Below are 55,149 nucleotides of genomic sequence, written 5' to 3' on the forward strand. Positions count from 1 at the left end.
GGCCCTTGCAGTAGGAAAACGTCCGCGCCGGTGATCGCCGACGGTTTGCGCCGGGATCATGCAGATGCTTCGTCCGGATGTGTCGAGCGAGTCACGGAATGGCGCTCCGCCTGCCGCTGTTGCAGATTCGGTCAACACCTACAAGCCTCGTCATTAGGAGACGACGCCGGGAGCCCTGCGGCACGCGACCATAGCTCGCAAGGCTGCGCCGCGGCGGCCTGGACGGTTTTGTTTCTGTTCCGCATCAAGCAACACCAAGGAGCAAATCATGGCCAATGGCAGCCTTTTGCGTCGCGCCGACCAACCTTGTGCTGATCGCGTTCCTTTTGCCGATGTGCCGGCCGATGAGCAGGCGGTCGATGTGTTGAGCGAACTGCTCGAACACGCGCGCGACGGCGAACACGGCTTTCGCACCTGTGCCCGAGAGGTGCCTTCTGCATCAAGCCTGAGGCAGTCGTTCAACCGGCGCGCTTCGCAGTACCACGAGGCCTGCGATGACTTGGAACGAATGATTCGGCGCCATGGAGGCTCGCCCATCGAGTGTGGTACGACCGGGGCGACCATCCACCGGGGGTGGGTGCGGGTGAAAGGAGCCATCGGTGCCAACAGTGAGTTGTCACTGCTTGACGACTGCGAACGTAGCGAAGAGGCAGCCGTCGCACTCTACCGCGAGGCGATGCAACGAAACCTGCCACCCGACGTCCGCGACCTGGTCGAGCGCCAGGCTGCAAGCGCGCAGCAAAGCCAAGATCAGCTCCGGGTGCTGCGCGGCGAAATCCGCCTAGGCGCGTGACGAAGACAGTCCGGTGCGTGTCGTCGATGCAATCGTAGAACTAGTTCCACTCCCCGAATTTCGAAGCATCGATGTGGCTCAGCCGCTGCTCGACAGTCTGGCCGAAGAATCGGGCGAGCTGGCGCGTTTGGCGGTTGGTCCATTGGCAGGCGTCGAGACGCTGAGCTCGTCAACGCGATGACGAATGCGGCCATCGAGACGGTGGTCGATACCAACGACCGACCCTTCGTCCGCTCCGATCGTGGTGCTCACTGTCGCTGGCCTGGTTGGCGATCGCGGATCGGTGACGCCAAGCTGGTTCGCTCGATGGCTCTCAAGGGGTGCTCGCCTGACAACGCGGCGTGCGAAGGCTTCTTCGGCCGGAGGGCGCCACGGTCGACTCCCTTGGCTCTCTCAGCCATGTCGAATACCGGCAAGTCTCGGACTTGCGACGTAACGCAGTCCAACTTTTTATCCGTATCCCCTCGGGTCAGAGATTGAGCGTGCTCGGCCTCGAAAGCGTCCGGAGTTAGGGCAAGGATCTCGACAGAAGGATTGCGTAGGTTGACTTGGAACACCTCGTCGCAGTCGAGGACCTGCATGGCTCCATCGGCCGGAAGCGTGAACCCGCGTATACCTGCCGAGATTCGCGGCAGTGCAGTTTCCTTCATGGTCGAAGGTCGCGTCGAGGCAACGACAGAGGTTGTGCTCGAATGTCTGGTCTTGGCCGACTGTAGCCGGACAGACTGTAGGCGCAAGGGGCCTTTGCTGCCAGTCTTCCCCTCCAGAGCGGTTATCGGAAATCAAGGGGGTGGCGATTGGGGCTCACGCCGGGCCATCTTCCGGGGCGGGGGCGCCTTGGCGTCCGTTCAAGTCGAGGGGGATCTGTTCGCGCAAGCCGCGTCTTCCCCTAGACTGAACAAGGTTCGCTCCGAGTTGGGATCGCACTTGGGCCGCTTGTTGCGGAGCGGGGCGTCGGGTATACCACTCACTTGACTATGGATCCGCTCTTCAAGAAAGCCATCGCGCAAGGAGTTGCGGGGATGGCCGTATTCGTTGCCTTCATTTTCCTGCCCGCGGGCACGTGGCAATACTGGCAGGGCTGGCTCTTTATCGCAGTCTTTGCCGCCTCGACCATCGGCTTCACCGTCTATCTCGCCCTCCACGACAGGCCGCTTCTCGAACGCCGCATGAATGCCGGACCACAGCATGAGAAAGAATGGCCGCAGAAGATCATCGTGTCGCTCATCATCCTCGCGTTTTTCATTTTCATCATCCTGCCTTCACTCGACTACCGATTTGGCGTCTCGCCGGTGCCCGCATATCTCTCCTTTGTCGGGAACGTCGTGATCGTATTGTCATTCCTCTTTATTTTCTGGGTCCTGAAGGTCAATAGTTATGCAGCAGCCAACATCAGCGTCGCGGACGATCAAAAGGTGATCGACAGCGGCCCCTACGCTTATGTGCGTCATCCCATGTACGCTGGCGCGCTCTGGCTTTTCATCGGAATGCCGCTTGCACTCGGCTCATGGCTCACGCTCTGTCTCGTCCCGCTCATTCTGCCGGTGCTTGTCTGGCGGCTTCTTGATGAGGAAAAAATCTTGCGCCGCGATCTTCCCGGATACAACGAATATGCGAGCCAGGTGCGTCATCGTCTCATTCCCTATGTCTGGTAGGAAATGGGGCAGCCGTTTACTGGAACTGGCCGACCGTAGCCGGTCGCACCCTCGAAGCTTTGGGCCCATCGCCGACCTTCCGCTTGCTCCAAAAGAGACTTCGACCAGGAAGACCGTGCTCAAGAGGCGCTCTGCCAACGATCTCACTCGGCGCAGTTCAGCATCCACTGGACACCGAAACGATCGGTCAATTTGCCGTAGTAGTCGCCCCAGGGCTGGATGCCCAAGGGGGTTGTGATTGTTCCGTCGGCACCCAGGGCCTGGAAGAGTTTGTTCGTGGCACCTCGGTCGTCCATCGCGAGCAAGTGCGCGGAGCCCCGCATCGGTTCGGCGTCTTCGTTGTCCGAGGCATAGAAGAGCAGGCCTGGTCCCTCGAACTTCGCGTGCATGACCTTGCCGCGCATGGCCTCGTTCTTCACGGGCATGCTATCGACTCCGTAGCGCAGAACCTCGACGACACGGCCAAGACCGCACTCCGTATAGAAGGCCAGAGCCTGATCACAGTTTGTGGTGAAGAACAGATAGTTCGAGAGTTGCATGATGGTGTACTTGGATGCGAATGGAGCCACGACACTGTCTGCTACCACCCGGTAGACCGTGTTGCTGCCCCGGGCGTGTCAGGCTGAAGCAGCCCCTTCACTGAGCTGCGCATTGGTGAGGGCTGCCCCGGCAATGCCCCAGGCCCCGTCCACCGCGTGCACGACGTTGACCCATATGCGCTCCTTCGGGTGGTGCTCGCCAGACAGCTCATGAATGATGCTCGTGGCCTCTTCGATATAGCCGACTTGCACATCCCGACTGGCGAACGCGAAGGATGGGACCTTCCATTCCACGAAGGCCACGGAGGCCTCCTTGGATCCGGAATACGTGTGTTCCTTCGGCAAGACGTGGATCGAGCCAACGATGTTGGGCGCCATCGCCTCGTTTCCCGCCAGGCCGTGCCACTTGAGCATGGCATCGGACAGTCGGCTGAAGGCGGCTTTTTCCTGGCCTTTGGGGAGAACGCCCTCGGTGAGGGTGAGGGTAAGTGGCATGGGTACTCCAAGTAGAAAGAACGGCATCGACTCACACGCTGCGATCTGCAGGGCATTTCAAGTAACGACCGTTATTCGATAATACATAACGATCGTGTTTTGAACAACTACAATTGTTGGCTTCACATGTCGAAGGAGCTTCTTGTGTCAAGGTCCGAGCAGAAGGTGCAGACGCGGCAACGCATCCTGGAGGGCGCAGGTCGCGGGTTCCGCAAGGCTGGATTCGGCGGGATCGGGGTGGACGGCCTGGCGAAGGAAGCAGGCCTGACATCGGGTGCCTTTTACGTGCATTTCGACTCAAAGGCCCACGCATTCCGGGAATCGGTCGCACAGGGCATGGCCGAGTTGCGGGGTGGCGTGCTGTACTTCCAAGAAAAGCACGGACGCGCTTGGTGGCCGGAGTTTGTGCGCTTCTACCTCGGTGCCAAGCGCACGTGCGACTTGTCAGAGAGTTGCACGCTGCAGACGATGCCGGCGGAAGTGGCGCGATCGGACGAAGCCTCCCGTACAACGTTTGAGACGGCATTGCGCGACGTTGCACAGGCGATCATCGATGGTCCCGCCTCACCAGGTGCGCCACGGGACGTGGGAGCCGCTTGCGCCGCCCTCTCTTCGCTTGCGGGCGCTGTCACGCTCGCACGTGCTGTCGGGAGCGGCGCCTTCGCGGACCAGATCGCTGCAGGGACGGAACACGCATTGCTCGGTGCGCCAAGCGGAAAGATTTCGGTCAAGAAAGCCGCTTGAGCGTGGCTTGTAAGGTCGTCTTGGTGATTGTCCTCATGCCGCGAGTTCAGCAGAGCTGAACGAATGTTGTGAACGCGTCCTTCGCCGGATCATGGAAAACATACACCGCCGCCTCGTCATGAAAGTAGTCGGCCACAGGAAACTGCCCCAGGAAAACCAAAGGGCCAGCATCTCCGATGGGCCACGCTGGAGCCTGCAACCAGCGCGGGGGCTGCTTGGCGTACTTAAACAGTTCCAGGATTCTCTGACGCAGCCATGCCTTTCTCTGTTTGGAAGGCAGGGGTGGTGCGGCATCGAGTAATGAGGCAAGGAACTTGACGTCCGCGCCGAGCCGGCGCGGCTGGGCATCGAGCAGCAGCGCATATTCCGCCGTTGCGGTCCCGGCCAGCGCCGTCTCCACTCCGTGCTTCTGGAGCAACGAGACCAGTACGTTCTGTGCGTTGAGCACGTGGCCCGGGTCGCTGAAGTCGAGCCCGATCAGGTAGTGGAACAGCGTCGTCCCCGTTTGGCAAAATCGAGGAGCGCTCTCTGCCGAGAGCAAGGTTTCAATGTCCGGATCGTTGTAGAGCTGTTGCTCGAACTCGGACACCGGGGTTTTGCCAGAGGCGAAGTCGCTCAATCGTTGCAGGGCTTCAGTTGATGGAGGCATTCTCGAAGGCTTCTAGATTGGCAAGCGCCGCGAACGAGCGGTCTCGCGGGACCCGTGGCAACTGGCTGAATGATGGCATGTGGCCGAATTCAGCCGCGCAGCTGCAACGCCCAAAATATGGCCAACATCCAGTTTTTTCCGATCGCTATCCTGCGCGGCATCGGCAGGCGCGATTCAGTTAATGATCTCTCCCATGCCTGCGCGTACGCGCTCCTTCAACTGCAGGATGTATTCCGCGTCAAAGAGTTCCCAGGTCTCCAGTTCGCCGACGATACGAAGCGGCTCCCGGCTGCGGTAGGAGCGTGTGGGATTGCCCGGAAACTTCTTGTCGGTGACGTTGGGGTCGTCCTCGAAGGCGCCTGTCGGTTCGACGATGTAGACGCGGCGACGACCGTCGCCCTTCGCCATTTCGGCAGCCAGCCCGGCGCCTTTGGGCCAGGCGGTGAAGTAGATGTGGTTCATCACGACGTCGCCGTCGTAGTTTGAGCGGAAGCCTGCGGTGAGCAGGTCGCCCACCTGGAGGTCCGCCCGCGTTCCGTGGAAGTAAGGGCCGGTGTCCAAGACAGCCATCGCAAGTCGCTCCTCTGCAGAAACGAAAAGCCGCGGAGTTTACTCGGGTGGATGTTCACATAGGCCGTGTGAGCGAGGGCCCCGTTTCGGGTGCAGCAGGGCGTCTTTGAAAGACAGCTCCTGGCCAGCTCGCCCGCTTGTGGGTGCGAATGCAAGAAGCGTCCGCCTTTGACCACTTCAGCCTGCAACTTCTTGAACGCACAGGCGCAGAAGCGGCGTCCTGTTTCTCCATGAGGCTACGTGCAGCGTGCAGCGTGCAGGTGCGGAAGTCCGCAGTTGGCCGAGTCGGGAACGGGTCATTGGTCATGCCCACGAAGCCCTCGGCAGTATCCCCGTGAGCTGGTGCACGAGACCAGAAGAGTCCCATCGCATCAACCCCTTGGTATGAGCCCGAAGTGGGAGCTGAACCCCTAGAACGCGAATTGCAAAGGCCGCGCCGACGAGACAAGTCTCAGGCAGCGTGTCGAACTTCATCGGCCGTTCAGTCATATCGCACGATGTCGTAGCCTTCCTCCGCCGATGGCGCGACGAAGTGACTGGTTATTTCGTCGAATTCCGCGTCCGTCGTTTCAAACGGATGCTCTCCCGAGAGGTTGCGAATGCGCAGGCGCGCCTTGCAGACTTCGTCGGGAACATCCAGGTAGTGCAAGCGATGGGCGGCCCCGGCCTTCTCGAAGACGCCGCGGCCCCATCCTCTTGCTGCGACGGTGTTCGAGGGGAAATCGAATACGACGGACGTGCCGGCCGCGAGCAGCGCCTCGACGTGGCCCGACATCGCTTCACGCAATCTGCCGGCACAGCGAAGGTAATCCGCGAGGGCATGAATCTCGTTCGGGTAAAGACGCGCGAGCCAATCGTCCTCGCTGATGAGAACCGTCTTCGGCTGCGCTGCGAGGTGCCTGGTGAGCGTCGACTTTCCGGAGGCGATCTTCCCGCAGACCATATGCAGGACCCCTGGCAAGGAGGAGGCGGCGGCGGCCGTCCGCGAAGTTTCGGTTTCGAGCATTCCAATCTCCAGTAACTCTGAGGAGCCCAGGAGACAGAAAAAAACCCGCCTCGTGGGGCGGGTTGCTTTGGCGACTCGGGCCGCGCGCTAACCCACCATCCTTCGGATGGTGCGAATAATCGACGCGAGCTGCGAACAAGCCATTGGAGGGCAAAGATAGCGAGTTCCGGAGGGCTCGGCAATCCGTTCGAGGCGCTGATGCTCTTCCACGCGGGCGCGAGGCCGGTCCAGCGCGCATGGACGGAGCAATTTGGCGCCGCCGCCGTGCTGTGCGCGGCGCTGCCGCTGTGGAACATGTGCGCCGGCACCGTCAGTCACCTAGCACCTGCCGCAGCGACCCGTTGCACGGCCCGACCACTGCGCCGGGATGCAACGGTGCCGGCCCGCGCGCTGTTCGACCTTGTAGCAATGCAGCGGGAAAACCCGCGGCCGGCAGCCCGCGCGATGCGCGAAAGAGCCCCTGGAAGGCTGCATTGCGCGTGGCATGGAGATTGCCCTTGACTCCCGTGAAGGCATGCCCGCATGGCACGCCCGAGCCGCTATCCACACCCACGAGGAGACATCCCATGCAATTGAAGCTCTTGAACGCGCTCATGGCCATCGGCCTGGCCGCGGCCGGCGGCGCCGGCGCGCAAGTCACGGACAAGATGATCCAGTCCGAAGCCACGGCAAACGGCAACGTCCTGACCTGGGGGGTCAATACCCAGGGCCAGCGCTACTCGCCGCTGAAGCAGGTCAACACCGGCACCGTGTCCCGGCTCGCGCCGGCATGGGCCTTCTCCTTCGGCGGGGAGAAGCAGCGCGGCCAGGAGGCGCAGCCCGTGATCCACAACGGCAAGATGTTCGTCACCGCCTCGTACTCGCGCATCTACGCCCTCGACGCCACCACCGGCAAGAAGCTGTGGAAGTACGAGCACCGCCTGCCCGAGGGCATCATGCCCTGCTGCGACGTGGTCAACCGCGGCGCGGCGCTGTACGACAACCTGGTGATCTTCGCCACGCTCGATGCGCAGCTGGTGGCGCTCGACCAGAACACCGGCAACGTGGTCTGGAAGGAGAAGATCGACGACTACGCGGCCGGCTACTCGGCCACCGCGGCGCCGATCATCGCCAACGGCCTGATCCTCACGGGGGTGTCGGGCGGCGAGTTCGGCATCGTCGGCCGCGTCGAGGCGCGCGACGCCAAAACGGGCAGCATGGTGTGGTCGCGCCCCACGGTGGAAGGCCACATGGGCTACACCTACGACAACGACGGCAACAAGAAGGAGGCGGGCGTCTCGGGCACCGTCAACAAGAGCTGGCCGGGCGACCTCTGGAAGACCGGCGGCGCTGCCACCTGGCTGGGCGGCACCTACGACAGCAAGACCGGCCTGGCCTACTTCGGCACCGGCAATCCGGCGCCGTGGAACAGCCACCTGCGCAAGGGCGACAACCTGTTCTCGTGCTCGACCGTGGCCATCGACGTGAAGACCGGCCAGATCAAGTGGCACTACCAGAACACGCCCAGCGACAGCTGGGACTTCGACGGCGTGAACGAGTTCGTCACCTTCGACATGGACGGCCGGCGCGTGGGTGGCAAGGCCGACCGCAACGGCTACTTCTACGTGAACGACGCCACCACCGGCCAGCTGCTCAACGCCTTTCCCTTCGTGAGGAAGACGACCTGGGCCGACGGCATCGACCTGAAGACCGGCCGCCCGAACTTCGTGGCCGACAACCGCCCGGGCGATCCGGTCGCGGGCGGCGACGGCAAGAAGGGCAGCTCGGTCTTCGCCGCGCCGGGCTTCCTGGGCGGCAAGAACCAGATGCCGATGGCCTACAGCCCCGACACCAAGATGTTCTACGTGCCCGCCAACGAATGGGGCATGGACATCTGGAACGAACCCGTGGCCTACAAGAAGGGCGCGGCCTACCTCGGCTCGGGCTTCACCATCAAGCCGCTCAACGAGGACTACATCGGCGCGCTGCGCGCGATCGATCCCAAGAGCGGAAAGATCGCCTGGGAGATCAAGAACGGCGCGCCGCTGTGGGGCGGCGTGCTCACCACCGGCGGCAACCTGGTGTTCTGGGGCACGCCCGAGGGCTACCTGAAGGCCGCCGATGCCAAGACCGGCAAGGTGCTGTGGGAGTTCCAGACCGGCTCGGGCGTGGTCGCGCCGCCGGTCACCTGGCAGCAGGGCGGCGAGCAGTACGTGGCCGTGGTCTCGGGCTGGGGCGGCGCGGTGCCGCTGTGGGGCGGCGAGGTGGCGAAGAAGGTCAACCTGCTGGAGCAGGGCGGCATGGTGTGGGTCTTCAAGATCCCTTCCGCCGGTACTGCGCGCACCGCCCGGGCGGGCGAGGCCCGCGTGGCGTCCAACTGAAGGAGGCGGCATGACGGATCGCAACAGCGAAGGAGGCCGCGGCGCCTCCCGCCGGGAGTTCGTCGGCCGCGCGGCCGGCGGCGCCTGCCTGCTGGCGGCGCTGCCGGTGCGCGTGCTGGCCGCGCCGCCGCGCGCCGAGGAAAGCGACGAGACGGCCGTGCAGCTGGGCTACAGGCACGACACGAAGAGCGTCGACAAGAAGAAGTACCCGCGCCACGCGGCCACGCAGGAGTGCGTGAACTGCGCCATGTGGCAGGGCACGCCCTCCGATGCCTGGGCGGGCTGCGCGATGTTCGGCCGCAAGCAGATCGCGGCCAAGGGCTGGTGCCAGGCCTGGGCGCCCAAGCCCGCCTGATCGCCGCAGCTACGGCATCGGCCGCCGCGCGGCCGGCTCGATCCGCAGGCCGGGCGTGGCCTCCCACCGCCCGGCCTTGTCGACCCACAGCGCATCGACCTGCCATTGGCGTGCGACCTGCCGCGCCTGCGCGGGGCCGGCGACGAAGAACACCTTGGTGAGCGCGTCGGCCAGCGCGCCGCTGGGCGCCGCGACGGTCACGGCCGACAGGGCCGGCGGCGAGTAGCCCGTGTGCGGATCGACGATGTGGTGGTGCCGGCGGTCGGGGCTGAAGAAGGTCTGGCTGTCGGCCGAGGTGGCCACGCAGCGCCCGTCGGCCAGCAGCCGTGCGATCAGCGCGGATTCGGCCTGCGGGTCGGCAATGCCGAGCGACCAGGCCTGCGTGCCGCCGCGCAGCCCGAGCGGCGCGAACTCGCCGGCATCGACCAGCGCATGCCGGATGCCGCACGCCGCCAGCGCCTCGCGCACGCGGTCCGCCGCAAAGCCCTGCGCGATGCCGTTGAGCGTCACCGCCATGCCCCGCGCGTCGAAGCGCACCAGCCGGTGCCGCACGTCGAGTGCGCGCCAGTCGACCCGTGCGCGCGCCGCCGCCACTTCCTGCGCGTCCGGCAGCCGGCCTTCGCGCTGTGCGGCGGCGAAGGCCTCCCACAGCGGCTGCACCGTGATGTCGAAGGCGCCGCGGCTCTCGCGCGAGACCTCGTGCGCGATGCGCAGCACCGCGAGCAACTCCTGCGGCGGCGAGGCCAGCCGGCCCTCGCGGTTCAGCCGCGAGAGCGCGCTGGCGGGATCGAACAGGCTCATCTGCGCCTCGATGCGGCGCAGCAGCGCCACGCCCTCGTCGAGCGCGCGTTCCACGACCGCCTCGCGTTCGTGCCCGGCCTGCAGGCTCAGCGCGGTGCCGAAGCCCAGCAGGTCGCGCCGGCCCCAGTGCAGCGCGGTGACGGCCGGCGCCAGGGCCGTGCCGCCGGCCAGCGCGCCCAGGCCGAGCGACAGGCGCAGCAGCTGGCGCCGCTTCATGCCGCGCTCCGGCCGACGGTGGTGGCGACCGCCGCGCGCACCGGGATCACCCGCTGGCGCCCGCGCGCGATCAGCGGCGCGCAGCGCTCGGGGCTGTCGTGGATGGCCACGCAGTCCAGGCACTGGAAGCACTCGCCGTAGACGATCGCGCCGTCGGGCTTGATCGCCTGGTACTCGCAGCGGTGCCGGCAGGTCTGGCAGGGTGTGCCGCATTCGGCGCGGCGCGGAATCCACTTCAGCAGCCGCGCCTGCCCGAGCAGCTTGAGCCCCGCGCCGAGCGGGCACAGGTAGCGGCAGAAGCCCTTGTAGAGCACCAGGTTCAGCAGCACCAGGCCGCCCGCCCAGGCCACGAAGGGCCAGGCGCGCACGAAGTTCAGCGTGATCGCAGTCTTGAAGGGCTCGATCTCCACCGCCCGGTCGGTCCAGGCGGGCGAGAGCGCCGCCAGCACGAGGATGACGGCCAGCACCGCGTACTTGACCCGCTTGAGCCGCGCATCGAGGTCGCGGTGCAGCCGCAGGCGCCTGCCCAGGCCGAGGCGCCGCGCGAGCTGCGCCGCCAGCTCCTGCAGCGCGCCGAAGGGGCAGAGCCAGCCGCAGAAGGTGCCGCGTCCCCAGACCACCAGCGTGAGCGCGACGAAGGCCCACAGGGCCACGCTCATCGGGTCGTACATCAGGAAAGCCAATGAGCGCCCGGCTGCCAGCGCCTGGATCGCGGCGGTGAGGTGGACGATCGAGAGCTGGCCCTGCGCGAACCAGCCGATGAAGACCAGCGTGAAGACCAGGTAGCCGGTGCGAAATCGCGCCAGCCGCGCGGGCGTGGCGACGATCCAGCGCGGCCGCGCCAGCACCACCGCCAGCAGCGCCAGCGCGCCCGCGAGCACCGCCAGTTCCCAGGCGCGCGCCTGCCACACGGCCAGCCAGCCCCGGGCCTCGCCCTGCGGCGCGATCACCTGGTCGGGCGGCAGCCGGTAGGGCAGGGCGAAGTCGCGGCTCACCCGCTCGCCATAGAGCATGCCCTTCTCGCGCGTCACGCGCAGCGCGAAGTCCAGCGGCCGGGCCGGGTCCAGGCCGGCCGGCCCGATGACGCGGAACACCTTGGCATCGGCGCGCCGCAGCGCGGCCGGCAGCCGCAGCGGATCGTCCAGGTCGAGGTCGCGCAGCTCCAGCGGCAGCTCGCCCTGCCGGAGCGTCAGGCGGTCCGGCACCGCGCCGCGCACGAAGTTGTCGCCCACGAAGGTGTAGCGGCCGGTGGCGATCGCCAGCAGCGCATGATCGCCTTCGTCGATGCGGCCGAGCAGGTGCTGCCAGCCCGCTTCCGACAACAGGTTGCGGCCCACGGCCGGGACGTTCAGGTAGGCCAGGTACAGCTCGCTGAAGGTCTCGCCGGAGGCCGCGCCGGTGCCGTCCGCCTCATCGACACCCGTGCCTGCGAAGGCCCGTTCCACCTGGCCGCGCGAGAGCCGCACGCGCTGCACCAGCCCGGCCTGCAGCAGCGCCTCCCAGTCCATCGGCCGGAAGCCGTCGTGCCGCACGCGCGCCAACAGGGCCGGGTCGCTGCCGGCGGCAAAGCCGAGCCGCGCGCGCGCCACCCGCAGCGCGGACGCCAGCAGGCTCTGGTGGAGGATGCGCACCGACGCGGTGGCCTTCGCGACCCCGTCGATGTAGGCGTTGGCGCTGCCGTGCTGCTCGCCACGGTTGGCGTTGGAGCCGATCTTGAGGTTCTGCCGCAGCGACAGGCCCTTGTACTGCTCGGCGAAGCGCAGCAGCGGCCCCTCGCCCAGCCCCTCGAGGAACACCGGCTCGTGGTGCGAGAGCACGCGCACGTCGAGGAAGGCGCCCTTCGCATCCAGCGCCACCAGCAGGTTGATCGGCGTGCCCGAGAAGCCGGGGAGTGGCGCCAAGTCGATCGACTCGAAGACGTAGCCCGCGAGCACCGGGCTGGTCATGTCCTGCTTGAAGATCGGCCAGACTGGCAGCTGCGCGTCCTTCTCGCCCACGGTCCACGGCGGCGGGAAATGCCGCTGCAGCGCGGCACGCGTCATCACGCCCGCCTGCGCCGCCAGCGCCGTGCCCATCAGCAGCACCGCCGCCAGGAGGCGCCGCCCGGTCACAGCGAGATCTCCATGCCGTCGTAGGCCACCTCGATGCCATGGCGCTCGAGCTCCTGGCGCTGTGCGCTCGCGGCATCGAGGATCGGATTGCTGTTGTTGATGTGGGTCAGCACCTTGCGCCGCGCCGGCGTGGCCCGCAGCGCGTCCACCATGCCGGCGCGCGGGCCGGTGCCGGTCTGCGGCAGGTGGCCCATGTCGCTGGCGCTGCGGGTGCCCAGGCCGGCGTGGCGCATCTCGTCGTCGGTCCAGAAGGTGCCGTCGAGCAGCAGGCAGTCGGCCTCGTGCATCCAGCGCAGTTCCTCGGGACCGATCTCGGCCAGGCCCGGCGCATAGAAGAGGCGCCGCCCGCCCTGCAGGTCCTCGATCAGCAGCGCGATGTTGTCGCCCACCGCCTGTCCGCGGCGGTGCGGCGAATAGGGCGGCGCCTTGCCGGGAATGGCCACCGCGGTGAAGCGCAGCGAGGGAAAGCCGGCCACGCCGAAGTCGACGCGCGTCTGCGTGCCGGCCACCGCCAGCATGTGCCAGCGCGTGCCGCAGTAGTGCTCCAGCACGCCGAGCACGGGGAAGGAGGTGGTCAGGTCCTCGAACACGCAGGGCGTGGCATAGAGGTCGATGCGCGGCCCTTCGCGCAGCCCGAGCAGCCCGGCGACGTGGTCGATCTGCGCGTCCATCAGCACCACCGCCTTGATCGGCGTGTCGCGCAGGCCGCGGCGCGGATGCAGCTGGGGGTGGCTGCGAATCTGCTGGCCGATGTCTGGCGAGGCGTTGAGCAGCACCCACGATTCGCCGTCGGCGGAGACGGCGACGGAGCTTTGCGTGCGCGCGCAGGCATCGAGCACGCCTTGGCGCTGGCCCGCGCACAGCCGACAGTTGCAGTTCCATTGCGGAAAGCCGCCGCCCGCGCCGGAGCCGAGGACCAGGACTTTCATGAATCCTCGAACGCGGGGGCCGGCCGTTGCATGAAGTCTCCTCGAGTGGGCTGTACGGGCGGCATGGCGCAAGTCGCATGCCTGCGCGGCGCGCTGCGCGAAGCGCGCCGCAGGCACGGGATTGCCCTGGGATACCCCGAGAAAACGGCCCGGAAAAAGCGCCCCCCGCGCGAACTGCTCCAGGCTGGTACAGCACCGTGCGACGCTGGCACAGGGTTTCCCCCGGGCCCTCGCATGGCCTGTGTCAGTCGGCCTTGTTCCAGCGCAGCTTGCGGTAGATGGTGTTGCGGCTGATGCCCAGGCGCTTGGAGGCGACCGAGATGTTGCCGTCGGCCGCCGCAAGGGCGCTGCGGATCATCTCGATCTCGGCTTCCCCGAGCGTGCGCGGGGCGCTCGGGTCGGCAGCGGGCGATGGTTCGGCGGCTTGCGCGGCTTGCGGCGCTTGCTCGGCCACGGCGGCGTAGGCTGTCTGCATCGGAGCGGGGTCCGGTGCGAAAGAGGGCGCCGGTGCCGGTGCCGGTGTTGCGGCCTGGGGGCGCGCGCGCCGCACATCCTCCAGGAAGTCGTCCGACAAGTGGTGCTCGAAGATGTGGCTTTCGCCCGCGGCCATCACGGCGGCGGTGCGCAGCACGTTGGCCAGCTGGCGCAGGTTGCCGGGCCAGGCATAGGCCTTGAAGAGCGCGAGAACCGAGGCCTCGATCCCGGGCGTGTCTTGCGGGCATTCGGCCAGCAGGATGCGCCGCGCCACCACGTCCAGGTCGCTGCGCTCGCGCAGCGCGGGCAGCCGCACCACCAGGCCGTTGAGGCGGTAGTACAGGTCTTCGCGGAAGGTGCCCGCATCGATCATCTCGCGCAGGTTGCGGTGGGTGGCGCCGATTACCGCGATGTCCACCGGAATCGACTTGAGGCTGCCCAGCGGCGTGACGTTGCGCTCCTGCAGCACCCGCAGCAGCCGCGCCTGCAGCGCCAGCGGCATGTCGCCGATCTCGTCCAGGAACAGCGTGCCGCCGTTGGCCTGCACGATGCGCCCGACCGCGCCCTTGCGGCGCGCGCCGGTGAAGGCGCCGTCCTCGTAGCCGAACAGCTCGGCCTCGATCAGCGATTCGGGGATGGACGCGCAATTGACCGCCACGAAGGGCTGCCGGGCGCGGTTCGAGTCCTGGTGCACGGCGCGTGCGAGCAGCTCCTTGCCGGTGCCGGTCTCGCCGAGGATGAGCAGCGGAATGTCGCGGTTGATGACGCGCCGCACCTTCTGCAGCGTGGCCGCGATCTGCGCGTCGCCGGTGTCGAGGTAGCGCAGGCCGGAGAAGGGGACCTGCGCCGACGGGCAGGGCGGCCGCGCGGCCGCGGCGGCGGTATCGTGGGCGGGCGTGGACATGCGCGCTTCCACCGAGGTCACGGGCATGTCCAGCACCACCGCGCGCTGCGGCCCGTTGAAGCGGGCGCTGACGTGGAACTGCTGCCCGTTGGCCGCGTGCAGCATCATCGGCGTGGGCAGCGGCGCGCGGAAGTGGTCGAACACGGCCGAGGCCGTGATGCCGAACAGGCTCGGCAGGCTCTGCATGCGCAGCGCGGCAATGCTCATGTCGAGCTGGTCCAGCGCGCTGCGGTTGGCGCCCAGGATCTTGCCGTCCGCGCCCACCACGATGATCCCTTCGAGCAGCGTGCCGATGAACTCCGCGCGGCCATGGAAGTGCAGCCGCAGGCGGTTGCCGTAGTCGTCCGACAACCACTGGTTCTCGATCATGCGTGCCGACATGCGCACCAGGCCCATGGTGTGCTGGTGGTAGGAGCGCTGGTCGCCCGTCACGTCGAGCACGCCCAGCATCTCGCCGCGCGGATCGAAGATCGGTGCGGCCGAGCAGGTGAGGAAGTTGTTGGCGTGGATGAAGTGCTCGCCGCCATGCACGACCGTCGGCGTCTCCTCGACCAGCGTGGTGCCGATGGCGTTCGTGCCCTTGGAATGCTCGGCCCAGCTCACGCCCGGCGTGAGCGCCACCTTGTTGGCGCGCTGCAGGAACCGGTCGTCGCCGACGGAGTGCAGGATGGTGCCGGTGGTGTCGGCCAGCACGATCATGCTGTCGGTGTCGACGATCTGCTCGAGCAGCATCTCCATCACCGGCGCCGCATGCGTGAACAGCCGCTGGTTGCGCTCGCGCGCCACCGCGAGGTCGCTGCGCCGCAGCGGGTCGAAGTCCGGCCGCTCCACGCGCGACAGGCCCAGCGCGGCGCAGCGCTCGTGCCACTGCTGGATCAGTTCGCTGCGGCCGGCTCGGGGAGGCGCGACGGCCAGCGCCGACGGCGGGGTCCAGCCATGGGGAGGGCTGGCTGGGGCATGAAAGGCATCAACCATCTGCTGTCTCCTGGCCCGCTTCTTTGGTGCGGGCGACTTGTCTCTGGCCAGTTCGAATGCTGTTCACTGGTCGCTTCATTTTGGAACACCCCTCGGGGCCAGGTGTTCCGTCCCGGCGCTGCGACGGCAAGGATGCCACAGCAACCGGCCCTTGTGGGCACCATCCGCGACCGGGACGCTACAGCACAAGGCAAGTTGTGTTCCCGCTTGAAGCAATGGCCGTTGGCATAGCGATTGCAGATTTGTGCGGGTTCCCCCATCACCACAACGGAGACCCGACATGATGAATCCCGATCCACGAACCCTGCGGCCCCTGGCCCGCGCCGTGCTGGCCGCGGCAGTGCTGGGCATGGCCCTTTCCGGCGCTGCCCGGGCCCATGGCGACGTCACGCCGCAGGCCGTCGACACCTCTTCGCTGCCGAAGCTGGGCGAGCAGTGGCGCGCCGAGAACCCGTTCCGCGGCAACAGCGGGGCCATCACGATCGGCACCTCCGCCTACAACCAGAACTGCGCGCGCTGCCATGGCATCGACGCCATCTCCGGCGGCATCGCGCCCGACCTGCGCAAGCTCGACAACGATTGCGCCTCGCTCAAGGACGCCGCGCGCAAGGCGGCCTGCGTGAAGGAGATCGACGACTTCTTCCTCACCACCGTGCGGCGCGGCCGCACGCGCAACGGCGCCGTCTACATGCCGCCGTTCGAAGGAACCATGAACCAGGAGGCGATCTGGTCGATCAAGTCGTATCTGGAGACGCGGCGCGACAAGCCGATGTGAGCCGCGGCCATGCACACATCTCCTCCTTCTTCTTCTTTCCCGCGGCTCTCGCGCCGCGCCTGCCTGCAGTGGGCCGCGGCAGCCGGCGTGGCCGCGCTCGCCGGCACGGTACGCGCGGGCGCGCTCGACCGGATCCGCGCGCGGGGCACGCTGAGCGTGGCGATCTACCAGGACATGCCGCCGTTCCACGTGGCCGGCCAGGGCATCGACATCGAGCTGGCGCGCGCGCTGGCCGGCGCACTCGACGTGAAGCTCTCGCTGCTGCCCTTCCTGGCCGACGAGAACATGGGCGACGACCTGCGCAACATGGTGTGGCGCGGCCATTACCTGGGCTTCGGCCCGGCCGACGCGCTGCTGCACGTGCCGGTCGACCGCCCGCTGATGGACGAGACGCCGCAGGCGCTCATCTTCGCGCCGTACTACCGCGAGCGCGTGGTGCTCGCGCGGCGGCTCGACCGCCTGCCGCAGCTGGACACGCTCTCGGCGCTCGGCGATGCGAAGGTGGCCGTGTCCGGCAAGACGCTCGCGGGCTGGCTCATGATCGGCGCCGACAACGGCGCCTACCGCGACCAGCTCGACACCCAGCCCAAGGACGGCGCCGAGGCCGCGCGCGCCCTGCAGCGCGGCGAAGTGGCCGCGGCCGCGGGGCTCGCATCGGAGATCGAATCGGTGCTGCGCGGCGACGCGCGCTTTGCCATTGCGCCGCTGCCCTCGCCGCGCATCCAGCGCAACGGCTGGGCGGTGGGCATGGCAGTCAAGAAGGACGCAACCGACCTGGCGCAGGCGCTGCAGGCCAGCGTCAACGCACTGGTCCAGAGCGGGCGGCTGCGCACGATGTTCGAAGGAGGAAACGTCGCCTGGCAGGCGCCGTGAACCGGCGAACCATGGCAATCGACCTAGCGCATTCCAGCGGACACCCACAACCACCACCCAACGACGGACGATGCGTCCGAACACCCATGAGCCTGCCTAATCCCATCGAATCCGTCCTGGTCGAGAACCGCGTGTTCCCGCCCGACGCCCGTGCCAGCGCCGGCGCGCGCATCAGCGGCATGGCCGCCTACGAGGCCCTGTGCCAGGAGGCCGAGCAGGACTTCGAAGGCTTCTGGAGCCGCCTGGCGCGTGAGAACCTGAGCTGGACCAAGCCCTTCAGCCGCACCCTCGACGAATCCAACGCCCCCTTCTACCAATGGTTCGGCGACGGCGAACTCAACGCCAGCGCCAACTGCCTGGACCGCCACATCGGCACCCCCGTCGAGCACAAGACCGCCATCGTCTTCGAGGCCGACGACGGCGCCGTCACCCGCGTCAGCTACAAGGAACTGCTCGCGCGCGTGAGCCAGTTCGCCAATGCCCTGAAGGCCGCCGGCATCGAGAAGGGCGACCGCGTCATCATCTACATGCCCATGACCATCGAGGGCGTGGTCGCCATGCAGGCCTGCGCGCGCATCGGTGCCACCCACAGCGTCGTGTTCGGCGGCTTCTCCGCCAAGGCCCTGCAGGAGCGCATCATCGACGCCGGCGCCGTGGCCGTCATCACCGCCAACTACCAGCTGCGCGGCGGCAAGGAGCTGCCCCTGAAGGCCATCGTCGACGACGGCATCGCCCTGGGCGGCTGCGAATCCATCCAGACCGTCTTCGTCTACGAGCGCACCCCCAGCGCCTGGCGCCGCGTCGAGGGCCGCGACAAGACATTCGCCGAGGCGCTGGCCGGCCAGAGCACCGAGTACGCCCCCGTCCCCGTGAACGCCGAGCACCCGCTCTTCATCCTCTACACCTCCGGCTCCACCGGCAAGCCCAAGGGCGTGCAGCACGCCACCGGCGGCTACCTGCTGTGGGCCCGGCTCACCATGGACTGGACCTTCGACATCCGGCCCGAGGACATCTTCTGGTGCACCGCCGACATCGGCTGGATCACCGGCCACACCTACGTCGCCTACGGCCCGCTGGCCGCCGGCGCCACCCAGGTCGTGTTCGAGGGCATCCCCACCTTCCCGCACGCCGGGCGCTTCTGGCAGATGATCGAGCGCCACCAGGTCAGCGTCTTCTACACCGCCCCCACCGCCATCCGCTCGCTCATCAAGGCCGCCGAATCGGACGAGAAGGTGCACCCGAAGAACTGGAACCTGGACAGCCTGCGCATCCTCGGCTCGGTGGGCGAGCCCATCAACCCCGAGGCCTGGATGTGGTACCACCGCCATATCGGCCATGAGAAATGTCCGATCGTCGACACCTTCTGGCAGACCGAGACCGGCGGCCACATCATCACGCCCCTGCCGGGGGCCACGCCGCTGGTGCCGGGCTCATGCACCTTGCCGCTGCCGGGCATCGCGGCCGCGATCGTCGACGAGACCGGCAAGGACCTGCCCAACGGCGCCGGCGGCATGCTGGTCATCAAGCGGCCCTGGCCCTCGATGATCCGCACCATCTGGAACGACCCCGAGCGCTTCAGGAAGAGCTATTTCCCCGAGGAGATGGGCGGCACCATCTACCTGGCCGGCGACGGCGCGGTGCGCAGCGAAGACCGCGGCTACTTCCGCATCACCGGGCGCATCGACGACGTGCTCAACGTCTCGGGGCACCGCCTGGGCACGATGGAGATCGAATCGGCGCTGGTGTCCAAGACCGACCTGGTGGCCGAGGCGGCGGTGGTGGGGCGGCCCGACGACGTGACGGGCGAGGCGGTGTGCGCCTTCGTGGTGCTCAAGCGCGGCCGCCCGACCGGCGAAGAGGCCAGGCAGATCGCCAACGAGCTGCGCGCCTGGGTGGCCAAGGAGATCGGCCCCATTGCCAAGCCCAAGGACATCCGCTTCGGCGAGAACCTGCCCAAGACGCGCAGCGGCAAGATCATGCGGCGCCTGCTGCGCAGCATCGCCAAGGGCGAGGCCATCACGCAGGACATCTCGACGCTGGAAAATCCGGCGATTCTGGAACAGCTGGCGCAGAGGAACTGAGGCGCGGCGGCCTGGCTGTCCGGATGCCTGGCATGCGATGCAGCGGAAGGCATCACTCAAACTGATGATGTGCCAGCATCTGCGCGCGCCGAGAATCTCCATCGACAAGGAAAGGACCTGCCGTGCAGCATTTCTTCACGTTGACGCTGGCGCTCGCGCTCCTGGCTGGATGCGCGGCTTCTTCCACTTCATCCTCATCGGTGCCGCTGCCGGCCGATATTGCCATCACGCCGCCCGGTCCGGACGTTGCGCAACCGCATCGCGCGTTCTCCGGCAAATGGTCGGGCAAATGGCGCGGACTTGCCGGCGGCCAGCAGCAGGAAACGGTGCTCGTCGTGGAAAGCGTGACGGCAGACGGCGCGACGGTCGTCTATGCACAGGGCGACCACAGCCGCTTTCCCGCCTTCCATCGGCGCACCACGGCGCGCATCGCGGATGGCAAGCTGAGTTTCTCTTTCGAACAGCGCTCGCCAATCACGTTCACCTACCAGCTGCAGCCCGATGGCACCCTCAAGGCCGAGTCGCTGTCCAGGGGATTCACGGCCGTCGCGACCTTGACCCGGACAAACTCCTAGCCGAGCGGCGGAACGGCGGTCACTGACCCACGAGGAGGGCGGCACGCACCAGGTCCACCTGCCTCGTGCAGTCCATCTTCACCATCATCGTGGCCACCTGCTTGCGCACGGTGTGGATGGAAACGCCGCGGCCCCGCGCAAAGTCGTTCAACGAAACACCGGTGGCCAGCGCATGCAGCACGCGCGCTTCGGCCAGCGTGATGTCGAGCGCCTGCGACAGCAGCTCGGGGCTTGCCAGGAGGCCCGTGGCGGCGCGCCGCAGCCGGACGAAAACCATGGGCTCCCTGCCGAAGCGCAGCGCGGGGTTGGCGCACGTCAACTCGACGTGCAGCGGACCGCCGCATCGGCTGTCCTTGAAAGCGAGCCGTTCGACCCGGCCAGCCCTGGCGGCGCGCAGCACCGCCGCCAGCAACCGTTCGCGCTCCCCGGCATTCGGATGCGAGAGCCGCGCGCCCTGGACGACGACGCTTCCCCGCGTGTCGAAGATGGCTTTCGCGGCGGGAGAGGCGTGCACCACCTGGCCCGTGCCATGGACCAGGCAGCTCGCCTCGTCCAATGCGTCGAAGGTGCTATCGGTGGCCGCGAGCCAGGAAGCCGCCTGCGCGCGGCGCCGCTGCGTCGCCAGCTGCACCGCCCCGCTGTAGGTGCGGATCCGCTCGCTCGCGAGAAAGGAAGACAGCCCATCCCACGCCGATGCGCGCTGGAATCCAAAACTCGTTCTCCTGTCCGGACCGTTCTCGATGATGAACGAGAAGAGCTGCCGCATGCGGTGCTTGCACATGAAGTCGACGTAGTAGGCATTGCGCTCGCGCCGCGGCTCGGGAAGAAGGACTTGCGTGTCCAGCCAGGAGCCTTCGACCTTGGCCACGTTCGGCTGGGTCATGACGTCTTCCGTATGGAAGTGCGCCGCATAGTCGCGCACCGCGGCAGCATCGGCGCCCGACTGCTGCACATCGACCACGCGGGTGCCCGCGAAGACGATCAGCACGGCCGCATCGCTTCCCACCAGCCGGTTGGCCGTCGAAAGGATGGCGGACCACGGAGGGTCGGGATCCGAGAGGTGGTGAACCGCTTCGAGCGCGCTGCGCAATTCGGGGTCAGGCTGCATGGGCTTTCCTCCTGAAGGAAAGATTGCCTCGATCCGCGCGCCTGCGCCGCCAAGGCAACCCGCAACCGGGAATATCGCGGAAACGGTTTCGGATGGGTATCACTCGTTTGAGTGAACACCGGATGCAGGAAGATGCGCCCGAGGCCATCGTCGCGCGACCTTGCGGTGGTGGGCGGCGGTCGATCGATGACTGCCGGTGCCGATCAGGTCACAGCAATCGCAATCCCCCGGGAAATCGAATGAAGGTCTGCGCCGGCTCGGGCACCTTGCCCGCCCTGGCGATCTCGGCGAAGCCCTCTTCCGTGATGCGGGTCACCGTAGCCACCTGCCATACGGCTTGCCGCGCCCGCGATTTGACGGCGGCGAACTCGGCCTCGATCAGGCCGATGGCCAGAAGCATCGAGACCTGCCGGACTTCCTCCGGATCGGTCACGCGGACGGGCAGCTGCACCCGGTGCAGCCTCAACAGCAGAAAGAGCGGCATTTGGTTCTCCGATGGCCGGCTCGAGGGGATGCCCTCGCATGCCGTCCGCTTGGAATGGTTGAATGTGAATTTGTCACATTCAATGCCGCCGCGGGAGTCAGAATAAGTCGATCGGCCGTGTCCGCCACCGCCCCTCGCAGACGAGTCCTAGGCCGGGCGCAGGACCGAGGGATTGAGCGCGTCCTTCAAGCGCCCTGCGGCAAACTCGTTGACATGGTCGAAGGCGATGCCGAAGTAGCGCTCGTAGTTGTCGCGCTCGACATAGCCGATGTGCGGCGTGCACAGCGCGTTGGGCAGATGCAGGAGCGGATGCTCGCCTGCGCGCACGGGCTCTTCCTCGAACACGTCCACGGCCGCGAAGCCCGGGCGGCCCGCCGCCAGCGCCCGTTCCAGCGCACCGGGCGCGACCAGTTCGGCGCGGCTGGTGTTCACCAGCAGGGCGCTGGTCTTCATGCGGGCCAGGTCTTCGTCCGAGACCATGCCCCGGGTGTGCTCGTTGAGCCGCACGTGCAGGCTGATCACGTCGCTCTGTGCGAAGAAGGCCTCGCGCGAGGGCGCCACTTCGAAGCCGTCCGCGCGTGCCGCCGACGTCGAGCCCTCGCGTCCCCACACCCAGACCTTCATGCCGAACGTGCGCCCGTAGGCGGCCACCTGGCGGCCGATGCGCCCATAGCTCCACACGCCCAGACGCTGGCCGCCGAGCTGCTGGCCCAGGTGGCCCTGCCACCGGCCCTGGCGCAGGCGCGTGGCTTCCTCGACCAGATGCCGGCGGCTTGCCAGCGTCAGTGCCCAGGTCAGTTCAGCGGTGGCCGAACCTGCGCCGCTGCCTTCGGCCACCGCCACGCCGCGGGCCGTGCAGGCCGCAAGATCGACGTGGCCCGCCAGCTTGCCGGTCTGGCTGATGAGACGCAGTCCGGGCAGGCGCTCGAGCAGCGCCGCATCGATGCGCGTGCGCTCGCGGGTGAGCACGATGGCCTCGGCGTCCGCGAAGCGCGCGGCGAGTTCGTCGGTGCTCTTCACCGTGTCGTTGAAGATGCGGACCTCGTGTCCGTCGAGCTTGCCGAAGCAGTCGAGCGTGCGGACGCAGTCCTGGTAGTCGTCGGGGATGACGATGCGCATGGGGCGGCGCTCCTTCATTGCAGGGTGATGTTCAACTGCTCGACCGTGCGCTTCCACAGCGCGAGGTCGTCGCGGATCAGCGCGGTGAAGTCGGCCGGCGGCATGCCGCCGGGCTCGATGCCCTGGGCCTGGAAGATCTCGCGCACGTCGGGCGCATCGAGCGAGCGCCTGACTTCGGCATAGAGCCGCTGCACGACCGGTGCCGGCGTGCCGGCCTTCAGCAGCAGCCCGTACCAGCCATGCACGTCGAAGCCGGGATAGCCCTGCTCGGCGACGGTCGGCACATCGGGCAGGCCGGTGAAGCGCGATTTGGGCGCGACGGCGAGCGCGCGCAGCTTGCCCGCCTTGATCTGCGCGAGTGCCGAGCTCATGTCGAGAAACATGAACTGGATCTGGCCGCCCAGCAGGTCCTGCACCGCCGGACCGGCGCCTCGGTAGGGCACATGGACCGCGCGGATGCCGGCGCGCTGCACGAACAATGCCGCGCCCAGGTGCGCAGAGGTGCCGTTGCCCGAGGAGCCGTAGGAAAGGCTGCCGGGCCTGGCCTTGGCCATCTCGACCAGCTCCTGCAGATTCCGGGCAGGGAAGTCCGGCTTCACCACCACCGCATGCGGAATGAAGCCCACCACCGTGAGCGGTGCAAAGTCGCGCAGCGTGTCGAACGGATAGTTCGGCATCAGCGCCGGATTGGTGACCGCGAGGATCGAGGGAAAGACCATCGCGTAGCCATCGGCCGGACCGCGGGCGATCTCGCTCATGCCGATCACGCCGCCGCCGCCGGGCTTGTTGTCGACGATCACCGGCTGGCCGAGGCTGGGGGCCATGTTCCTGGCGATGGCGCGCGCCATCAGGTCGGTCGGGCCGCCGGCCGCGAAGGGCACGACGATGCGGATCGGCTTCGACGGAAAGGCGGACTGCGCGTTCGCGAGCGGGCTCAAGGCCGCGAGCGCGATGCCGGCGCCCGCAGCGGCGTTGAAGCCGCGGCGCGACATGCGATTCGGGTTCATGGTGTCTCCATTTTTTGTCATGCATCGGATCAAGGGGCGAGCACGGCCAAGCCGTCTGCGTCGCGCGCGGAGGACTCTCAATCCCGCTTGCCGGTGTGTTCCAAGCTTAGGACGCATACTCCGCCAGCGCACCTGCCTTCTTCCACTGCATGGAATTGAAGGGCTGCCGCGAGGAGACATCGAATGCCCACACCCTCCAACCGCTCGCTCGAACGCGGAATCGAGATCCTGCGTGCCTTCCGGCCCGGCTCCACGCTGCTGGGCAACGGCGAGCTCGCGGAACGCACCGGCCTGGCGCCAGCCACCGTGAGCCGCCTGACGCAGACGCTGGTCGGCGCGGGCCTGCTCGAACACGACCGGATCGCGCGCGCCTACCGGCTCGCGGCGCCGGTGCTGAGCTTCGCGCACGCCATGCGCACCGGCTCCACCGTGCTGCAGGTGGCGGCCCCGCGGATGCGGGCGCTGGCCGAGAAACTGCGCATCAACGTCGGGCTCGCGGTTGCCGATCGTTCCGAGATGCTTTACCTCGAATCGATCCGCTACAACAAGAAGGCGTCGCTGCGCAGCGTGGTGAGCGGACAGCGCGTGCCGATCGAGCTCACCTCGCTCGGCCGTGCCTGGCTGGCAACGGCGCCGGCGGCGCGGCGTGCCGAACTCACGAAGGAGTTCGAGGCGCGTCGCAGCAATTGGCCGCGGCTTCGCAGGGAGATCGACAAGGCCATCGAGAGCGTGCGCCGCCGCGGCTGGTGCGTGGCCTCGTGGCAGCCCGAGATCGTTGCGCTGGCCATGCCGCTGGCGCTTCCGAACGAGCGCGTGCACGTGCTCAATGCGAGCCTGTCCACCAGCGAGCCAGCGAATGAGGTGGCGCTCGAACTGGGTGCGCCGCTGCTGGCGCTCGGCGAGCAGATCACCCGCGAATTCATCGCGCGTGGCGGCAGCCTGGCGTAGGCCGTTCGTCGGATGATGGAGAGGCGCCTGCAGGACGGCGTTGACGAGGCTGGCATGCAGGTCCACCATGGCAAGGCCGCCGTCCGGAACTTCAAGGAGATCTCATGGCTGAGAGCGACAAGGTGTTCGCGGGTTCGATCCCGAAGTTCTACGACACGCTGATGGTCCCGCTGATCTTCGAGGCCTATGCCGCCGACATGGCGGCGCTTGCCGCGGCCTCCTCGCCCGGCGCGGTGCTCGAAACGGCGGCCGGCAGCGGCGTGGTCACGCGGGCGCTGGCACCGAGGCTCGGCGCCGGCGCGCGCTACGTGGTGACCGATCTCAACCAGCCCATGCTCGATTACGCCGCCAGCCGGCAGGGCCCCGACAGCCGCATCGAGTGGCGGCAGGCGGACGCACTTCACCTGCCGTTCGACGATGCCTCGTTCGACGTCGTTTGCTGCCAGTTCGGCGCGATGTTCTTTCCCGACCGGACCGCGGGCTATGCCGAGGCGCGCCGCGTGCTGAGGCCGGGCGGGCGATTCGTCTTCAATGTCTGGGACCGCATCGAGGAGAACGCCTTTGCCGACGAGGTCACCAACGCCGTCGCCGCGGTGTTTCCACACGACCCGCCGCGGTTTCTCGCCCGCACGCCGCACGGCTATCACGATGTGGCGCTGATCCGCGAGGATCTGAGCCGCGCAGGATTCACAGACATCGATATCCAGACGCGCGAGAAGCAGAGCCGCTCGCCTTCGGCCCGCGAGGTGGCCACCGCCTATTGCCAAGGAACGCCGCTGCGCAACGAGATCGAGGCGCGCGACGCCAGCCTGCTTCAACTCGCGACGGACCGCGCGGCGGAGGCGATCGCCAGCCGCCATGGCGAAGGCCCGGTGGCCGGCAAGATCCAGGCGCACGTGATCGTGGCGTCGGGACCGGCGTAATCGGCCGGATATCGCGCCCACGCCGGGACAGCAGGTGAGCGTCGGCGACCGGGGCGGTGCAATCACTGCGGCCCACATCCAGGCGGACGAATGAGGCCGGAAGTCCCGATGCACAGCACAAAGGTAACGCAAGCATGACCGACGATAAATCTCCTTTCGAGCCCGACGATGCAGCCGACGGCTCCGGCATGCGCAAGGGCCTCACCAGCTATGGCGACCAGGGCTTCTCGCTGTTCCTGCGCAAGGCCTTCATCAAGGGCGCGGGCTTCACCGACGCGGCGCTCGACCGTCCGGTGATCGGCATCTCGAACACGGGGAGCGCCTACAACCCCTGCCATGGCAACGCACCGCAGCTCGTCGAGGCCGTCAAGCGGGGCGTGATGCTGGCGGGGGGCCTGCCGATGGACTTCCCGACGATCTCGATCCACGAGAGCTTTGCCGCGCCGACCAGCATGTACCTGCGCAACCTCATGTCGATGGACACCGAGGAGATGGTGCGCGCCCAGCCCATGGATGCCGTCGTGCTGATCGGCGGCTGCGACAAGACCGTGCCGGCCCAGCTGATGGGCGCAGCTTCGGCCGGCATTCCCTCGATCCAGCTGATCACGGGCTCGATGCTCACGGGCGGCCATCGCGGCGAACGGGTGGGCGCCTGCACCGACTGCCGGCGCTACTGGGGCAAGTACCGCGCCGGCGAGATCGATGCGGAGGAAATCGCCGACGTGAACAACCAGCTGGTTGCGAGCGTGGGCACCTGTTCGGTGATGGGAACGGCCAGCACCATGGCGTGCATTGCCGAGGCGCTGGGCATGACCGTGCCGGGCGGCGCATCGCCGCCGGCCGTGACGGCGGACCGCATCCGCATTGCCGAACAGACCGGGGCCCAGGCGGTACAGATGGCACGCACCGGCCTGACGATCGACAAGGTGTTGACGCCCGAGGCCTTCGAGAACGCGATGCGGGTGCTGCTGGCGATCGGGGGCTCGACCAACGGCATCGTGCACCTCGCGGCGATCGCCGGGCGCATGGGCCTGGAGACCGATCTGGCCGCGCTCGACCGCATGGGGCGGGAAACGCCGGTGCTGCTCGACCTCAAGCCATCGGGCCAGTGGTACATGGAGGACTTCCATCATGCGGGCGGGATGGCCACCCTGCTGCGCGAACTGAAGCCGCTGCTGCACCTTGGCGCCATGACCGTCACCGGCCGCACGCTCGGCGAGGAGCTGGAGCGCGCGGGCCCTGGCTTCCGGCAGACGGTGGTGCGGCCGATCGGCAACCCGGTCTACCCCCAAGGCGGCATGGCCGTGCTGCGAGGCAATCTCGCTCCGGGCGGCGCCATCATCAAGCAGTCCGCCGCGGACCCGAAGCTCATGGAGCACGAGGGGCGGGCCGTGGTATTCGAGAACATCGAAGATCTGGTCCGCCGCATCGACAGCGACGCGCTCGACGTCGCGGCGCAGGACGTGCTCGTGCTCAAGAACATCGGCCCCAAGGGCGCGCCGGGCATGCCCGAGGCCGGCTACATTCCGATCCCGCGCAAGCTGGCCCGCGCCGGCGTCAAGGACATCGTGCGGATTTCCGACGGCCGCATGAGCGGCACGGCGTTCGGCACCATCGTGCTTCATGTCACGCCCGAATCCGCGGCCGGCGGCCCACTGGCCCATGTCCGCAATGGCGACCGCATCCGCTTGAGCGTCGAGCGCCGGGAGATCGCATTGCTGGTGTCCGCGGAAGAGCTCGCCCGGCGCGCGCAGGAGTCCCCGGTCACTGCACCGACGGCCGAGCGCGGCTACCGCAAGCTGTTCCTGCAGACGGTGACCCAGGCCGACCTGGGCGTGGACTTCGACTTTCTGCGAGCCGCCAGGATGGTCGGCAAGGTGCCGCGCTAGCGTGGAGGCAGCCGAACACGCGCGACTGCCATCGCCACATCCACGATGCGCGCTACCCGTTCGCGCGCCTGCAATTGAAATTTATTGTCGGCGAAGCGGGCCCAGATACACAGGCATACGCAGGACCGTCGCCAGGCCGCTTCCGGGCAGAACAATCGCTCCACCACTTCGGATTCCAGGAGATTTCAATGATTGTTTCGCCCCCGTTGCCGCGCCGTTCGTTCCTCGCCAAGGCGGCGCTCGGCCTCGCTGCCACCCAGCTGACCTCGATCGTTCCCGCTTTTGCCCAATCCGCGGGCACATCGACCCTCCGGCGCCTCGAGCCACTCAAGAGCATCGACGCGGGCTCGCTCAACATCGGCTACCACGAAGCGGGCCCCGCCGACGGCGCCCCCGTGATCCTCCTGCACGGCTGGCCCTACGACATCCACATGTTCGTCGACGTCGCCCCGCAGCTTGCGGCCGCGGGCTTCCGCGTGATCGTCCCGTACCTGCGCGGCTACGGCAGCACGCGCTTCCTGTCGGCCCACACGCCGCGCAACGGGCAGCAGTCGGTGGTCGCGGTGGACATCATCGCGCTGATGGACGCCTTGAAGATCAAGACCGCCACCGTGGCCGGCTGCGACTGGGGCGCGCGCACGGCCTGCATCATGGCCGCGCTGTGGCCCGAGCGCGTGAAGGCGCTGGTGTCGGTCAGCGGCTACCTGATCGGCAGCCAGCAGGCCGGCAAGAACCCGCTGCCGCCTGCGGCCGAGCTGCAGTGGTGGTACCAGTACTACTTTGCAACCGAGCGCGGCCGCGCGGGCTACGAGAAGAACCGGCACGACTTCGCCAAGCTCATCTGGCAGCTCGCGTCGCCGAAGTGGAATTTCGATGCGGCCACGTTCGAGCGCAGCGCCGTGGCCTTCGAGAACCCCGACCACGTGGCCATCACGGTCCACAACTACCGGTGGCGCCTGGGCCTGGCCGAGGGCGAGGCCAGGTACCAGGCGCTGGAGGACCGGCTGGCCAAGGCGCCGGTGATCGGCGTGCCGACCATCACGCTCGAGGGCGACGCCAACGGCGCGCCGCATCCGGAGCCCGGCACCTACGCGAAGAAGTTCTCGGGAACCTACGAGCATCGGCTGGTCAGCGGTGGCATCGGCCACAACCTGCCGCAGGAAGCGCCTGAGGCCTTTGCCAAGGCGGTGGTCGACGTGGCCCGCGGCTGAGGCGGCGGTCCCCATGTGGAACATCGACCGGGCCTACATCGATGGCGCCTTCGTGCCCGTGCAGGGCAGCGAACGGCTGGAGATCTGCAACCCCGCCACTGAACGGCCCATCGGCACGGCGACGCTGGCGAACCGCGAGGATGCGAAGCGCGCCATTGCCGCGGCGAACCGCGCCCAGCCGGCGCTCGCGCGAAGCACCAGGGCGCAGCGCATCGACATGCTCCGGCACCTCGAGGCCGCGGTGCTGGCGCGCACCGACCAGATCCGCGAGGCCACCATCGAGGAGTACGGCGGTCCGCTGGCCCGCTCGCAGTGGGTCAGCAACTACGCCTCGCAGTGCTTCGCCACCACGGCGCGGGCGCTGCACGACTATGCCTTCGAGCGCCGCCTGGGCGAGGCCACCGTGGTGATGGAGCCGGTCGGCGTCGCCGGCCTCATCGCGCCCTGGAACGCCGCCGCCGGAAGCATCTGCAGCAAGCTGGCTTCGGCCATCGCCGCGGGCTGCGCCTCGGTCGTCAAGCCGAGCGAGCTGGGCCCGCTGCAGGCGCAGGCCGTGGCCGAGGCGCTGCACGATGCGGGCCTGCCGCCCGGCGTCTTCAATGTGCTGCTCGGGCGCGGCAGCGATGTGGGCGACGAGATCGCCACCAGTGCGGGCATCGCGAAGATCTCGTTCACCGGGTCCACGCAGACCGGAAAGCTCATTGCGCGCGCGGGCGTCGAAACCATGAAGCGCGTGAGCCTCGCGCTCTCGGGCAAGTCGGCCACGCTGGTGCTGGAGGACGCCGACCTGGCCGCCACGCTGCCCCTGGCGCTGAATGCCGCCTTCATGAACAACGGCCAGGCCTGCGTGGCGGGCACGCGCCTGCTGATCCCGCGGACGCACATGAAGGCTGCTGTTGAACAGGTGCAGGCGGCAGTGGCCGCACTGCGCGTGGGCGATCCGCGCGACCCCGCCACCGCGGTCGGGCCGCTTGCGAGCCAGGCGCAGTTCGATCGCGTGCAGCACTTCATCCGCCGCGGCCTGGCGCAGGGCGCAACCCTCGTGGCCGGCGGCGAGGGGCGGCCGGACGGTCTTGAAAGGGGCTGGTTCGTGCGGCCCACCGTGTTTGCAGAGGTGCGCAACGACATGGAGATCGCGCGCGAGGAGATCTTCGGACCGGTGCTCTCGATGATCGGCTATGGCGACGAGGACGAAGCCATCGACATCGCGAACGACTCGCCGTACGGCTTGCAGGCCTATGTCTTCTCGTCCGACGCGCAGCGTGCGTTGCGCGTGGCCTCGCGGCTGCGGGCGGGCACCGTGCTGGTCAATCGCATCGCGCCCGAGCTGGCCGCGCCCTTTGGTGGTGCCAAGCAGTCGGGCGTCGGCCGGGAGTTCGGCGTCTTCGGCATGGAGGCTTTCCTGGAGCCGAAGACCATCGCCCTCGCGGATGGCATGGCGTGAAAAAGGAAAAGCGATGAAAGCAGTGGTGCACTCCGCGCGGCTGTTCGGCTGGATCGCCGAAGGCAAGCTCAAGGTCCATATCGGCGGCGTGTATCCGCCGGCCGATGCCGCGCGGGCCCATGCCGACATGGCCAGCCGCGCGACCACGGGCAAGCTGCTGCTGGTGCCCTGAGGCCGAGGAGGTCAGGCGGCGCGCAGTGCCCGGGTTTCCGACGGCCGCTCGCCGAAGCGGGCGCGGTACTGCGCCGCGAAGTGGCCCATGTGAAGAAAACCGTACTTCGCCGCGACGTCGCGCACGCCGGCATGGCTCGGCATGCGCAGCTCGGCGCGCACCTTGTCGAGGCGCTGCTCGCGCAGGAATTCCATCGGGCCCATGCCCGCATGCTGACGGAACGCGAGTTGCAGCGCACGCGCGCTGCAACCGACTTCGCGGCAAACGTCGGCCAGCGACAAGGGCTGATCGGCGTGCGCCGCCATGTAGTCCTGCGCCCTGCGGACCACGCGCGGCAGCAGGCTGCGCTGGGCGTCGCCGGCCAGCGCGCGCGAATGGTTGTGCGCCGCGGACATCAGCAAGCTGGCCATCAGGTATTCCTCGGCATGCTCGGCCAGCCGGCTGCCGGCCTGCAGCGCGGTGCCGGTATCGAGCGTGAGCCGCAGGTAGTCGATGAAGTGCACCACCGGCGCCAGCGCGGGGTCGTCGAGCGGCACGCCGAGGTCGAACACCAACGGCTGCCTGAGGGGGGCCTGGAGCAGCGATTCGAGCCGCGAGAGCAGCGCGGAGCGGGCCAGCCGCACGATCAGGTGCGGGCTGTCGTCGGCCCAGCGCATCGACAGCGGCTCGGTCGGCGAAGGCAGCGAGGCCAGGCGCGGATTCGCGTCCACGTGCTGCGCGCCGCAGCGGATCTCGGCGCCGCCACGCAACGGAATCTGCAGCAGGAAGAAATCCTGCAGGTAGCCCGGGTCGATCTGCACGCCCGGGCCGTACTGCACGTAGTTGAGGCTCACGTCCCGATGCAGCCGCGCGCTGTGGTGGCAGGCGTCGAGCTCGGTGCCGGGCCGCAGCATGACCAGGCCGTGCGGGCAGAACACGCGGGCCACGCTTTCGCGGGCCTCGTCCATGTCGTGGCTCTCGAAAAGCCGGTAGCGCTGCAGCGGCAGCGATGGGATCGTGGCGGTTTCCATGGGGCGAGGCCACCCTAGCAAAAACCATCCCCAGCCACAATTCGGACCAGCCCTCGCAAAAACCTGCGCGCCAGGGACAGGCGCTGCGTTTGCGGGATGCGCCGAAGGCCCGCGGCCTCGTAACGTTCGCTCCCACACAGGCCATCCCGGCCTGCCTGACCGAACCGAGGAGAGCAAGCGCCATGTTCAAGGGACTCGAGGGCAAGAGCGCCATCGTCACCGGTGGCTCCACACTGATAGGCGCCGGCGTGGTGCGCGCGCTGCACGCGGCGGGTGCGAAGGTCGTCATCGCCGACATCGATGCCGCCAACGGCCAGGCGCTGGCGGATTCGCTCGGCGCCGGCGCGCGCTTCGTGCGCACCGACATCACCGAGGACGCGCAGGTGCAGGCTTGCGTGGCCGAGGCCGCCGCGCGGCACGGCGCTGTGCACTTTCTCATCAACCTGGCGTGCTCCTACCTGGACGACGGCTTCAAGTCGCCGCGCGCCGACTGGCTCGCTTCGTTCAACGTGAACGTGGCGAGCGCGGTGGCGATGCTGCAGGCCGTGCATCCGCACATGGTCGCGGCCGGTGGCGGGGCGGTGGTCAATTTCACGAGCATCTCCTCGCGCGTGGCGCAGACGGGGCGCTGGCTCTATCCGGTGAGCAAGGCCGCCATGGCGCAGCTCACCCGCAACATGGCGATGGACCTGGCGCCGGACCGCATCCGCGTGAACAGCGTGTCGCCGGGCTGGACATGGTCGGCCGTGATGGACCGGCTCAGCGGCGGCGACCGCGCCAAGACCGACCGCGTGGCCGCGCCGTTCCATCTGCTCGGGCGTGTCGGCGATCCGGACGAGGTGGCGCAGGTGGTGCTGTTCCTGTGTTCGGACCATGCGAGTTTCGTGACGGGTTCCGACTACGCGGTGGACGGCGGCTATGCCGCCATGGGCCCCGAGCAGGCCGTGCCCGCCATTCCCAGGTTGATGGACTAGCTCCCAACGGAGCATCAAGGAGCAAGCAATGAAGCGAATCGCGATTGTCGGCGCGGGCCAGTCGGGCCTGCAACTGGGGCTCGGGCTGCTCGCCGCAGGCTACGAGGTCACGATGTTCAGCAACCGCACGGGCGAGGACATCCGCCGCGGCAAGGTCATGTCGAGCCAGTGCATGTTTCACACCTCGCTGCAGATCGAGCGCGACCTGGGCCTGGACCTGTGGGCACACGACTGTCCCACGGTGGACGGCATCGGGCTGGCCGTGCCGCATCCCGAGCAGAAGGGCGCCAAGGCCATCGATTGGAGCGCGCGGCTGAATTCGAGCGCGCAGTCGGTCGACCAGCGCGTGAAGATCCCGGTCTGGATGGACCTGTTCCGGAAGAGGGGCGGCGAACTCGTCTTCAAGGACGCGGGCATCGACGAACTCGAGGCTTGCACCCTGAGCCACGATCTCACGCTCGTCGCCAGCGGCAAGGGCGAGATCTCGAAGCTCTTCGAGCGCGATGCCCACAAGTCCAGTTTCGACAAGCCGCAGCGCGCATTGGCGCTGACCTACGTGAAGGGGATGAAGCCGCGCGAGCCGTTCTCTGCCGTGTGCTTCAACCTCATTCCCGGCGTGGGTGAATACTTCGTGTTCCCGGCGCTGACCACGACGGGCCCCTGCGAGATCATGGTGTTCGAAGGCGTGCCCGGCGGGCCGATGGATTGCTGGGCCGACGTGAAGACGCCGCAGGAGCACCTCGCGCGCAGCAAGTGGATCCTCGAGACCTTCCTGCCCTGGGAGGCCGAGCGCTGCGCCAGCATCGAGCTGACCGACGACAACGGCATCCTCGCGGGCCGCTTCGCGCCGACGGTGCGCAAGCCCGTGGCCACCTTGCCTTCGGGCCGCAAGGTGCTGGGACTGGCCGACGTGGTGGTGCTCAACGATCCGATCACGGGGCAGGGCTCCAACAACGCGGCCAAGTGCGCCGACACCTATCTGAAGAGCATCCTCGCGCGCGGCGACGGCGCGGCCGATGCGGCGTGGATGCAGCAGACCTTCGACCGCTACTGGTTCGGCTACGCGCAATGGGTCACGCAGTGGACCAACATGCTGCTCGCGCCGCCGCCAGACCATGTGCTCAAGCTGCTCGGCAGCGCCGGCGCGGTGCCGCCGCTGGCCAGCGCCTTTGCCAACGGCTTCGACGATCCGCGCACCTTCTTCCCGTGGTTTGCGGATCCCGCGGAAGCGGAGCGCTACATCGAAACCTGCGCGGCAGTCGCATAAGCCGGAGCCAGCATGAAGCGACGCGTGGCCATCGTCGGCGCCGGGCAATCCGGCATGCAGCTTGCGCTCGGCCTGCAGCGCGCGGGGCACGAGGTGACGGTTTTCTCGAATCGCACGGCAAGGGAGATCTTCGAGGGGCCGGTGATGTCGAGCCAGTGCATGTTCGAGACTGCGCTGCAGACCGAGCGCGAGCTGGGGCTGGACTGGTGGGCAGGCGAGTGCCCCGTCGTGGAGGGCATCGGCATGGCGGTGCGCAACCCCGAGGGCGGCAAGGCCATCGAATGGAGCGCGAAGCTCGACGGCCCCGCGCAGTCGGTCGACCAGCGGCTCAAGATACCGGCCTGGATGGCCGAGTTCGAGAAGCGCGGCGGCCGGCTGGTGCTGCAGGAGATGGGGCTCGCCGACCTGGAAGCCTGCGCTGCAACGCACGATCTCGTGGTCGTTGCCAGCGGCAAGGGCGAGATCTCGCAACTGTTCGAACGCGACGCGCAGCGCTCGCCATTCGACCAGCCGCAGCGCGCACTGGCGCTCACCTATGTGAGGGGAATGAAGCCCGCTTTGCCGTATGCGCGCGTGTGCTTCAACCTGGTTCCCGGCGTCGGCGAATATTTCGTGTTCCCGGCGCTGACGACGACAGGGCCCTGCGAGATCATGGTGTTCGAGGCCGTGCCGGGCGGCCCGATGGACTGCTGGGCCGACGTGAAGACGCCGCAGGAGCACCTCGCGCGCAGCCAATGGATCCTCGAGACCTTCCTGCCCTGGGAGGCCGAGCGCTGCGCCGACATCGAGCTGACCGACGACAACGGCATCCTCGCAGGCCGCTTCGCGCCGACGGTGCGCAAGCCCGTGGCCACCTTGCCCTCGGGCCGTCAGGTGCTGGGCCTGGCCGACGCGGTGGTGCTCAACGACCCGATCACGGGGCAGGGCGCGAACAACGCGGCCAAGTGCGCCGACATCTACCTGAAGCGTATCCTCGAAAACGGCGATGCACCGTTCGACGCCGCCTGGATGCAGCAGACCTTCGACCGCTACTGGGAAGGCTATGCCCGCTGGGCCACCGACTGGACCCACAGCCTGCTCGCCACGCCGAAGCCGCACATGCAGAAGCTGCTGCAGAGCGCGACCCACATGCCCGCCGTGGCGAGCACCATCGTCAACGGCTTCGACGACCCGCGTGCCTTCGCGCCCTGGTGGTTCGATGCCGTCGAGGCCGACCGCTTCCTGGAAACTCGGGCGCGCGAGGCCGTGGTCGACCGCTTCGACCGGCGCGACTTCCGCAAGGCGCTCGGGCAGTTCAGCACCGGCGTGACTGTCATCACCACCCGCGCCATCGACGGCCGCCGCGTGGGCATGACCGCCAACTCGTTCTCCTCGGTCTCGCTGGACCCGCCGCTGGTGCTGTGGAGCCTCGCGCGGCAGGCGCCGAGCGTGGGCGACTTCACCGGCGCCAGCCACTTCGCGATCAACGTGCTGGCGGCGCATCAGCATCACCTGTCGCGCCAGTTCTCGACGCCGCAGGCGGACAAGTTCGGCGGGGTGGACTGCTGCGAGGGCACCGCCGGCGTGCCGCTGCTCAACGGCGTCATCGCCCGCTTCGTCTGCCGCAACGTGAAGCAGTACGACGGCGGCGACCACCTGATCTTCATCGGCGAGGTCGAGCGCTACGACCGCTTCGACGGCGAGCCGCTGGTCTTTCATTCGGGCTACTACCAGGTGACGACACGGCACCCGGAATGCGTGCAGTGAGCGCACGGCCCGCACCATCCAACCCTTGAACGGAGAAACCCGCATGCAGAAAAAAGAATCCGGCACCAGCCGCCGCATCCGCATCCAGGCCAGCGACGGCAGCGGCAGCTTCAGCGGCTACCTGGCCTTGCCACGCTCGGGCAGCGGCCCCGGCCTCGTGATTGCGCAGGAGATCTTCGGTGTCAACCACACGATGCGCGAGGTGGCCGACTACTACGCCGAGGAAGGCTACGTGGCGCTCGTGCCCGACCTGTTCTGGCGCCAGCAGCCCGATGTGGAGCTCGGCTACAGCGAGGCCGACTGGCAGCGCGCCTTCGGCTTCTACCAGGGCTTCGACGAGGCCCGTGGCATGGAAGACATGCAGGCCTCCATCAGCGCGCTGCGTGCCCGGCCCGAAGTGAGCGGCGCCAAGGTCGGTGTGCTCGGCTTCTGCCTGGGCGGCAAGCTGGCCTACCTGGCGGCCTGCCGCACCGACGCGGACGTGTCGGTGGGCTACTACGGCGTGGGCATCGAGGCCGCACTCGACGAGGCCGACCAGATCAAGCGGCCGCTCACGCTGCACATCGCCGAGCTCGACAAGTTCTGCCCGCCCGAAGCCCGCGAGCGCATCGTGCAGGCGCTGCGGGACCGCCCCGGCGTGACGCTGCACGTCTACCCCGGCGTCGACCATGCCTTCGCCCGCGCCGGCGGCGAGCACTTCCACAAGCCCTCGGCGCTGATGGCGCACGAGCGCAGCATTGCCGCGCTGAAGGCCGCCATCGGCCCGCACTACGACCTCTCGGCGCTGTGGGACAAGCACTGCGAGTACGAGTTCGGCACCCGCAACGTCGACGACACCATGTCCACCATGGTGGCCGAGCCTTACGTCAACCACATTCCCACCATGACCGGCGGCGTGGGCTACCAGGCGCTGCACAGCTTCTACAGCAACCACTTCGTCAACAGCAATCCGCCCGACACCACGCTCGTGTCGATCTCGCGCACGGTGGGCGCCACGCAGGTGGTGGACGAGCTGCTCTTCAGCTTCACGCACACCACCGAGATTCCGTGGATGCTGCCGGGCGTGGCGCCGACCGGCCGGCGCGTGGAGATTCCGCTGCTGGCGGTGGTCAAGTTCCGCGGCGACAAGCTCTACCACGAGCACATCTACTGGGACCAGGCCAGCGTGCTGGTGCAGGTGGGCCTGCTCGACCCGAAGCTGCTGCCGGTGGCGGGCGTGGAAACGGCGCGCAAGCTGCTGGACGAAACGCTGCCGTCGAACACGCTGATGGACAAGCCGGAAACCTGAGAAAAATCCAAATACGGCCTAGCTGTCCGTCGACCGGTGCAGATGCCGGCGCAACCGGCGCACGTTGAGCAGGACCAGCAGTGCGATCACCGGCACGGCCACCAGCGTCACTGCGGTTTCGTGCCAGCCCATGGCCTTGGCCAAGGGCTTGAGCAGGTAGTTGCTGAGGCCGACGCCGTAGTAGGTCATGGCGATCACCGACAGGCCCTCGACGGTCTCCTGCAGGCGCAACTGCAGGCCCTGGCGCCGGTCGAGGGAGCTGAGCAGCGCCTGGTTCTGGCGTTCGCGTTCGACTTCGGAGCGCGTCTGCAACAGCTGCGCGGCCCGGGCGATCCGCTCGGACAGCTGGGCCTGCCGCGCCGCCGTGGCTGCGCAGCTGTCCATCGCCGGACGAAACCGGCGCTCCAGGAATTCCGACAGCGGCTGCAGGCCCGGCACCAGAATCTCGCGCAGATCGAGCAGCCGCTGGTTCACGATGCCGCTGTAGGCGCGGGTGGCGGCAAAGCGCGCGCTGTTCTCGGCCATCGCATGCTCGACCTCGGCCGCGAGGGTGACGAGTTCGTGCAGCAGCACTTCGTCGCTGTCCGTCGCATCGTGGAAGCGGGCCATCAGCGACGCGAGCTGGGTTTCTTCCGCCGCGAGCTGGCCCATGCGGCGCGAGGCCAGCGGCAGGCTCCGCAGGGCCATCATCCGGTAGGTGTCGACCTCGATCAGGCGCTGGACGGTGCGGCCCGCGCGCCGCCGGTTCATGGCGTGGTCGAACACCAGGAAGCGCGTCACGCCGGCCTTGGTGCGAAGGTCCGACACCACGGTGGCTGCGCCTTCGGCCACCCGGTTGCCCACCAGCAGGTCGCTGCCGAAGAGCGGCGCCACCACGCGCGCATGGGGCGGATCGCCGGGGCAGGGGAGCACGGCCAGCTGCGTTGCGGAAATCATGCGGCCGGGCAGCGAGGCCAGCCAATCGTGCGGCAGGGCGTCGAGCCAGCCGGTGTCGAAGGCGTGGTCCATGGCGAGTTCGGCAAGGTCGGTGAACACGGTGAAGGTGTGGAATTCCGTGTGGCGCTCCCAGCGCACGCGCAACGCGCCGCAGCGCACCTGGCACTGCGTGGCCGCACCCGCTCCGGAGGCCTCGCCGCCCAGCCGCGCCAGATGCGCGATGCAAAGCGCATCGTCGTCCGGGCCTTCGCGCAGCGTGGCAATGGCCAGCGCGGCACCCGGCGTAGAAAGCGGCTCGAAGGGGCGCGCGTGGATTTCGTCGGCCAGCTGCTGGCGTCCTTCGACTTCTGTCGGCAGTTTCATTTCGGATTCCGGCAAGTGCATCATTTGGGGAACGCGTCCGAGGTCGAGCCCCGTTGCGCATGGATCGGGATTTGGCCACATGGACCAGGAATGGCATGAACGCGGAAGTGCGCGCGGGGGCTGCGAGTCGGGAAATTTGCGCGCTTGATCATGAGCAAGACGGGGCGGCCGAGCGGAAGAGATTGACGAAACCAGATGAAAAAATCTTCGTGCATTGCCATGGGCGCTCGACATTCCTGCGCCGTGAGTGACACCCGTGCGTGCCTTCGACGATGGCAGGCTGGTCAAGCGCTGGTGGAAAGGCACCGCGATCAATCCTTACCCGGGGTTGCGTCGGGTGCCTTAGCCCCAGATCCTTTTCACCCAAGCTCTTGAACCATCGGGCCGATGCATCGCCCCTGAACCGGTCGGCGGTATGCAAGGGCTGCTTGCGGATGAAGGAGCTCGGGCAGCCAGTGCCGAGCCCCGTCGACCTCACACGCCGCTGATCACGGCGTCCAAGGCTGCGACGAGTTCACTTGCCTGCGACCGCAGGTTGCCTCGCGCGATGCCGAGATCTTTGGCACGAAACGCCGCGGCCATATGCGGCATCGCGACCAAGGCGTGGCCTTCCCACTGCACTGACGGACATAGCGCACGAGGCAAGGCGGCCGGCCTATGCTTGCGGGACGCAAGCGGAACCATCAAACGTGTGGGCAATGCCGAGAGAAGATCGCTTTGGATGTCGACCATCCAAGGAATGTCCGGACGTTGCAGCTTTGAGGGATTAGGGTAGACGTCGAATTGGGCCACTTCCGAGCGCCGCTTTCACCAGGGCCTGAACTCTTCGCCAAAAACCCCGACCCGCTCGACCAGATCGTTTTGCTCGGCGATCCATTCTTTGTACGTCTCGTTGAACTCCCTCTTGCGCTGAGCCATCGATTTCCTCTGCTCCAGTGCTTCCAGTTCGGCAAAACGCGCTGCCGAGACGATCACACCTGCCACGCGATCATTCTTCATGATGTGAACAGGCTCGCGTTCGGCTTGGCCGAGGTAGTAGCCGAATCGATTCTTGGCTTCCGTGGCAGTGATCTGCATGGGGAATTCTCTGAGAGTCCTCGATATGGTTAGCCATTTTAGCTATTTAGCCCGTGTGCTTCAACCGCGGAAGGGCGTAGTTGTCCCGCGTGCAACGGCTGCGCAATGTTGGCGGCATTCCGCCGTTGCGGATTCGCTAGAGGCCGTCTGTACCGAGATATGCGCTTATCCGAACCCCCATTTCCGTCGCTCCAATGATGTACCGGGCATGACGCAAGCCCAGCGTGGGTGCCGCGGGCGTGACGTCAGGTCGAGAGGGCCGGCCCACCTGGGTACCCACCCCAATGGGGCAATCGCACGTGCCTGTCGTACGATCTGGACCGCTGCGGCCTCGAAAGCACTCTCCAGAACCCTCTGCCAGGCACGCAGCAGCCGATGAGACGCACCATCGTGACATGAGCCCGGTATTCCTGTTGCTTGTACATGCGGACCCCCAACAGGCGAAGCGCTTGCTGCGGCGCCTCGTTCCAGTCGGCCGTTGCATCGTCCATGTCGATGCCAAGGTCGAGCCTGCCGCGTTCTGGATCGACGACCCACGCGTAATTTTCGTGAAGGATCGTGTCGACGTGCACTGGGGCGCCATCTCCCAGGTCGAAGCCACGCTGAGGCTCATGCGCACCGCGCTCGCGGAATGCGAGGTGTCGCAGGTGAGCCACTTCGTGCTGCTCTCGGGCAACTGCTATCCACTGCGTCCGCCGGAGGAATTCCGGGCCTATTCGCAGTCGCATGCCGGCACGAACTTCATCAAGCTGATTCCGCTGGCAAGCATGCGCAAACAGCATGAGCGAGTCCGCCACTTCTGGTTCTACCAGGACCTTCCGGTGGATGGGCGGAAATACACCCTCGTACGGCTGTCACGCGGTCTTCTGCAATTCGTCGGCAAGCTCGGGCGGCGTTCGTTGCCGCTCTTTTCGCAGTGGCACTTCGGTTCCCAATGGTGGGCGCTGACCCCTGAAGCGGTGAGCTACCTCGTGTCGTATCCGCATGAAGCGTCGGTGAAGCGTTTTCTTCGGTTCTCCAAGGCGCCCGACGAAATCTACTTTCATACCCTGCTCGCAAATTCCCCGCTGCAGCACACCGTGGAGCCCGTCAGCGGCAGCGGCGTCTGGGACGCGGCGAACCTGCACCTGATCGATCCCTCGCTGTCGCGCTGGTTTCATACATCGGACTACGAGGAGGTCGTCGCATCGGGCAAATGGTTCGTGCGCAAGGTCGGCAGCGGCATTTCGAGCGACCTGTGCGACCGGCTGGACGGCCACGGCCACCTCGCCGCGGAGACCGCCAAGAAAGGCGCCTAGCGGTGCTGCGAACCCGGCCTCGATCGATCCGGCGGCCGGCAGCATCGAGTCTTGCCGGACCGCCTCCGGAGCGGCGGCGCGAACGGGCAACTGCACCCGTCGCCCGGCGGACCGGCGGTCCCTCACCGGCCCGAGAACCGCCTCAGGATCTCGTCGGCGTCCGGCCCCACCTGCTCCTGCCATTGCCTGATGGCGCCGGCCGATGCCGCCTTCAGCGCACCGGTGACGGCCGGCGGCACATTCGTCTCGATCACCACGCCGTTGCTGCGCATGACCCTGTAGTTGTCCTCCAGGCGGCTGCGGATGCGCTGCCACTGCGCCGCCTCGGTCTCGGCGGCCGCCTGGTCGACGGCCGTTCTGGCGGCGGCGTCGAGGCTTTCATAGGCCGCCAGGTTGATTGTGGCGATCGAGATCGGCATGGCGTAGTTGATCTCGGTGAAAGCCGGCAGGTATTGCCAGAGCTTGCGGCCGGCACCGCCGTCGCCGGAGGACAGGACCGCGTCGACGTCGCCGGCGGCGATGCGCGCCACCGCATCGGCGAACGAGATGTTGAAGGCCTGGGCGCCCGCCGCTGCCAGGGTTGCCTGCGACATGTCGTCGTAGGTGCGGATGCGAAGCGCCCGCAGGCCATCGGGCGATGTCACCGGCTTCCTCGACCAGATGCCGGACGCGGGCCAGGGCGTCGTGTACAGCAGCCTTTGCCCATGCGCCTGGAGAAACCGTTCGTAAGCCGGGCGTGCCGCCTTGAGAAGCGCTTCTGCGCGTGGCAGCGAATCGGCCAGGAAGGGCAGCGACGACACCGCGAACAGCGGGTACCGGTTCGCCACGCCGCCGGCAAAGGCGTCGCCCGCGTCGATCCTGCGCGCCTCGACGGCGTCCACCATGTCCGCTGATTTGAACCCGGCGGCGGCGTCGAAGCTGGCTTCGAACACCAGGCGGCCCTCGGTCTTCTGCGCGACCTGCTGCACGAAATACGAGACGCCGAGGCCGGGCATCGAGGTGGCCGGATACTCCGTGGCGATGCGCAGCGTCGTCGTCGCCGGCTGCGCGGCGGCGGTGACTGCCAGCAGCGCGGCAACAAGGCCCAGGAGAATGGATTTCGTCGCCGAGGGACGAGGAAGCGCGAATCGGGGCATGGCCGTTTTTCTTCCGCGGGTGGAGAGGGTGGAGATGATGCCAGCGCGGCCGGAATGCCTCATGGGCGCCGCGCGGTCCTGCCGGGCTCGCGGGGCGAAGGGCAGAATGCGGGCCGGTACCCCAGGAGAATCCACCATGAGATTGCTGAAGCTGCTCCGCACTGTGCTGCGTGTCCTGTGGTGGGCCCTGGCGGCGGCGATCCCCGTCGTGCAATACCGCTTCCATGACAGCTACCGCCGCGCCATCGGATGCCCTGCATCGGGGGATTGCTACGTGCCGGGCGCCGAGCTCCTGCTCGACATGCAGCTTCTCGCTGCCGGTTCGGCCGTCGTGCTGTGGCCGCTCTGCGCGTGGTACGCCATCGTCAAGCCCTGGCGTGCGCGCCGAGCGTCGCCCGGGGAGGCCGGCGGGCCGTTGCGCCGCCCGCTGCGCGGCTGAGGGCCTGCGTCACAGCAGGTCCTCGTCCACCACCAGCGACAGCAGCGACCAGCGCAGCCGCTGGGCCCAGTTCGATTCCGGCTCCCGGTGCAGTACCCAGTGGCGCCCGTCGCGCTGGAAGCTCCATTGCAGGCCGCCGTGCCGCGGCAGCTCGCTCACGGTGAAGCTCGCGGGCATGCGCACCCGCCGGATCAGTTCCGCGAGTTCGCCGGCCAGCGCGGTGCTGTCGACGATCAGGCCGAGTTCGGTGTTGCAGTGCGCCGAGCGCCGGTCCATGTTCATCGATCCCACGTAGAACCAGCGCCGGTCGACCACCGCCAGCTTGGCGTGCAGGCGGCCGAGCGAGCCGCGGCTGCCTTCGTTCTCGCTCCAGCCCGGATGCGGCTCGCCAGCCGGCATCAGCTCATGCAGCGTGGCACCCATCTGCAGGAGGGTGCTGCGGTAGCGCGCATAGCCGTAGTGCACCAGCGGCTCGTCGGTGGTGGCGAGCGAATTGGTCATCACCGACACGCTCGCGCCCTCGCGGCTCGCATGGGACAGCGCCTCGATCATGCGCGGCACCGGAACGAAATAGGGCGAGACGACCAGCACCTCGGAGCGCGCGGTCCGGAACAGGTCGAGGTTGGCGGCCATGACCGCACCCTCGCGGCCCCGCGGCCGCGCGGCTTCCTCGCCATCGCCGCCGGCGTCGCCTGCAAGGGCGTCCGGTGCCACCGCGTCCGCGACGACGCGCACCTTCGCGGGCACCAGCTCGACCCGGCCCTGCGCCAGCTGCGGGCCGACGGGGCCGCGCCCCAGTGCATCGCGCTCGCCGGCCGCGGGCGCGAGGTGCCCCGGCTCGCGCACCCGCGCGGCGAAGCGTTCGCGCGCCGCCACCGGCAGCGGCCCGCCGGCCGCCGCGACGGCCTCGAAGGGATAGGACAGCGGCCCGTTCCAGAAGGCATCGAAGCTCGCCGACAACGCGCGCACCGCCGGCCCGGCCAGCAGCGCGTCCATGTCGATGAAGTTCGCCGGCTTGCTGCGCCCGAAGTACTCGTCGGCGATGTTGCGCCCGCCGGTGATCGCGAAGCTGTTGTCGGCGATGAAGAGCTTGTTGTGCATGCGCCGGTTCACGCGGCCGATCTCGTGCAGCGACAGCAGCACGCGCGTGCGCAGGCCGCCGCTGCGCACCGGCAGCGGGTTGAAGACGCGCACCTCCACGTTGGCGTGCGCGGCCAGCCCGGCGAGCATCTGGTCGTCTCCGCCCGTGTACAGGTCGTCGACCAGCAGGCGCACGCGCACGCCGCGCTGCGCGGCGTCGCGCAGCGCGCGCAGGAATTGCCGCCCCGAGGTGTCGTCCGCCACCACGTAGTACTGCGCATCGACGGTGTGCCGTGCGGCCTGCGCGAGCGCGATGCGCGCCTCGAAGGCCTGGTCGCCGCCCGGCAGCAGGCGCACGCCGGAGAGCTCGGCCGCCTCGGGCGCCGCTTCGTCCCAAGCGGGCAGCGACGCGGCGGCAATGCGCGCGAGCGCACTGTCCCCCAGGTCGGTGCGCGCGTGCGACGCGACCCGGTGCACCTCGCCGGGCAGGGCGGCGCAGCCCGCCAGCAGCGAGACCGCGATCATGGCCGCGGCGCACAGCGCACGGGCGAGGCCCTCGTGGTACAGCGCGAGGATGCAGAACCGGCACGCAAGGGGTTCCCATGCGGCACGCAGCGCGGCAAGAGGCTTGGGGGTGTTCATGGCGGCCCTCGGTGCATCGGATGCGAAGTGGCGATCGATGCAGCCAGTCTTCCGCGCGGTGCCCGCCGCAACAATTGAGCGCTGCGCCTAGTCCCCGGCGCGGCCATCCGACTAGGCCTTTGGTGTAGGTGCGGGCACTCGCTTATTGAGGGGCTTTGCGCTAACCTGCATTCAGGACGGGGAGGGCCACCGTGGACGAGAGGCCCGTATGAAGGTTCTGCTGGTCGATGACCATGAGATCGTCTGGAACGGCACCCGCCTCCTGCTGGAGCGCATGGCCGCCGAGATCGAACCCGGCCGTCCCTTCCACTTCGAAGCCGTGCGGGACGCCGAACAGGCCTGCCAGCTGGACCCCGCCGGCGTCGACCTGCTGCTGCTCGACTACCACCTGCCCCAGCTCTCCGGGGTGGCCGCGCTCAAGGCCGTGAAGGCGCACTTCGAGGCCACGCCCGTGTGCATGCAGTCGGCGGAAAGCTCGCCGCAGCGCGTGCGCGAGATCATCGAGGCCGGCGCCGCCGGCTTCATTCCCAAGTCGTACCGGCTCGAGGACATGGAGGCGGCCCTGCGCGTGGTGCTGCGCCACCGCATCTACCTGCCGGCCGAGTTCGTGCTGGCCGACGACGTGACCCGCGCGCGCGAGCCCGACGAGCTGCCGCGCGAGGACCTTGCCGGCTTCCTGCGCGTCGAGCTGTCGCCGCGCCAGCGCCAGGTGCTGGCGCTCGCGATGCGCGGCATGCCGGTCAAGCTGATCGCGCGCCAGCTGCTGATTGCCGAGGGCACCGTGAAGGTGCACCTGTCGATGGTCTACCGGGCGCTTGGCGCGCGCAACCGCACCGATGCCCTGTGCCGCGTCTTCGACGCGCAGGCGGCGTGGGCGCTCGAGGCGACCTGAGCATGCCGGCCGCGCGTGACGAGCTGGACGAGCGGCGCCTGCAGGTGGTCGCCGAGCAGGCCGTGGGCTTGCGCTGGCAGATCCTGCTCACCGCCGTCGTCGTCGCGGCCATCGTCTGGCGCGACGTTCCGGCGCCCTGGGTGCTCGGCTGGTTCGCGGCGGTGATCGCCAGCCGCGAGTGGCGCGCCGCCGCGCTCGCGCGCATGGCCGCCGACCGCGCCCGCCCGATCGCCGCGCGGCTGCGCGCCACCGTGGGCTGGAACGTGCTGATCGGCGCCTGCAACGGCTCCGCGGCGCTGTTCATGGCCCGGCTCGACCCGACGCTGGATGCGGTCCTCACGATGATCCTGGTGTCCTGGGGCGCGGGCGCCGTGTCCACCAGCGCGACCGTGATGCCCGCCTTCCTGGCCTACGCCGGCCTGCTCTTCGTGCCCACGGCGGCCATGTGGCTCGCGGCCGGCGGCTGGCTCGGCTGGGGCGTGGGTGCGCTGGTGCTGATGTTCTTCGGCGTGCAGGCGCGCTTTGCGCGGCGCAACCTGCAGACCTTCGAGGAGTCGTTCGGCATCCGCGCCGAGAACCAGGCCCTGGCCACCTCGCTGGAGTTCGAGCGCGCGCAGCTGGCCATTGCGCGCGACCAGGCGGTGCGCGCCAACAACGACAAGAGCCGCTTCCTGGCCGGCGCCAGCCACGACCTGCGCCAGCCCCTGCAGGCGATGGCGCTCAACGTGGGGGCGCTGCGGCACGTGCCGATGGCGCCCGACGCACGCGCCATCGTCGAGGTGGTCGACAGCAGCCTGGAGCAGCTGCGCGCCATGCTCGACGCCCTGCTCGACGTCTCGAAGCTCGACGCCGGCGTGGTGGTGGCGCAGCCGCAGCGCGTGCGGATCGACCGGCTGCTGACCGCCGTGATGGCCAGCTTCGGCGCCGCGGCGGCGGCGCGCCGGGTGGCCCTGCACACCGCCTGCCCGCCCGGCCTGGAGGTGCACACCGACCCCGACCTGCTGCGCCGCATGCTGGCCAACCTGGTGGACAACGCGATCAAGTTCTCGCCCGCGGGCGGGCAGGTCGAGGTGCGGGTCGGCGCGCGCGAGGCACCGGACGCATCGAAGGACGAGGTCGAGCTGACGGTGCGGGACAGCGGTCCCGGCATCGCCCCCGAGAACCACCGGCTCGTGTTCGAGGACCTGGTCCGGCTCCCGGCGCCGGGCCCCGGCGCCGCGGGGCATGGCCTGGGCCTGGGCATCGTGCGGCGGATGGCCGAACTGCTGGGCGTGCCGGTCGAGCTCGATTCCAGCCTCGGCGCGGGCGCCTGCTTCCGCCTGCGGCTGCCGCGCGCCGCACCCGCGGGCGGCGACGGCCCCGGGGGCGACGGCGCCGGCACGCCGTGGAGCCTGGCGGGGCGCTGCGTGCTGGTGATCGAGGACGACCCGATGGTGCGCGGCGCCTACCTCAACGCGCTCGGCGCCATGGGCTGCCGCGTGCTGTCCGCCGCCACGCTCGACGAGGCGCTCGCGCAGATCGGCGAGCCCGATGCGGTGGTGGTCGACTGCCGGCTCGGCGGCGGCGTCTCGGGCTTCGATGCCGCCGAGCGCCTGCGCGCCCGGCGCCGCGCACAGCCGGCCGGGCCTGCGCTGCCGATCGTCATGGTCACGGCCGACACCGACCCGGCGGTGGTCGAGGCGGCGCGGCGGCAGGCGCTGCCGCTGCTGCGCAAGCCCGTCGACGAGCGCGGGCTCGGCCGCGCGCTGGCTGCGGCCATCGAAGGTTCCTGAACCCGCCATCCATCCCGCGAGGATCCGAACATGAACGACGGCCGCCACCCTTCCGACCCTGCCCCCGGCGACCGCCAGCTCTCGGAGGGCGCCGAGGTGCTGGTGCGCGAGATCCTCGCCGCGCCGCCCGATGCGCTGCACTGCGAGGTGCTGGTCATCGGCAGCGGCTACGGCGGCGCCGTGGCGGCGGCACGGCTGGCGGGCGCGCTGCCGCTGGACGCGGCACCCGGCATCGCGGCGGGCGCGACACCCGTCAAGGTCTACCTGCTGGAGCGCGGCAGCGAATACCTGCCGGGCGAGTTTCCGGCCAGCTTCGCCGAGCTGCCGGGGCACGTGCGCTTCAGCATGCAGGACGGCAAGCCCGCGCGCGGCAATGCCTCGGGGCTGTTCGACCTGCGCCTGGGCGGCGACGTGAACGCGCTGCTCGGCAACGGGCTGGGCGGCGGGTCGCTCATCAATGCGGCGGTGATGGAACGCGCCACGCCCGACGCCTTCGAGGGCGGCGCATGGCCCGCGGGCCTCGACCTGGCTGCGCTGGCAGAGGGCTACGACAAGGCCGAGGCCATGCTGGCGCCGGAGCAGATTCCCGAGCGCGTCTCGAAGCTCGACTCCCTGCTCAAAGCCGGCGCGCGGCTGCATGCGGCATCGCGCGGCAAGGCCCATGTCGCGATCGCCTTCGCCGACGGCACGCGCACGCCGGCCCAGGTGGCGATGCACCGCTGCCTGCGCTGCGGCGACTGCGTGAGCGGCTGCAACCACCGCGCCAAGAAATCGCTGGACACCAACTACCTGGCGCTGGCCCATGCGCGCGGCGCGCGCCTGTTCACCGGCGGCACCGCGCACCGCATCGCGGCCCTGCCGGGCGGGGCCGGCTACGCGGTCGAATTCTTCTTCACCGACCGGCGCAAGGCGCGCAGCGACAACGCCCGGCCCTACGTGGTGCGCGCGCGGCGGGTGGTGGTGGCCGCCGGCACGCTGGGCTCCGCCGAGCTGCTGCTGCGCTCCAGGGCCGCGGGCCTGCCCGTCTCGCAGGCGCTGGGCGCGGGCTTCTCGGCCAATGGCGACATGATCGCGGCCGCGGCCGGACAGCGCGACGAAGCGCTGTCCAGCGCGCCCGAAGGCGATGCGCCGGCGCAGCGCGGCATCGGGCCGACCATCACCGGGCTGCTGCGCACCTGCGCGGCGCCGGGCGAACGGCCGCTGGTGATCGAGGAGTTCGCCATTCCCGCGCCGCTGCGCCGCCTGCTGGCCGAGGTGGTGACCACCACCGACGCCCTGCAGGCGCTCGCGCAGACGGACTTCGACCTGCATGCACCGGACGAGGCGCGCGATCCGCTGGCCGTGGACGACGACATGCTGCGGCACACGCCGGTCTACGGAATGATGGGCGACGACGGCGCCGCCGGCACCCTCTACCTGGTCGGCCAAGGTACGGGCGACGCGGTGCTGGCCGATGCGCAGGTGCGCGTCGCGTGGGCCAAGGCGGCGGCCCTGCCGGTGTTTGCGGCACAGATGCGTGCGCTGCATGCGGCCCACGACGGCGCGGGCGGGCTCGGCGGGCGCGTGCTGCCCAACCCGCTGTGGCATCCGCTCCCGCCGTTTAGCAGCCTCGAGTCCCTGCTGCCTCCGTCGGGCCCGGTGCTGACGGTGCATCCGCTCGGCGGCTGCCGCATGGCCGACGGGCGCGAGCGCGGCGTGGTCGACGGCTGGGGCCGCGTCCACCATGGCGCGGCTGCGGGGCCGCTGCCCGGCCTGGCGGTGCTCGACGGCTCGATCGTGCCGGTGTCGCTGGGCATCAACCCCTCGCTCACCATCGCGGCACTGGCCGAGCGCGCGGTGCCGATGCTGGCCGCGGACTGGGGCCTGGCGCTGGCCGGATCGCCGCCGCCCCCGGCCTCGGAGCGCCCGCTGCGGCGCGACCTGACACATCCCCGCGCCCCGGCGCCCACGCGCGTCTCGATGCGGGAACGGATGACGGGCCGCGTGCACATCGAGGGGCAGGCCTTCGCGCTGAGCGCCGAGGTGGAATTCGAGCCCGTCGACGTGCCGGCCCTGCGCGCGGCGCCGCGCGCGCTCGCCCAGCCGGCGGTGGTCCTGCGCTTCGGCACGGGCAGGGATGCGCCGACAGCGCGTTGCACCGGCACCGCATCGATGCTGGTGCGCGAGAAGAGCGACAGCATCGAGCGCATCCAGCGCAGCCATCGGCTGGCGCGCAAGAAGCTGCTGGCGCTGGCCGAGGTGCTGCTGTCCGCGCGCACTGCCATGGCGGGCCCGGACGGCGACGGCGGCAACGGCCAGCGCGAGGAAAGCGCCGCCTTCGAAGGCGCCGCCATGGCCGACCTGATGGCGCTGTGCTCCCACCTGGGGCAGGTGCGCCTCATCGTGTACGACTGGACGGTGGAGCGGGCCGAAGCCGGCGCGCCGCTGAAGCAGGGCGACCGGCTGCGGCTCACCAAGCGCATCGCCTTCGTCGAGGGCGGCAACCCGTGGCGGCAACTGAGCGAGGGCGAACTGCAGCGCGTCGGCCCCGAGGGTTCGACGCCGCTGGGCCGCATGGTGCTGGACCCTTCCTACTTCGTCGAGCAGCTGCAGCCGCTGCTGCGCGTCGAGCACCAGCAGGACATGCCGAACCAGCTCGGCGACCTCGCCGAACTGGCGCTGTGGGTGCTGCGCATCGTGCTGCACGTTCACCTGCTGCATTTCGTGCCGCCGCCCGACTCGCCGCAGCGCATCTGGGAGCGCCTGCCCGGCGAGGTGCACGGCGTGCGTCCCGAGCCGGTCGAGCTCGCCGCCGCCGCGGCCGGCCCGGGCCGTGCACCGCCGCGGCTGCTGTCGCGCTACCGTCCGCCGGTGCGCCGCGCGGGCACGCGGCCCGTGATGCTGATCCACGGCTATGGCGCGAGCGGCTCCACCTTCGCGCACAAGAGCATTCCCGGCAACCTGGTGCACAGCCTGCTCGCGGCCGGGCGCGAGGTCTGGGTGCTCGACCTGCGCACCAGCATCGGCTTTGCGGACCGGCCGCGGCCCTACTGGTCGTTCGACGAGGCGGCCGAGGCCGACATCCCCGACGCGCTGCGCACCGTGCAGGCGGCGCATGCGGTGCCCGGCGACCCGGCACCCGTGCAGGTCGACGTGGTGGCGCACTGCATCGGCGCCGCCATGTTCAGCGTGGCGGTGCTGCGGCTGCCCGAGCTGCATGCGTCGATCGGCGCGGTGGTGCTGTCGCAGGTGGGGCCGCTGCTGCGCGCCACCGCCTTCAACCGCTTCCGCGGCTATGTGGCGGGCTACCTGCAGCAGTACCTCGGCACCGACGAGTTCGACACGCGCCCCGCGCTCACGCCCATGAAGCGCCTGCTCGTCGACGGCCTGCTGGCGACCTTTCCCTACCCCGACGACGATGGCGAGGCCGAGCGCCTGCGCCAGGCGCCGGGCTTCGCGGCCGTGCGGCACCGGGCCGACGCCATCTTCGGCCAGACCATGCGGCTGCACAACATCGGCAAGGACACGCTCGATGCGCTCGATTCGATCTACGGCTTCGTGAAAGTGCGCGGCCTCGCCCAGGTCGGCTGCTACGCCCGCGAAGAGGTGCTGACCGACGCCGGCGGGCAGGGCCATGCGGTCGGCTTCGAGCAGCTCGGCCAGCGCTTCGGCTTCCCGGTGCTCATGCTGCACGGGCAGCGCAACGCGGTGTTCGACTGGCGCGGCTCCTACGAGAGCTTCTGGCTGCTGAAGCGCGTGTTCGGCAAGGACGAAGGCCTGCCGCGCGAGCCGCCGCAGCTGCCGGACCCGTCGGACGCTTCGAAGCCTTCCGCGGGCGACCTGTTCCTCGGCGAAGGCACCCCGCACCAGCTGCTGGTGCTCGGCGCCTATGGCCACCAGGACACGCTGATCGGCGAGAAGGCCTGCATCGACGTGTTCCCGCACATCGTGCGCTTCCTCGAGGCCTTCGACACCAAGCCCGGCCCCGGCGAGCCGGTGCCGCCCGACTGGCGGGCCAGCCTGCCGTGGACCGGCCCATGGCTCGGCCATGCGAGCCGCTCGGCGGGCAACGCGGGCCGGCTGCATTGCCGGCTGGCGCTGCGCCCGCCGCCCGCGCACGTGTCGGCGCGCGCCGTGGTCTTCGTGCCGGCGCGGCGCCGCGACGGGCGCTGGTGCTTCGACTTCGAAGGCATGGTGGCGATGGAGACCACGCGCGAGAAGCTCCTGCAGGAGGCGGTGGAGATCGACCTGTTCGACGACCGGCTCGCCGAGTACCAGGGCTTCGCGGTGCTGACGGCGCACGACGACCTGCCCATGGCGCGCGGCCCGATCGAAGTGCTGGGCCGGCGGCTGGCGGCCGGGCTGTTCGCGCAGCCGCAGGACGAGCCCATCGGCCCGATCCGCGAGCAGGTGGTGCGAACGCTGGAGGCGGCCGCCGACGCGCAGCGCGAGCGCGCCGTGGTGCGCCTTGACCCCGCATGGACCGGCGCCGTGCAGCGCGAGGGCGAGCCCGCGCAGGCCTCGCTGTGCTTCGCGCTCGCCAGTTGCCAGTACCTGCCGGGACTGGTCGACTGGCTGCCCGCCCAGGCCTCGTACCGGCGGCTCGCGCAGCGGCTCGAGCAGCTCGCGCCGCCGCACAAGCCGCAGTTGCTGGTGCTGGCCGGCGACCAGGTGTATGTCGACCAGACCGCGGGCCTTTTCGTGCCGGCGGGCGGCGACGACGTCGGCCAGGCCTATGCGCTCACCTTCAGGCTGGAGGCGCTGCGCCAGGTGATGGCCTCGCTGCCGACCTATCCGCTGCTCGACGATCACGAGGTGATGGACGACTGGGAGCCGGAGCCCGGCCTCGATGGCACGCCGGCCGTGCGCGCCGCGCTCGACGGCTACGCCGCGCAGCAGCACAAGGTGGTGCGCGGCAGCGGTCCGCATCGCGACCCGCGTCCCTTCGACTACCGCGTGGCGCCGGCCGGCTTTCCGTTCTACATGCTCGACACGCGCAGCACGCGCCAGCGCCGCGCGCTGCGCCCGGACGCGCAGGCCGCGCCGCTGGAGCAGGCGTCGATCCGCGCCGAGGCCGGGCTGGGCGACCTGAGGAAGTGGCTGGAGGCCGCGCCCGCCGCAGTGCCCAAGTTCATCGTGTCGCCGGTGGCGCTGTTCCCGATGCCGCGCGCCGCCGTCTTCGGCGACCCGGCGCAACGCCTGGGGCTGGACGACTGGAGCGGATACCCGGCCTCGCAGCGCGCGCTGCTCGAACTGCTGCGCGACACCGCCGCGCGCCATGTGGTGGTGCTGTCGGGCGACCGCCACATGTCGAGCGTGTCCAGCCTCTGGCTGCAGGCGGCGGACGGGCCGGTCGAGGTGATCTCGGTCGTGTCCTCGGGGCTGTATGCGCCCTGGACCTTCGTCAATGCGCGGCCCGATGCGTTCTGGCTCGACGGCCGGGTCGAGCTCGGCCCCGTGCCCGGTGCCTTCGGTGCCACCATGGTCACCGCGGCCGTGGGCACCGGCAACGGCTTTGCCGTGGTACAGGTGGAGCGCGGCGAAGCCGGCCATTGGCGCATCGGCGTCACGCTCGACCTGGACGATGGACTCACGCAGTGCCATCGCGAGCTCGATCCGGCCGGCGGCCCCGGCTGGACGGTGGTGTAGCGAGGGGGATCGGGCCGGCGAATCCGGCGCTGGACCAGGCACTCGGCGCCGCATCGGCGCCGTGAGCATTCCCCTCAACGCGCGGGTTCGGGCGGTTCCGGACTTTCCGGCGTGCCTGCATGCCGCGCGCCGCTTCTGCGGCGGCGACCGAACAGCAGGGCCGCGAGCGGGATCGTGGTCAACACGCCGACGGCCACCAGCGTCCATCCGATGTACTTGCGTTGCTCCGGGCTGAGCTTGTCGGAAAGCAGCAGGCCCACTCCCGCTCCCAAGGCGCCGCGGGTCCCGGCCAGCAAGGCGAGCTCGGGCAAATGAACTTCAGTTGTGAACACGGCAGAACTCCTTTCGTGCGAGGGAGCCGTCTTTCAGTATGCGCTGGGGCTGCCGGTCTTGTCCACGCCAGCGCTGCGGTGCTTGTGAAGCGCTCGCGCCGTTCAGGCAAGCCCCCATCCCGCAATCAGGAGCGCGCGCGGCCGCCGGACATGTCGAAGACGGCACCGGTGTTGAAGCGGCTGGCCTCGGTGCACAGCCACGCGACCAGGTGGGCCACTTCGTCGCGCTGGCCCAGACGGCGCAGCGGGCTGTCCTGGATCATGCGATCGACGACGTCCGGGCCGAGGTCGCGGATCATGTCGGTATCGATGGGGCCGGGTGCCACGCAATTGACAAAGACGTTTTCGCTGGCGATCTCGCGGCCCAAGGCCTTGGTGAGGGCGATGATGCCGGCGCTGGCCGCCGAGTAGGCGGTGATGCCCGGCAGTCCTTCCCTGCCAGCCAGCGAGCCGAGGTTGACGATGCGTCCCGAGCGCTGCTGCAGCATGCGGGGGAGCACGGCCTGCGTGACCCGCATCGTGCCAGCGAGGTTCACGTCGACGATGCGCTGCCAGTCGCCGGGGTCGTGGTCCTTGAAGCTCGTTGCGCGGCCGAGATAGCCCGCGCAGTTGACGAGGATGTCGATGCGCTGTGCGTCCCCGAGCTCGGCCAGGCCACGCCGGATGTCGTCGGATCGCGTGATGTCGACAAGAGCGGATCGCGCGCCGGGTACCTCTGCGCGATCCGCGTCCCAGATGCAGACGCCGCATCCGTTGGCGAGAAAGAGTTCTGCAATGGCTCTTCCAATGCTCTTGGCCCCGCCCGTCACAATGGCGAACTTGCCGGCGAGATCGTATGTGTTGCTCATCGGGAGCCTCCCGTACGGCGCCTGTTGCGTCGCGTGACAGGCCGGGCGATCCGAATGCCGGCCTTGCCCTTCTTTATAGCGGTGCGCCGAACGCCGGGCAAGCCGGTCCGGACGACGTGCCTCACCGCGAACTATCCGGTCTTCAAAGGTCCGGCGAGCTTGTAGGTGCTGAGGATGACGCCGGACGGCATCGCCTTCGTGCCGGCGAGTTCGAAGGAACGCGGCGGCGTTCCCTCCGCAAAGAAGCGCTTCCCCGTGCCCAGCAGGACCGGATAGACGATCAGCAGAACCTCATCCACAAGCGCGTGTTCGAGGAGCGCCGAAGTCAGCGTCGAGCTGCCCGAGAGGATGAGGTCCGGCCCGCCATGCGACTTGATGCGGCGAACGCCTTCGACGATGTCCGTTCCGAGCTCCTCGAACGGCCCCCATTCAAGGCTTTCCGGACGGTGGGTGGCGACGTATTTCGTGGCCGCATTGAGGGCATCCGCCATCGGGCTGCGCGGGGCCTTGGGCCAGAAGGCCGACCAGATGTCGTAGGTGCGGCGGCCAAGCAGCAGGTCGAAGCTCTCGCCATACGCGGCGAGGATCGCGTCCCTGCCCGCGGGGGTGCGGTAGGGCGCGGTCCAGTCGCTGTAGGGGAAATCGTCCCCGTCGCGGGAGTGCTGGATCACGCCGTCCAGCGAGATGTGTTCCATGATTCGCAGCTTTCTCATGCGAGTCTCCGTGCAGCGCGATCGCCTGGGGCGACGCAGGGCTCAGGACGCTGCCTTGCAGCCTTCGGGTTTGAACACCCGCGTCGCCGAACCCGGGTACTTCCCGAGCTTGGCGGCCGGCCGCGAGGGGCGCGGCAGCAATTCTCCGCCGCAATTGGGACAGCTCCCGGCGAGGCGCCGGTCGGCGCAGTCGCTGCAGAACGTGCATTCGAAGGAGCAGATGCGGGCATCGGCCGAGTCCGGCGGCAGGTCTCGGTCGCAGCACTCGCACCCGGGGCGCATTTGGAGCATGGGAACCTCGAAAGAGCTTGGGCGGTGGAGCTTAAACGAAGGTGGACCGGCCGGTGACGGCGAGCCTCGGCGCCTGTCGGCCGCTATATTCTCCCTTCAGAGTTGTTCTGTACAACAAAGCAAGAGGAGCCCGTGTCTTGAAGCCATCTCCCAAAAAGCAGGCCGGCCTGGATTTCCCCAGGCCGCTGGTCACCGTCGACGTGGTCATCTTCACCGTGCTGGAGGATGCGCTGAAGGTCGTACTGGTACGCCGCCCGGACGCCGCCGACGATCCTTATCCGGGGCGCTGGGCGCTTCCGGGAGGCTTCATCGACATCGGAAAGGATGCCAGCCTGCTCGACTGCGCGCTGCGCAAGCTGCGGGAGAAGACTGGTGTTGCCGCACCGTATCTCGAGCAGCTGGGCAGCTGGGGCGACGCGCACCGCGATCCGCGGGGCTGGTCGGCCACGCATGCGTTCTTCGCGCTGATGCCGGCCCAGGCGCTCGTGCCCGGCAAGGGTGCGGACGCCGCGCAGGCCGAATGGATGGACGCCGCAGCAGCGAGCCGCAAGCGGCTGGCGTTCGATCATGCGGGGATCCTGGCCAGCGCCGTGGCGCGGCTGCGCAGCAAGGTGGAATACACCTCGCTGCCGGCCTTCCTGCTCAACGAGCCCTTCACGCTGCCGCAGCTGCAGCACACCTACGAGGTCGTGCTGGGCCGCGCGGTCGACAAGAGCGCCTTCCGCAAGCGGATGCTCGATGGCGGCTTCATGGAGGAAGCCGGCACGGTGGAGGGCACCACCGGCCGGCCGGCCATGGGCTACCGGCTGCGCGACCGGTCGCAGGCCGCCCTGTTTCCCCGCACCTTCAGCCCGCGCGACACGGAGCAGCCGGGCGCTTGACTTTTCTCTTCATGGTTGTACAGTACAACCAATGAGAGTTGTACAGTACAACTAAAAAGAGGACGCCATGAAGCAGAACATCCATCTCCTCGTGATCGATCCGCAGAACGATTTCTGCGATCTGCCGGCCGGCTGGCTCGGGACCGACCCCGCCACGGGCGCGCCGCTGCGGCCGGCGCTGCCCGTGGCGGGGGCCCACGCCGACATGCTGAGGCTGGCCGGCCTCATCCGGGAAGGGGCGGGCGGCATTGCCGGCATCACCGTCACGCTCGATTCGCACCACAGGTTCGACATCGCGCACCCCACGTTCTGGCAAGCGCGCGGCGGTGCCGCCGTGGTGCCTTTCACCGC

50 protein-coding genes and 1 pseudogene (1 of these 51 running past the window's edge) are annotated in these 55,149 nt (G+C 68.8%); 27 read left to right on the top strand and 24 right to left on the bottom strand.

The features are described from left to right. The first annotated feature begins 268 nt into the window (after window positions 1-268). The 3 genes and pseudogenes from ACAM54_RS31630 to ACAM54_RS31640 all read left to right on the top strand — a co-directional run bounded on the left by ACAM54_RS31630 (window position 269) and on the right by ACAM54_RS31640 (window position 2,448). Window positions 269-793 carry a PA2169 family four-helix-bundle protein gene (locus ACAM54_RS31630; protein WP_369651085.1) on the top strand — a complete coding sequence of 175 codons (525 nt, stop codon included), beginning with the start codon at window positions 269-271 and terminating at the stop codon, window positions 791-793. A gap of 135 nt (window positions 794-928) precedes the next feature. Beyond that, window positions 929-1,156, top strand: a pseudogene (locus ACAM54_RS31635) (IS3 family transposase); the annotation flags it as partial. Between the two features lie 659 nt (window positions 1,157-1,815). Continuing rightward, the gene (locus tag ACAM54_RS31640) at window positions 1,816-2,448 is read left to right on the top strand and encodes an isoprenylcysteine carboxylmethyltransferase family protein (protein WP_369651084.1); all 633 of its coding nucleotides are present in this window, start codon (window positions 1,816-1,818) and stop codon (window positions 2,446-2,448) included. 143 nt (window positions 2,449-2,591) lie between these two features. Here the strand turns inward: ACAM54_RS31640 and ACAM54_RS31645 are convergent, their stop codons facing one another. Both ACAM54_RS31645 and ACAM54_RS31650 read right to left on the bottom strand, forming a co-directional pair. After that, the gene (locus ACAM54_RS31645; protein WP_369651083.1) at window positions 2,592-2,987 is read right to left on the bottom strand and encodes a VOC family protein; all 396 of its coding nucleotides are present in this window, start codon (window positions 2,985-2,987) and stop codon (window positions 2,592-2,594) included. 78 nt (window positions 2,988-3,065) lie between these two features. Continuing rightward, a complete protein-coding gene (locus ACAM54_RS31650; protein WP_369651082.1) occupies window positions 3,066-3,482 on the bottom strand; it encodes a 4-oxalocrotonate tautomerase in 417 nt (138 codons plus the stop codon). Window positions 3,483-3,608: 126 nt separating this feature from the next. Here ACAM54_RS31650 and ACAM54_RS31655 point away from each other — a divergent pair, with 126 nt between their 5' ends. After that, a complete protein-coding gene (locus tag ACAM54_RS31655) occupies window positions 3,609-4,226 on the top strand; it encodes a TetR/AcrR family transcriptional regulator (protein ID WP_369651861.1) in 618 nt (205 codons plus the stop codon). Window positions 4,227-4,272: 46 nt separating this feature from the next. Here ACAM54_RS31655 and ACAM54_RS31660 read toward each other — a convergent pair whose 3' ends face one another. The 4 genes from ACAM54_RS31660 to ACAM54_RS31675 all read right to left on the bottom strand — a co-directional run bounded on the left by ACAM54_RS31660 (window position 4,273) and on the right by ACAM54_RS31675 (window position 6,451). Then, a complete protein-coding gene (locus ACAM54_RS31660; RefSeq protein WP_369651081.1) occupies window positions 4,273-4,845 on the bottom strand; it encodes a hypothetical protein in 573 nt (190 codons plus the stop codon). Between the two features lie 204 nt (window positions 4,846-5,049). Further along, entirely contained in the window at window positions 5,050-5,445 is a 396-nt protein-coding gene (gene arr / locus ACAM54_RS31665; protein WP_369651080.1) for an NAD(+)--rifampin ADP-ribosyltransferase, read from the bottom strand. A gap of 55 nt (window positions 5,446-5,500) precedes the next feature. Continuing rightward, complete coding sequence (locus tag ACAM54_RS31670) at window positions 5,501-5,812, bottom strand: hypothetical protein (RefSeq protein WP_369651903.1); 312 nt, start codon at window positions 5,810-5,812, stop codon at window positions 5,501-5,503. A gap of 114 nt (window positions 5,813-5,926) precedes the next feature. Then, a complete protein-coding gene (locus ACAM54_RS31675) occupies window positions 5,927-6,451 on the bottom strand; it encodes an AAA family ATPase (protein ID WP_369651078.1) in 525 nt (174 codons plus the stop codon). Window positions 6,452-7,017: 566 nt separating this feature from the next. Here ACAM54_RS31675 and ACAM54_RS31680 point away from each other — a divergent pair. Together ACAM54_RS31680 and ACAM54_RS31685 are read left to right on the top strand one after the other, a co-directional pair. After that, complete coding sequence (locus ACAM54_RS31680; RefSeq protein ID WP_369651077.1) at window positions 7,018-8,811, top strand: PQQ-dependent methanol/ethanol family dehydrogenase; 1,794 nt, start codon at window positions 7,018-7,020, stop codon at window positions 8,809-8,811. A gap of 10 nt (window positions 8,812-8,821) precedes the next feature. Further along, complete coding sequence (locus tag ACAM54_RS31685) at window positions 8,822-9,166, top strand: high-potential iron-sulfur protein (RefSeq protein ID WP_369651076.1); 345 nt, start codon at window positions 8,822-8,824, stop codon at window positions 9,164-9,166. Between the two features lie 9 nt (window positions 9,167-9,175). On the opposite strand, the gene ACAM54_RS31690 is transcribed toward ACAM54_RS31685, so the two are convergent. The 4 genes from ACAM54_RS31690 to ACAM54_RS31705 form a co-directional block, all read right to left on the bottom strand. Then, the gene (locus ACAM54_RS31690; RefSeq protein WP_369651075.1) at window positions 9,176-10,183 is read right to left on the bottom strand and encodes an FAD:protein FMN transferase; all 1,008 of its coding nucleotides are present in this window, start codon (window positions 10,181-10,183) and stop codon (window positions 9,176-9,178) included. Next, window positions 10,180-12,294, bottom strand: coding sequence for a 4Fe-4S binding protein (locus tag ACAM54_RS31695; protein ID WP_369651074.1), 2,115 nt, complete (start codon window positions 12,292-12,294; stop codon window positions 10,180-10,182). Before ACAM54_RS31695 ends, ACAM54_RS31690 begins: the two co-directional genes overlap by 4 nt. Next, a complete protein-coding gene (pqqB, locus tag ACAM54_RS31700; protein WP_369651073.1) occupies window positions 12,291-13,223 on the bottom strand; it encodes a pyrroloquinoline quinone biosynthesis protein PqqB in 933 nt (310 codons plus the stop codon). The genes ACAM54_RS31695 and pqqB overlap by 4 nt, the downstream gene beginning before the upstream one ends. Before the next feature lie 244 nt (window positions 13,224-13,467). Further along, window positions 13,468-15,576 carry a sigma-54-dependent Fis family transcriptional regulator gene (locus tag ACAM54_RS31705; protein WP_369651072.1) on the bottom strand — a complete coding sequence of 703 codons (2,109 nt, stop codon included), beginning with the start codon at window positions 15,574-15,576 and terminating at the stop codon, window positions 13,468-13,470. A 280-nt stretch (window positions 15,577-15,856) separates the two neighbouring features. Here ACAM54_RS31705 and pedF point away from each other — a divergent pair, with 280 nt between their 5' ends. The 4 genes from pedF to ACAM54_RS31725 all read left to right on the top strand — a co-directional run bounded on the left by pedF (window position 15,857) and on the right by ACAM54_RS31725 (window position 19,880). Continuing rightward, window positions 15,857-16,351 (top strand): cytochrome c-550 PedF, encoded by a 495-nt coding sequence (gene pedF / locus ACAM54_RS31710; protein WP_145747756.1) that lies wholly within the window; start codon window positions 15,857-15,859, stop codon window positions 16,349-16,351. A gap of 9 nt (window positions 16,352-16,360) precedes the next feature. Next, the gene (locus ACAM54_RS31715; protein WP_369651071.1) at window positions 16,361-17,224 is read left to right on the top strand and encodes a substrate-binding periplasmic protein; all 864 of its coding nucleotides are present in this window, start codon (window positions 16,361-16,363) and stop codon (window positions 17,222-17,224) included. An 86-nt stretch (window positions 17,225-17,310) separates the two neighbouring features. Further along, window positions 17,311-19,305 (top strand): acetate--CoA ligase, encoded by a 1,995-nt coding sequence (acs, locus tag ACAM54_RS31720; protein WP_369651070.1) that lies wholly within the window; start codon window positions 17,311-17,313, stop codon window positions 19,303-19,305. Window positions 19,306-19,427: 122 nt separating this feature from the next. Beyond that, the gene (locus ACAM54_RS31725; RefSeq protein ID WP_369651069.1) at window positions 19,428-19,880 is read left to right on the top strand and encodes a hypothetical protein; all 453 of its coding nucleotides are present in this window, start codon (window positions 19,428-19,430) and stop codon (window positions 19,878-19,880) included. Between the two features lie 19 nt (window positions 19,881-19,899). Here the strand turns inward: ACAM54_RS31725 and ACAM54_RS31730 are convergent, their stop codons facing one another. The 4 genes from ACAM54_RS31730 to ACAM54_RS31745 all read right to left on the bottom strand — a co-directional run bounded on the left by ACAM54_RS31730 (window position 19,900) and on the right by ACAM54_RS31745 (window position 23,598). Beyond that, on the bottom strand, window positions 19,900-20,988 hold the full coding sequence (locus tag ACAM54_RS31730) for a helix-turn-helix transcriptional regulator (RefSeq protein WP_369651068.1): 1,089 nt from the start codon (window positions 20,986-20,988) through the stop codon (window positions 19,900-19,902). Window positions 20,989-21,196: 208 nt separating this feature from the next. After that, on the bottom strand, window positions 21,197-21,472 hold the full coding sequence (locus tag ACAM54_RS31735; protein WP_369651067.1) for a hypothetical protein: 276 nt from the start codon (window positions 21,470-21,472) through the stop codon (window positions 21,197-21,199). A 147-nt stretch (window positions 21,473-21,619) separates the two neighbouring features. Further along, on the bottom strand, window positions 21,620-22,591 hold the full coding sequence (locus ACAM54_RS31740) for a D-2-hydroxyacid dehydrogenase family protein (RefSeq protein WP_307698814.1): 972 nt from the start codon (window positions 22,589-22,591) through the stop codon (window positions 21,620-21,622). Between the two features lie 14 nt (window positions 22,592-22,605). Beyond that, window positions 22,606-23,598, bottom strand: coding sequence for a Bug family tripartite tricarboxylate transporter substrate binding protein (locus ACAM54_RS31745; RefSeq protein WP_369651066.1), 993 nt, complete (start codon window positions 23,596-23,598; stop codon window positions 22,606-22,608). Between the two features lie 183 nt (window positions 23,599-23,781). Here ACAM54_RS31745 and ACAM54_RS31750 point away from each other — a divergent pair, with 183 nt between their 5' ends. The 6 genes from ACAM54_RS31750 to ACAM54_RS31775 all read left to right on the top strand — a co-directional run bounded on the left by ACAM54_RS31750 (window position 23,782) and on the right by ACAM54_RS31775 (window position 30,185). Continuing rightward, window positions 23,782-24,546, top strand: coding sequence for an IclR family transcriptional regulator (locus ACAM54_RS31750; RefSeq protein ID WP_369651065.1), 765 nt, complete (start codon window positions 23,782-23,784; stop codon window positions 24,544-24,546). A gap of 104 nt (window positions 24,547-24,650) precedes the next feature. Further along, entirely contained in the window at window positions 24,651-25,469 is an 819-nt protein-coding gene (locus tag ACAM54_RS31755) for a class I SAM-dependent methyltransferase (protein WP_369651064.1), read from the top strand. 134 nt (window positions 25,470-25,603) lie between these two features. Further along, on the top strand, window positions 25,604-27,358 hold the full coding sequence (locus ACAM54_RS31760) for an IlvD/Edd family dehydratase (RefSeq protein ID WP_369651063.1): 1,755 nt from the start codon (window positions 25,604-25,606) through the stop codon (window positions 27,356-27,358). A 188-nt stretch (window positions 27,359-27,546) separates the two neighbouring features. Then, complete coding sequence (locus ACAM54_RS31765; protein WP_209501872.1) at window positions 27,547-28,569, top strand: alpha/beta fold hydrolase; 1,023 nt, start codon at window positions 27,547-27,549, stop codon at window positions 28,567-28,569. Between the two features lie 13 nt (window positions 28,570-28,582). Then, on the top strand, window positions 28,583-30,013 hold the full coding sequence (locus tag ACAM54_RS31770; RefSeq protein WP_369651062.1) for an aldehyde dehydrogenase family protein: 1,431 nt from the start codon (window positions 28,583-28,585) through the stop codon (window positions 30,011-30,013). Beyond that, on the top strand, window positions 29,916-30,185 hold the full coding sequence (locus ACAM54_RS31775) for a zinc-binding dehydrogenase (RefSeq protein WP_369651915.1): 270 nt from the start codon (window positions 29,916-29,918) through the stop codon (window positions 30,183-30,185). The genes ACAM54_RS31770 and ACAM54_RS31775 overlap by 98 nt, the downstream gene beginning before the upstream one ends. Window positions 30,186-30,196: 11 nt before the next feature. Here ACAM54_RS31775 and ACAM54_RS31780 read toward each other — a convergent pair whose 3' ends face one another. After that, window positions 30,197-31,195, bottom strand: coding sequence for an AraC family transcriptional regulator (locus ACAM54_RS31780; protein ID WP_145747784.1), 999 nt, complete (start codon window positions 31,193-31,195; stop codon window positions 30,197-30,199). A 182-nt stretch (window positions 31,196-31,377) separates the two neighbouring features. Between ACAM54_RS31780 and ACAM54_RS31785 the strand changes: the two genes are divergently transcribed. The 4 genes from ACAM54_RS31785 to ACAM54_RS31800 are packed head-to-tail and all read left to right on the top strand — an operon-like array spanning window position 31,378 to window position 36,470. Beyond that, window positions 31,378-32,169: an SDR family oxidoreductase gene (locus ACAM54_RS31785; protein ID WP_369651061.1), complete on the top strand. Its 792-nt coding sequence runs from the start codon at window positions 31,378-31,380 to the stop codon at window positions 32,167-32,169. A gap of 28 nt (window positions 32,170-32,197) precedes the next feature. Further along, window positions 32,198-33,436: a styrene monooxygenase/indole monooxygenase family protein gene (locus tag ACAM54_RS31790; protein ID WP_369651060.1), complete on the top strand. Its 1,239-nt coding sequence runs from the start codon at window positions 32,198-32,200 to the stop codon at window positions 33,434-33,436. Window positions 33,437-33,448: 12 nt separating this feature from the next. Then, on the top strand, window positions 33,449-35,182 hold the full coding sequence (locus ACAM54_RS31795) for a styrene monooxygenase/indole monooxygenase family protein (RefSeq protein WP_369651059.1): 1,734 nt from the start codon (window positions 33,449-33,451) through the stop codon (window positions 35,180-35,182). 43 nt (window positions 35,183-35,225) lie between these two features. After that, the gene (locus ACAM54_RS31800; protein WP_369651058.1) at window positions 35,226-36,470 is read left to right on the top strand and encodes a dienelactone hydrolase family protein; all 1,245 of its coding nucleotides are present in this window, start codon (window positions 35,226-35,228) and stop codon (window positions 36,468-36,470) included. Window positions 36,471-36,488: 18 nt separating this feature from the next. On the opposite strand, the gene ACAM54_RS31805 is transcribed toward ACAM54_RS31800, so the two are convergent. From ACAM54_RS31805 to ACAM54_RS31815, 3 genes are all read right to left on the bottom strand, one after another. Then, window positions 36,489-37,769, bottom strand: coding sequence for a DUF3422 family protein (locus tag ACAM54_RS31805; protein WP_369651057.1), 1,281 nt, complete (start codon window positions 37,767-37,769; stop codon window positions 36,489-36,491). A gap of 474 nt (window positions 37,770-38,243) precedes the next feature. After that, on the bottom strand, window positions 38,244-38,561 hold the full coding sequence (locus ACAM54_RS31810; protein ID WP_145747749.1) for a CcdB family protein: 318 nt from the start codon (window positions 38,559-38,561) through the stop codon (window positions 38,244-38,246). A 15-nt stretch (window positions 38,562-38,576) separates the two neighbouring features. After that, a complete protein-coding gene (locus tag ACAM54_RS31815; RefSeq protein WP_145747748.1) occupies window positions 38,577-38,846 on the bottom strand; it encodes a type II toxin-antitoxin system prevent-host-death family antitoxin in 270 nt (89 codons plus the stop codon). Window positions 38,847-39,241: 395 nt separating this feature from the next. On the opposite strand from ACAM54_RS31815, the gene ACAM54_RS31820 reads away from it, so the two are divergent. Continuing rightward, the gene (locus ACAM54_RS31820; protein WP_369651056.1) at window positions 39,242-40,144 is read left to right on the top strand and encodes a beta-1,6-N-acetylglucosaminyltransferase; all 903 of its coding nucleotides are present in this window, start codon (window positions 39,242-39,244) and stop codon (window positions 40,142-40,144) included. Between the two features lie 122 nt (window positions 40,145-40,266). Here the strand turns inward: ACAM54_RS31820 and ACAM54_RS31825 are convergent, their stop codons facing one another. Beyond that, window positions 40,267-41,280 carry a TRAP transporter substrate-binding protein gene (locus ACAM54_RS31825; RefSeq protein ID WP_369651055.1) on the bottom strand — a complete coding sequence of 338 codons (1,014 nt, stop codon included), beginning with the start codon at window positions 41,278-41,280 and terminating at the stop codon, window positions 40,267-40,269. 136 nt (window positions 41,281-41,416) lie between these two features. On the opposite strand from ACAM54_RS31825, the gene ACAM54_RS31830 reads away from it, so the two are divergent. Further along, window positions 41,417-41,719 (top strand): hypothetical protein, encoded by a 303-nt coding sequence (locus ACAM54_RS31830; protein WP_145747746.1) that lies wholly within the window; start codon window positions 41,417-41,419, stop codon window positions 41,717-41,719. 9 nt (window positions 41,720-41,728) lie between these two features. On the opposite strand, the gene ACAM54_RS31835 is transcribed toward ACAM54_RS31830, so the two are convergent. After that, on the bottom strand, window positions 41,729-43,441 hold the full coding sequence (locus ACAM54_RS31835) for a phosphatidylserine/phosphatidylglycerophosphate/cardiolipin synthase family protein (RefSeq protein ID WP_369651054.1): 1,713 nt from the start codon (window positions 43,439-43,441) through the stop codon (window positions 41,729-41,731). A gap of 208 nt (window positions 43,442-43,649) precedes the next feature. Between ACAM54_RS31835 and ACAM54_RS31840 the strand changes: the two genes are divergently transcribed. The 3 genes from ACAM54_RS31840 to ACAM54_RS31850 are packed head-to-tail and all read left to right on the top strand — an operon-like array spanning window position 43,650 to window position 51,733. Then, window positions 43,650-44,333 carry a response regulator transcription factor gene (locus tag ACAM54_RS31840; RefSeq protein ID WP_145747744.1) on the top strand — a complete coding sequence of 228 codons (684 nt, stop codon included), beginning with the start codon at window positions 43,650-43,652 and terminating at the stop codon, window positions 44,331-44,333. Between the two features lie 2 nt (window positions 44,334-44,335). Continuing rightward, window positions 44,336-46,105: an ATP-binding protein gene (locus ACAM54_RS31845; protein WP_369651053.1), complete on the top strand. Its 1,770-nt coding sequence runs from the start codon at window positions 44,336-44,338 to the stop codon at window positions 46,103-46,105. Between the two features lie 30 nt (window positions 46,106-46,135). Beyond that, window positions 46,136-51,733, top strand: a complete 5,598-nt coding sequence (locus ACAM54_RS31850; RefSeq protein ID WP_369651052.1) for an alkaline phosphatase D family protein — start codon at window positions 46,136-46,138, stop codon at window positions 51,731-51,733. A 74-nt stretch (window positions 51,734-51,807) separates the two neighbouring features. On the opposite strand, the gene ACAM54_RS31855 is transcribed toward ACAM54_RS31850, so the two are convergent. The 4 genes from ACAM54_RS31855 to ACAM54_RS31870 all read right to left on the bottom strand — a co-directional run bounded on the left by ACAM54_RS31855 (window position 51,808) and on the right by ACAM54_RS31870 (window position 53,917). Next, window positions 51,808-52,065 (bottom strand): hypothetical protein, encoded by a 258-nt coding sequence (locus ACAM54_RS31855; protein ID WP_369651051.1) that lies wholly within the window; start codon window positions 52,063-52,065, stop codon window positions 51,808-51,810. A 125-nt stretch (window positions 52,066-52,190) separates the two neighbouring features. Next, the gene (locus ACAM54_RS31860) at window positions 52,191-52,913 is read right to left on the bottom strand and encodes an SDR family NAD(P)-dependent oxidoreductase (protein WP_369651050.1); all 723 of its coding nucleotides are present in this window, start codon (window positions 52,911-52,913) and stop codon (window positions 52,191-52,193) included. A 131-nt stretch (window positions 52,914-53,044) separates the two neighbouring features. Next, entirely contained in the window at window positions 53,045-53,626 is a 582-nt protein-coding gene (locus ACAM54_RS31865; protein ID WP_369651049.1) for a dihydrofolate reductase family protein, read from the bottom strand. A 42-nt stretch (window positions 53,627-53,668) separates the two neighbouring features. Beyond that, a complete protein-coding gene (locus tag ACAM54_RS31870; RefSeq protein ID WP_145747712.1) occupies window positions 53,669-53,917 on the bottom strand; it encodes a DUF1272 domain-containing protein in 249 nt (82 codons plus the stop codon). A 137-nt stretch (window positions 53,918-54,054) separates the two neighbouring features. Between ACAM54_RS31870 and ACAM54_RS31875 the strand changes: the two genes are divergently transcribed. Together ACAM54_RS31875 and ACAM54_RS31880 are read left to right on the top strand one after the other, a co-directional pair. Then, on the top strand, window positions 54,055-54,798 hold the full coding sequence (locus tag ACAM54_RS31875) for an NUDIX domain-containing protein (protein WP_369651048.1): 744 nt from the start codon (window positions 54,055-54,057) through the stop codon (window positions 54,796-54,798). Between the two features lie 67 nt (window positions 54,799-54,865). Continuing rightward, window positions 54,866-55,149, top strand: partial view of a cysteine hydrolase gene (locus tag ACAM54_RS31880; protein WP_369651047.1) — the start only. It continues 580 nt past the right edge of the window; the window shows 284 of its 864 coding nt (coding positions 1-284); the start codon lies at window positions 54,866-54,868; its stop codon lies beyond the right edge, outside the window.

The sequence above is a fragment of the Variovorax sp. V93 genome, assembly GCF_041154485.1.
GTDB lineage: Bacteria > Pseudomonadota > Gammaproteobacteria > Burkholderiales > Burkholderiaceae_C > Variovorax > Variovorax beijingensis_A.

What these genes read in the sequence shown, in the direction of transcription:
- ACAM54_RS31630 (WP_369651085.1), top strand. Translation starts at nt 269, where the DNA reads ATGGCCAATGGCAGCCTTTTGCGTCGCGCCGACCAACCTTGTGCTGAT.
- ACAM54_RS31640 (WP_369651084.1), top strand. Translation starts at nt 1,816, where the DNA reads ATGGCCGTATTCGTTGCCTTCATTTTCCTGCCCGCGGGCACGTGGCAA.
- ACAM54_RS31645 (WP_369651083.1), bottom strand. Translation starts at nt 2,987, where the DNA reads ATGCAACTCTCGAACTATCTGTTCTTCACCACAAACTGTGATCAGGCT.
- ACAM54_RS31650 (WP_369651082.1), bottom strand. Translation starts at nt 3,482, where the DNA reads ATGCCACTTACCCTCACCCTCACCGAGGGCGTTCTCCCCAAAGGCCAG.
- ACAM54_RS31655 (WP_369651861.1), top strand. Translation starts at nt 3,609, where the DNA reads ATGTCGAAGGAGCTTCTTGTGTCAAGGTCCGAGCAGAAGGTGCAGACG.
- arr (WP_369651080.1), bottom strand. Translation starts at nt 5,445, where the DNA reads ATGGCTGTCTTGGACACCGGCCCTTACTTCCACGGAACGCGGGCGGAC.
- ACAM54_RS31670 (WP_369651903.1), bottom strand. Translation starts at nt 5,812, where the DNA reads ATGGGACTCTTCTGGTCTCGTGCACCAGCTCACGGGGATACTGCCGAG.
- ACAM54_RS31675 (WP_369651078.1), bottom strand. Translation starts at nt 6,451, where the DNA reads ATGCTCGAAACCGAAACTTCGCGGACGGCCGCCGCCGCCTCCTCCTTG.
- ACAM54_RS31680 (WP_369651077.1), top strand. Translation starts at nt 7,018, where the DNA reads ATGCAATTGAAGCTCTTGAACGCGCTCATGGCCATCGGCCTGGCCGCG.
- ACAM54_RS31685 (WP_369651076.1), top strand. Translation starts at nt 8,822, where the DNA reads ATGACGGATCGCAACAGCGAAGGAGGCCGCGGCGCCTCCCGCCGGGAG.
- ACAM54_RS31690 (WP_369651075.1), bottom strand. Translation starts at nt 10,183, where the DNA reads ATGAAGCGGCGCCAGCTGCTGCGCCTGTCGCTCGGCCTGGGCGCGCTG.
- pqqB (WP_369651073.1), bottom strand. Translation starts at nt 13,223, where the DNA reads ATGAAAGTCCTGGTCCTCGGCTCCGGCGCGGGCGGCGGCTTTCCGCAA.
- ACAM54_RS31705 (WP_369651072.1), bottom strand. Translation starts at nt 15,576, where the DNA reads ATGGTTGATGCCTTTCATGCCCCAGCCAGCCCTCCCCATGGCTGGACC.
- pedF (WP_145747756.1), top strand. Translation starts at nt 15,857, where the DNA reads ATGATGAATCCCGATCCACGAACCCTGCGGCCCCTGGCCCGCGCCGTG.
- ACAM54_RS31715 (WP_369651071.1), top strand. Translation starts at nt 16,361, where the DNA reads ATGCACACATCTCCTCCTTCTTCTTCTTTCCCGCGGCTCTCGCGCCGC.
- acs (WP_369651070.1), top strand. Translation starts at nt 17,311, where the DNA reads ATGAGCCTGCCTAATCCCATCGAATCCGTCCTGGTCGAGAACCGCGTG.
- ACAM54_RS31730 (WP_369651068.1), bottom strand. Translation starts at nt 20,988, where the DNA reads ATGCAGCCTGACCCCGAATTGCGCAGCGCGCTCGAAGCGGTTCACCAC.
- ACAM54_RS31735 (WP_369651067.1), bottom strand. Translation starts at nt 21,472, where the DNA reads ATGCCGCTCTTTCTGCTGTTGAGGCTGCACCGGGTGCAGCTGCCCGTC.
- ACAM54_RS31740 (WP_307698814.1), bottom strand. Translation starts at nt 22,591, where the DNA reads ATGCGCATCGTCATCCCCGACGACTACCAGGACTGCGTCCGCACGCTC.
- ACAM54_RS31745 (WP_369651066.1), bottom strand. Translation starts at nt 23,598, where the DNA reads ATGAACCCGAATCGCATGTCGCGCCGCGGCTTCAACGCCGCTGCGGGC.
- ACAM54_RS31750 (WP_369651065.1), top strand. Translation starts at nt 23,782, where the DNA reads ATGCCCACACCCTCCAACCGCTCGCTCGAACGCGGAATCGAGATCCTG.
- ACAM54_RS31755 (WP_369651064.1), top strand. Translation starts at nt 24,651, where the DNA reads ATGGCTGAGAGCGACAAGGTGTTCGCGGGTTCGATCCCGAAGTTCTAC.
- ACAM54_RS31760 (WP_369651063.1), top strand. Translation starts at nt 25,604, where the DNA reads ATGACCGACGATAAATCTCCTTTCGAGCCCGACGATGCAGCCGACGGC.
- ACAM54_RS31765 (WP_209501872.1), top strand. Translation starts at nt 27,547, where the DNA reads ATGATTGTTTCGCCCCCGTTGCCGCGCCGTTCGTTCCTCGCCAAGGCG.
- ACAM54_RS31770 (WP_369651062.1), top strand. Translation starts at nt 28,583, where the DNA reads ATGTGGAACATCGACCGGGCCTACATCGATGGCGCCTTCGTGCCCGTG.
- ACAM54_RS31780 (WP_145747784.1), bottom strand. Translation starts at nt 31,195, where the DNA reads ATGGAAACCGCCACGATCCCATCGCTGCCGCTGCAGCGCTACCGGCTT.
- ACAM54_RS31785 (WP_369651061.1), top strand. Translation starts at nt 31,378, where the DNA reads ATGTTCAAGGGACTCGAGGGCAAGAGCGCCATCGTCACCGGTGGCTCC.
- ACAM54_RS31790 (WP_369651060.1), top strand. Translation starts at nt 32,198, where the DNA reads ATGAAGCGAATCGCGATTGTCGGCGCGGGCCAGTCGGGCCTGCAACTG.
- ACAM54_RS31795 (WP_369651059.1), top strand. Translation starts at nt 33,449, where the DNA reads ATGAAGCGACGCGTGGCCATCGTCGGCGCCGGGCAATCCGGCATGCAG.
- ACAM54_RS31800 (WP_369651058.1), top strand. Translation starts at nt 35,226, where the DNA reads ATGCAGAAAAAAGAATCCGGCACCAGCCGCCGCATCCGCATCCAGGCC.
- ACAM54_RS31805 (WP_369651057.1), bottom strand. Translation starts at nt 37,769, where the DNA reads ATGAAACTGCCGACAGAAGTCGAAGGACGCCAGCAGCTGGCCGACGAA.
- ACAM54_RS31815 (WP_145747748.1), bottom strand. Translation starts at nt 38,846, where the DNA reads ATGCAGATCACTGCCACGGAAGCCAAGAATCGATTCGGCTACTACCTC.
- ACAM54_RS31820 (WP_369651056.1), top strand. Translation starts at nt 39,242, where the DNA reads ATGAGCCCGGTATTCCTGTTGCTTGTACATGCGGACCCCCAACAGGCG.
- ACAM54_RS31825 (WP_369651055.1), bottom strand. Translation starts at nt 41,280, where the DNA reads ATGCCCCGATTCGCGCTTCCTCGTCCCTCGGCGACGAAATCCATTCTC.
- ACAM54_RS31830 (WP_145747746.1), top strand. Translation starts at nt 41,417, where the DNA reads ATGAGATTGCTGAAGCTGCTCCGCACTGTGCTGCGTGTCCTGTGGTGG.
- ACAM54_RS31835 (WP_369651054.1), bottom strand. Translation starts at nt 43,441, where the DNA reads ATGAACACCCCCAAGCCTCTTGCCGCGCTGCGTGCCGCATGGGAACCC.
- ACAM54_RS31840 (WP_145747744.1), top strand. Translation starts at nt 43,650, where the DNA reads ATGAAGGTTCTGCTGGTCGATGACCATGAGATCGTCTGGAACGGCACC.
- ACAM54_RS31845 (WP_369651053.1), top strand. Translation starts at nt 44,336, where the DNA reads ATGCCGGCCGCGCGTGACGAGCTGGACGAGCGGCGCCTGCAGGTGGTC.
- ACAM54_RS31850 (WP_369651052.1), top strand. Translation starts at nt 46,136, where the DNA reads ATGAACGACGGCCGCCACCCTTCCGACCCTGCCCCCGGCGACCGCCAG.
- ACAM54_RS31860 (WP_369651050.1), bottom strand. Translation starts at nt 52,913, where the DNA reads ATGAGCAACACATACGATCTCGCCGGCAAGTTCGCCATTGTGACGGGC.
- ACAM54_RS31865 (WP_369651049.1), bottom strand. Translation starts at nt 53,626, where the DNA reads ATGAGAAAGCTGCGAATCATGGAACACATCTCGCTGGACGGCGTGATC.
- ACAM54_RS31870 (WP_145747712.1), bottom strand. Translation starts at nt 53,917, where the DNA reads ATGCTCCAAATGCGCCCCGGGTGCGAGTGCTGCGACCGAGACCTGCCG.